The organism is Actinoplanes oblitus (genome assembly GCF_030252345.1).
GTDB classification, from domain to species: Bacteria; Actinomycetota; Actinomycetes; order Mycobacteriales; family Micromonosporaceae; genus Actinoplanes; species Actinoplanes oblitus.
On sequence record NZ_CP126980.1, the window covers coordinates 228,202 to 285,717 of the forward strand.

Consider the following 57,516-nt stretch of genomic DNA (forward strand, 5'->3'; position numbering starts at 1 on the left):
GTGGCCGGCGGTGCCGCGGAGATCCCGATCGGCGTGGTGACCGCGTTCCTCGGCGCGCCGTTCTTCATCGTCGTCCTGCGCACCAGCCGCGGGGTGACGACATGACCGATTCCGGTCCGGGCCGGCGGCCGGGCCCGGCGATCCTGGTGGCCGATCTGACGGTACGCCTGGACCACGCCCTCATCGTCGACGGCGTCGACCTGGAGGTGGCCGAGGGCGAGTGGGTCACCGTGATCGGTCCGAACGGCGCCGGCAAGTCCACCGCCCTGCGCGCCGTGGCCGGCCTGCTCCCGTTCCAGGGCACCGTCCGCCTGCACGGCCGCCCGGTCGACGAACTGCACCGCCGGGAGCGCGCCAAGACCGTCGCGGTGGTCGTCCAGAACCCGGTGGTCCCGCCCGCGATGACCGTCTTCGACTACGTGCTGCTGGGCCGCACGCCGTACATCGCGCCGCTCGGCCGGGAATCCGCCACCGACCTGGCGGTGGTCGACGAGGAATTGGCCGTGCTCGACCTGCTGCCGTTCGCCACCCGCCGCCTGGACACCCTCTCCGGCGGCGAGCGCCAGCGGGTGTTCCTGGCCCGTGCGCTGGCCCAGGGCGCCGAGATCCTGCTGCTGGACGAGCCGACCAGTGCCCTGGACATCGGCCACCAGCAGGAGGTCCTCGAACTGGTCGATCGCCTGCGCGCGGAACGCTCGCTCACCGTGCTGGCCACCATGCACGACCTTTCCACGGCCGGCGAGTACGCCGACCGGATGGTCCTGCTGTCCGCCGGCCGGGTGGCCGCCGCCGGCACCCCCGCCGAGGTGCTCACCGAGAAGAACCTCGCCGAGCACTACCGGGTCCAGGTCCGGATCATCCCGGGTGATCGTGGGCCCTTGGTGGTCGCCGTCCGCCGGTGAGCCGGGCTGCGCGGCAGCGGGGGCGGTGACCTGAGGTTTCCTGTGCGGGTGAACCGAATGGCAACCGTGGTGTAACCGGTCTGCACTCGGCGGGCCGGGGTTTCGCCCGAAGTGTGGGGTATGACCGACACGATGGTGGTTGAGCTGGGGCTGCAGGCGATGACGATCGCGGCGAAGCTGTCCGCGCCGGTGCTGCTGACCGCGCTGGCGGTCGGGTTCGCCATCTCGTTGTTCCAATCGGTGACGCAGATCCAGGAGGCGACGCTGTCGTTCGTGCCGAAGGCTGTCGCGATCGGCGCGGTGCTGCTGCTGGCCGGCAACTGGATGCTGCACGAGATGATCACCTACACCACGCAGCTGTTCGACCGGATCCCCGACCTGCTGCGCTGATCGGTTCCGGGCAGGCACCGGATCATTGCGGACCCGCACCACCGCGCGAAGCCGGTGGCCCGGATCGCTGCTCAACGTCGGCCGGCGAGCACCGCGAACGTCGCCCCCTGCGGGTCGGCCAGCACCGCATACCGCCCGATCGAGATGGTCGTCGGCGGATCGATCACCCGGCCGCCGAGCGCGAACGCGTGCTCCGCCGCCACATCGCAGTCCCCGACCGCGAAATACACCAGCCAGTACGGCGAGATGTCGGCCGGCCACCCCGCCCCGATCATCGGCTGGATCCCGGCGACCGGCTGGTGCGCGTTGTCGCAGAGCAGGTACGGCAGGTTGCCCACCTGCGCCTCCCGGAACGTCCACCCGAAGACCGCGCCGTAGAAGCTCCGCGCGCCGTCCACATCCCGGGTGTTCAGCTCGTTCCAGGTGAGCGCGCCGGGCACGTCGAACGCCTCGGCCCCGCGCATCATCCCGGCCTCCCAGACGCTGAACGGCGCGCCGGCCGGGTCGAGGAACGCCGCCATCCGCCCCTGGTCCATCACGTCGAACGGCGCCACCAGCACCTTGCCGGCGGCGGCCTCGACCCGGGCCGCCGTCAGGTCGGCGTCGTCGGTCGCCAGGTACGTGCTCCAGGTCGTCGGCTGTCCCTCGCCGAACAGCGGTCCCGCCCCGGCCACCGGCAACCCGTTGAGCAGAAACGTCGTGTATCCGCCGAAGTCGGCGCCGGACACCTCGGCGGTCCAGCCGAACAGGCTCGTGTAGAACCGGATCGAGTCGTCGAGGTCGGACGTGGCCAGATCCACCCAGTTGGGCACGCCGGGCGATGGAGCGGTCATAGCCGCATGGTCCCATCCGGTCACCAGCCCGGGGAGGAAACTGTCAGTCATCTAGCCGAATCGGCGGCCCTCGTCACGCCGGAACGCCCCGACCGCGAGACCGCCGAGCGCGACCGTCCAGGCCAGCAGCGAGATCGCCGAGCCCCACCGGAACGGGTAGTCACCGACGGCCGCCCACATGAGACGGACCGCGCCGCCGGTCGGCAGATAGGGCGCGATGGTCCCGACGAACCCGGGCTGCCAGTCGGGCGAGGTCATCAGGCCGCCGCCGAACGCCAGCGGCAGGAACAGCACCTGCGCCACCACTATCGCCGCCTTCTGCGGCAGCGAGTACCCGATCGAGAGGCCCATCAGGATGAAGGGCACCGAGATGACGGCGGTGACAGCGACCGCCGCCAGCAACTCCGGCCCGCTCACCGAGGCTGGGGTGAACAGCGCCGCGATGATCACCACCGGGGTCAGCGAGATCGCCATGTTGGTGAGGCCGGCCAGGATGCGGCCGGCGAAGCGGGGCAGGGCACCGGCCGGGAGCGTCCGCACGTAGGGGTCCCAGGGCTGGGCGCGGTCCTCGGCGACGCCGATGCCGTACTGGAAGAGGTTGGTGCTCATCACCGCGAACGTGATCATCGAGGCGGCCGCGTAGGTGGCGCCGGCCGGATCGTCGCCGGTGAACGGGACCACGAAGGCGAGCATCGCGGCGGCCGGCCAGAACGCGCCGCCGATCACCGCGATCGGGATCCGGAACAGTTCGAGCAGCTGGAACTTGGCATGGGTCAGTGCGAGGACCACGACGGCTCCTTGGTCAGCGTCAGGAAGGCCTCCTCCAGCGAGGTGCCGCGCACCTCCAGGTCGCGGAACGCGACGTCACCGCGCACCAGCTCGCGGACCAGGGCGTCGGCGTCCGCGGTCAGCAGCAGGTGGCGGTCGCCGACGCGCTCCGCGCGCAACACCCCGGTCAGTTGCGGCAGGTCGGTGGCCGAGGTCAGACCGATTCGGCGTACGCCGGCCAGTCCCCGGATCGCGTCGACACTGTCGTCGGCCAGCACCCGCCCGGCGTCCAGCACCACCACCCGCTGCGCCAGCGCCTCGACCTCCTCCAGATAGTGGCTGGTCAGCACGACCGTGCCGCCCTCGGCGTGGAACGCCCGGATGCCGTCCCAGAGCGCGCGCCGGGCCTCCACGTCCAGCCCGGTGGTCGGCTCGTCGAGGAAGACGATCCGCGGCCGGCCGGCGAAGGCCAGGGCCACCGCGAGCCGGCGTTTCTGCCCGCCGGAGAGGCCGCCGGTCTGCCGCCGGACCAGGTCGGTGAGCCCGAACCGGTCGAGCAGCTCCGCCGTGGGCAGTGGGTCGGGGAAGTGTGCCCGGACGAAATCGGTCACCTCGCCGACGCGCAGGGACGCCGGCAAGCCGGTCTCCTGTGGAGTGACGCCCAACTCCCGCCGGAACCGGGGGTCGCGCGGGTCGCCGCCGCACAGCTCGACGTGCCCGGAGCTGGGGCGCCGGGTGCCGGTGAAGAGGCTGACCAGGGTGCTCTTGCCGGCGCCGTTCGGCCCGAGCAGGCCGACCAGCTCGCCGGCCGGCACCGCCAGGTCGAGGTGGTCCAGGGCCAGTGTGGTGCCGTAACGCCGGGTGACCTGGACGGCACGTGCGTGGATCATGACCCCTCCTCCGGCTGGTTGAGCAGGGCACGCAGGGCGATGACGTAGTCGTCGAAGGCGAGGCGGCCGCGGCGGGTCAGCCGGACCAGGGTGGCGGGGGTGCGGCCGCGATGCGTCTTGACCACCGCGACGTAGCCGGCATCCTCGAGTTTGCGCAGGTGGACCGAGAGATTGCCGGCGGTCATCCGGAGGATCTCCTGAAGCCGGGGAAAGGCGATGCTGTCCGCCTCGCGCAGCTGGGAGAGCGCGGAGACCACCCGCAGCCGGGCCTGCGCGTGGATGACCGGGTCGAGCTCGGGCAGCTCACTCCTGGTGTCGCTCATCGGCGGCGGGACCAGCCGATCAGGCCGGCGACGAGCAGCCCGCCGCCGCCGGCCACCGCCACGATCAGCGCGTGCCACCCCGGGCCGGCCAGCACGCCGACGATGTTGATGCCGCTGATCCAGGCGCCCAGGACGAAGGTGCTCCGGTCATCCCAGATCGCGGCACCGGCCATGTAGAGCGCGCCGATCAGGGCGACCAGCCCGCCACCCCACAGGATGCCCTGCCGCGACACCGGCACCACGTCGCTGAGCCGGCTGAATACCAGCACCAGCCCGGCGATCCCGGCCGACCAGGCGAACCCGAACATCTGCCCCTGCCGGGTGCTCAGGCCGCGCACCGCCCGGCTGGACCGCGCGCCCAGCATCCCGGTGATCGTGCCGGCCACCATCAGCAGGACTGTCATCACGGTGATCGGCAACCAGTCGGGCAGGGCGACCAGCACCCGCTCGTCCGGTCCCCAGCGGAGGAAGAACAATCCGGAGCCGATCAGCCAGGCGAGTCCCCACGGCCAGTACATCAACCGAGGATCGGGGGCCAGCTCGCGCTCCAGATTGGCTCGCTCCAGATCGATCAGCCGCAGCGCCTCGGCTGGGTCGTCGAATGTCGATTCGTCGTCGATCGATGCCATGCATCGACTTTACGACGCAAAGTCAAAGAAGTTTGTGCCATAAAGTTCGTAGGGTGGCGGCGTGCTCAACCTGATCTTGCGAAGGGCCGAGCCGGCCGACCTACCGGCGGTGCTCGAGTTCTGGCAGGCGGCGGCCGAGAACGACAGCCGTCCGGTGGACACCGCCGAGGCGGTCGAGGCGCTGGTCGCCCGGGATCCGGACGCGCTGATCCTGGCCGTCACCGGTGCCGATGGGGACGGCGAGATCGTCGGCACGATCATCGCCGGGTGGGACGGCTGGCGCTGTCACCTGTACCGGCTCGCGGTGGCCCCGGATCGGCGCCGGGCCGGCATCGGCGGCCGCCTGATCGCCGCGGCCGAGGAGCGGTTCCGCGAGCTGGGTGGTACCCGGGCGGACGCCATGGTGCTGAACGCCAACGAACGGGCGCACGGCATCTGGGCCGCGCACGGCTACCGTCCGCAGTCGGAGTGGTCCCGCTGGGTGAAGCCGCTGGGGTGAGCGCTCCGAGCTGAGATCCACATGCAACAGAAAGGGGTTCCGGCGCGGCGGCCGAGCGGCGAGGATGCTCGATCGTGGATGACCTCCTGGTGGCTCTGGCCGGTAACCCCGCCCTGCCGCCCGCGCTGGTCGACCGCCTGATCGGGCTGGCCGACGAGGAACTCGCGGGCGCGCTCGCGGCCCACCCCGCACTCACGAACGCTCAGGTCCGCGAGCTGTCCGGCCGGTTCGAGCCGGCCGCTGTCCGGCTCGCCTACGACGGCCGGCTGTCCGCTGACGACTGGGACGAGCCGGTCGGGACGACCGCCTGGGCGCCCGTCGCCCTGGCCCTGCTCGACGCGGGACGCGGGCGGCCCGGCTGGGCGCGCCGGCTGGCCGCCGAGACCGACCCGGAACTGCGGCAGGAGCTGGCCGCCTGCCCGGACCTGCCGCCGGACGTGCGGGAGCTGCTGGCCGCCGACCCGGACCCGGAGGTCGTCGCCGAGCTCGCCTGGCGGACCACCGATCAGGAGCTGCTCGCCCGGCTGGCCCGGCACCGGCACGCCGAGGTGCGGGTGATGGTCGCGGCGAACCCCGGCACGCCGCCGGAGCTGCTGGCCGCGCTGGTCGCCAACGACCCGCCGCCGGACGCCTGCCTGGTCTGCGACCGGGAACCGATCCCGTTCGTGCACGATCCGCACTGCTCCCGGACGGACTGCACGCTGCCACCCGGCGCGGCCTGCGACGGCAGCCACGAATCCGCTATCCACAGCCTCCGGTACCAGGCTGTGGATAACCCCGCGACGCCGCTGTCGTGCCTGGTCAGCCTGGCCGGCGCGGAGTCGGCGACGCTGCGCTGGACGCTCGCGGCGCGGTCCGGGCTGCCGGCCGAGGTGGCCGCGCGGCTGGCCGGCGACCCGGTCCCGGGCGTACGCCACGCCCTGGCCGAGAACCCGGGACTGCCGGACGAGCTGATCCGCCGGCTGGCCGCCGACCCGAACCACGAGGTCCGGCGCCGGCTGGCGCACAACCCGGCCGTCCCGCTCGACGTGCTGGCCGAGCTGGCCCGGACCACCCGGATCGGGCCGGTCCTGCTGTCACGGATCGAGGCAGCTACCGATCGGGAGGTCCGGCAGCTCGCCACCGCTGCCGACCCGGCGGTACGGATGCTGCTCGCCATGCGTCGCGACCTGCCCGCCGACGTGCGGGACGGGCTCGCCGCCGATCCGGACGCCAAGGTGGTCGCGGCGGTGGCCGGGCATCCGGGCTTCTCGCCGGAGCGGCTGGCCGGCATGGTGGCGGCCCATGGCGTACGCGTGAAAAGCAGTGTCGCGGCGAACCCGGAGGCGCCGGCGGACCTGCTCCTCGACCTCGCCCGGCGGGATCCGCGCGTGCCGAAGGCACTGCGCGAGATCGCCCGGCACCCGAACGCCGGCGCCGCCGCCCTGGAGTGCTGCCTCACCGACGAGCGGGCCCGGCCGATCGCGGCCGGACACCCGGCGCTGCCGCCGGACCGCGTCGCCGAGCTGCTCGGCGACGCGGATCCACGGGTGGCGGAGTCGGCGGCGGGCAACCCGTCGCTGCCGATCCCGGAGATGTCCCGCCTGATCAGCGACCGAGCGCGCTGAGCGCGGCCCGGACCTGCGGGATCGGATCCGGGCCGAGCGGCCGCAGGACGACCGTGCCGGTGCCGGCGTCGACCAGCGACCGCACCTTGTCGGGCACCTCGGCGGCCGGGCCGATCAGCGAGAACATCTCGGACGGTGGCACGCCGAGCCAGCCGGCCTGGTCCTCGACCATCCGGCCGGTGATCTTCGCGGCATCCGCCGGATCGTCGTTGACGTGCAGGTACGTAAAGACGATCAACTCGTGCTCGGCGCCGGCACCACCCCGGCGGATGTGCGTGAGCGCCGACTCGATCTCCGCCGGGCCGTTGCCCTCGGCCAGGATCGTCCCGTCCGCGACCCGGCCGGACAGTTCCAGCGAACGCGGTTTCACCACCCCGGTGACGATCGGCGGGACCGAGGCCGGCGGGTGCACCAGGCGGAGGCCGTCGATGCACACCTCCCGGCCGTTGAGCGTCACCGTCTCGCCGCGCAGCAGTCCCTGCACCGCGACGATGGTCTCCTCCAGCATGGCCAACTTGGACTTGGGCTCGACGCCGACCTGGCGCATCCACTCCGGCACGCCGTGTCCGAGACCGGCCACCAGCCGGCCGGGGTGGACCCGGGCCAGCACGGCCAGCTCCATGGCGAGCAGGGCCGGGCTGCGCAGCGGCGCCGGCGCGATGCCGATGCCGATCCGGATCCGGGAGGTGGCGGCCAGGGCCAGGGCGGCCGTACTGATCGAGCCGGCCCAGCCGAGATCCTCCACCACCCAGAGGTCGTCGGCACCGGCCTCCTCCACGGCGGCGGCGAAGGCGGGCAGGTCCGCGGGGGACAGGTCGCGGTCGAACATCACTCCGATGCGAGGCATCAGCCGATGTTAAGCGGTTCAGGTAGCGGCTTGGCGTGCATGACCGAGAGCCGGGTGACCGCGCGGGTGAGGACCACGTAGAGACGGTTCAGGCCGCGCGGCTCGGCGGCCACGATGTCGGCGGGCTCGTGGACGACGACGTGGTCGTACTCCAAGCCCTTGACGACAGTGGCCGGGACCACAGTGACGCGCGCCTCGGCATCGACGTCGTCGGGCGTCGCGTGCGCGATGCCGGCCGCCGTGAGATGCCCGCGGATCCGCTCCACAGCGGTGTCCGCCGCGATCACCGCTACCGAGCCCTCGTGCTCCAGCGCCGCCGTGACCTCGGCCAGCGTGCGCGCGTCCAGGTCGGCCGGGTCGGCGACCGGCACGATCACGAGATCGCCGTCCCGGCGCAGGGAGACCGCTTCGGGCACCTGCACGCCGAGCGCCGGCAGGAGGCGGTTGGCCAGTGTCACCACCGCTTCCGGTACGCGGAAGCCGACGGTCAGCGGCACCACCGCGGCGTCCGGCTTGCCGAGGTGAGCCAGGATGTCCCGCCAGTCGGTGGCGGCCCACGGCGCGGTCCCCTGGGCGAGATCGCCGAGCAGGGTGATCGAGCCGTGCTCACTGCGCCGGGCGATCGCGCGGGCCTGCATGGCGGACAGGTCCTGCGCCTCGTCGATGACCACGTGACCGAAACTGTTCTCCCGCTCCAGGAGCCCGGCGGCCTCGTCGAGTAGCAGCAGGTCGCCCGCCGTCCACTTGGCCGACTTGGCGGTCTTGGGTGGTTTGACCCAGCGGATCGCGTCCTGCTCCGGCTCGGTCAGCAGCTCACCGGCGGCCGACGGATCGGTCAGCAGGCCGGCGACCAGCGACTCCGGCGTGACGGCGGGCCAGCAGGCCTCGAGGAACTCGGTGACCTGGGGGATCTTGCTCATCTTGCGGAGCCAGGACTCGCTCGGCGAGTTGCCGGTGCGGTACTCCGACTGGCGTTGCAGCAGGCCGACGACGCGGGCGCGGACCCGTTCCCGGCCGGTCGCGTAGGGCAGGCCCTCACGCCGGGCCTCGTCGACGATCCGGCGCAGCGGCTCGGTGTCGATCCGCCAGCGATAGGAACCGTCGGACACCATGATCGGCTGGGTCGGTGCGGCGATCCGGCTCCAGAGCAGCCCGCTGAGCACCTCGGCCATCCGCGCGTCGTGCTTGACCAGCGCGGCCGCGGGCGAGTCGACGGCCTTGACCGGCACCCGCCCCACCAGGTCGTCCAGCGTGGACTGCTGGACCTCGACCTCGCCGAGCGTCGGCAGGACCGCCGAGATGTAGGAGAGGAACGCGGTGTTCGGCCCGACGATCAGCACCCCGGACCGGCGCAGCCGCTCCCGGTGCAGGTAGAGCAGGAACGCCGCGCGGTGCAGGCCGACGGCGGTCTTGCCGGTGCCGGGTGCGCCCTGCACGCAGATCGAGTCGGCCAGCTCGGCGCGGACCAGCTCGTCCTGCTCGGGCTGGATGGTGGCGACGATGTCGCGCATCGGGCCGACGCGTGGCCGCTCGATCTCCGCGGTCAGGATCCGGCTGCTGGTGCCCAGCTCCTCGCCGCGATCGAGGTGCTCGTCCTCGAAGCTGGTCAGCTCGCCCTTGACGAACCCGAACCGGCGCCGGGTGGCGACGCCCTGCGGGTCGCGGACACTGGCCCGGTAGAACGCGCGGGACAGTGGCGCCCGCCAGTCCAGCACCATCGGCTCGCCGGCGTCGTCGGTGACGTGCCGGCGCCCGACGTGGTAGGCGACCTCCTCGATGTCGAGGCGGCCGAAGAAGAGCGGGGTGTCCGGGTCGTCGGCCAATTCCTTGACCCGGCGGGCCATGTGCCGGCCCAGCTGCTCGGCGGTGTAGGCGTCGCCGGCCACCTTGTCGCCGGTGGAGAAGAGGGCCTCGGCCCGGCCGCGCATCCGGCGCAGCGCGGCACGGGACTCGGAGAGGTGGGTGCGCTCGGCGGTGAGTTCGACGTCGAGATCAGATGCGGACACGGGGCATCCTCGGCAGACTGTTTCATCGGCTGCGCTCGCGTTTCCGGGAGGCGTGTCGGCCGCCGCCGGCGCGGGGACGTCCGCTGCGGTGCATGCTCACCACGGCCGTCAAGCGGCCCTAAACGCTACGCCTCCGGCGTCCGCTGTCCACCGATTTTTCGCCGGGTTTTCGCTCGGTCGAGAATGGGTGCATGGCGGAGCGGGAGAACGTGCGGGTGACCGATGCGCGTACGTTGCGGGCGTTGGCGCATCCGGCGCGGATCGAGATCGTGGAGCATCTCAACGTCACCGGCTCGACGGTGACCGCGACCGAGGTTGCCGGGCTGGTCGGGCTCTCCCCCAGCGCGACCAGTTACCACCTGCGGGAGCTGGCCAAGTACGGGCTGGTCGAGCAGGCGCCGAGCGGGGACGGCCGGGAGCGGCGGTGGCGCAGCACCGGTAGCAGCCTGTGGATCGACGGCGACGCCGACCAGCCGGACGCCGCGGCCGCCGTGCGGACGCTGGTCGACCTCTACCTGACCCGGGACCAGCAGCGGGTGCGCGACTGGCTGGACCGGCAGCACGACGAGCCGGCCGAGTGGCGGGAGTCCAGCGCCATGATGGGCCAGCAGCTCCTGGTCACCCCGGCCGAGCTGGCCCGGCTCAGCGAGCAGGTGCGGGAGCTGATGGAGCCGTACCGGGTGCGGGAGCGGCTGGCCGATCCGCCGGCCGGGGCACGGAAGGTGGTGGTCCAGTACACGGCGTTCCCGCTGGACTGACCATCGACAGCGGTACGCCCGCACGCCTTGCGCGAGCAGATGTGAAGGATTATTTTCGAAGTATGTCCTTCGCATCTGCCGGCTCGCGTTGGACGGACGTCTACCTGGTGGCCGGCGGCCGGGCGATCTCGGTCTGCGGCGACTTCCTCGCGGCGACCACCCTCGCCCTGGTGCTGCAGCAGGCCGGGCACGGTGGCCTGGCGGTCTCCGGGCTCCTGCTGGCGGCGGCGCTGCCGCCCGCCCTGCTCGCGCCGCTCACCGGGCGGCTGGCGGACCGGGCGGACAGCCGTACCGTGATCGTCCTGACCGGGGCCGGGCAGGCGCTGGTCTGCGCGGCACTCGCGGTGACCAGCCACCCCGTCGCGATCATCGGGCTGGTCGCGCTGCTCGCGGCCGGTCTCGCGGTCACCCAGCCGACCATCCAGGCGCTGCTGCCACGCATGGTGCACCGTGACGACCTGGCCCGGGCCAGCGGCATCACGCAGACCGCCGGGCAGGTGGGCATGCTGGCCGCCCCGGCGCTGGCCGGGTTCCTGGTCGGGCAGACCGGGCCCCGCGTGCCGCTGCTGATCGACGCGGCCAGCTACCTCGCGCTGGTCGTGGTGGCCCTGCTGATCCGCACCCGGCGGCGGGGCGGCGCCGGCGGCGAGACGGCGGCGCCCGTCGGGTTCCGGCTGCGGGCCGATCGGACGCTGACCGTGATGACGGTGGCCATCGCCGCCACGGTCGCCGGGGTCGGCGCGATCAACGTGTTCGAAGTGTTCTTCATCCGCGGCACGCTGGGTGCCTCAGCCACCGTGTTCGGCCTGGTCGCGGCGTCCTGGACGGTCGGGATGGTGCTGTTCACCCCGCTCTTCGGCCGGGTGCCTCGGCGTCGGCTCACGGTCCGGGTGGTGCTCGGGCTGCTGGCCGGATCCTGCGTCGCGGTGCTCGCCGCCGCGACCGTCACCTCGGCCGGCTGGCTGGTGCCGCTCTGGATCCTCGGCGGCGCCTGCAACGGCGGGCTGAACGTGTGCCTCGCCGTGATCGTCGCCGGCCGGGTGCCCAGCGAGGCGCACGGCCGGGCCTTCGCCGTGGTCTCCGCCGTGGTCCAGGGCGCCGGGCTGCTCGGCTACCTGCTGGCCGGTCCGCTGGTCGAGCGGTTCGACACCCGGGTGCTGGTCGCCGGGGCCGGTGCGGCCGGGCTGCTGGCAGCCGTGGCCTGCTGGCCACTGGTGCGACGTGAGCCACCAGACGACGCCGTGACAAGCGAGGGGCCCGAGATCGGGGATAACGTCGCTGCATGAGCGACAGCGTCAGTCGGCCCCGGGTCGGTCACATCCAGTTCCTCAACTGCCTGCCGATCTACTGGGGGCTGATGCGCTCCGGCGCGCTGCTCGACGTCGACCTGCACAAGGACACCCCCGACCGGCTCAGCGCCGCCCTGGTCGCCGGTGACCTGGACATCGGCCCGATCACCCTGGTGGAGTACCTGAAGCACGCCGACCAGCTGCTCCTGCTGCCCGACCTGGCGGTCGGCAGCGACGGCCCGGTGCTCTCGGTGAACCTGGTCACCACCCGGCCGCCGGCCGAGCTCGACAAACGGCCGGTCGCTCTCGGCTCCACCTCGCGGACCGGGGTCCTGCTCGCGCAGATGCTGCTCTCCGATCGGTACGGCGTCGAGCCCACCTATTTCCGCTGCCCACCCGACCTGTCCCAGATGCTGCTGTCGGCCGACGCGGCGGCGCTGATCGGCGACCCGGCGCTGCGCGCGCTCTACGAGGCCCCGGCACTCGGCCTCCAGGTGATCGACCTGGCCGACGCCTGGCGGCAGTGGACCGGCCTGCCGATGGTCTTCGCCGTCTGGGCGGTCCGCAAGGAGTTCGCGGCGGCCCACCCGGGTCAGGTCAAGGACGTGCACGAGGCGTTCCAGCGGTCCAAGGAGCTGTGCCTGGGCGAGCTGGACGAGGTGGCCGAGGCGGCCGCGCGCTGGGAGCCGTTCGACGCGGCCACCCTGGCGAACTATTTCCGGGCCCTGGACTTCTCCCTCGGTGAGCGGCAGATCCAGGGCGTGTCGGAATTCGCCCGGCGCGCGGCGAATCGGGGAGAAGTGCCGCCGTTGCCGGCGAATGGCCTGCTCTTCGCCGATGTTTGATCTTTTCGGAGCGGCCGCTTAGGCTCCTCGGACTTTCTCCCCGCCGCCCGCGCGGCCCCAAGTCCGAAGTCGGTGTCCATGCGTTTGCGTGCCCTGCTCCGCCGCCTCGTTCTGCCCCCGGTCGCCGCCGGGCTCGCCGTGTCCGGACTGGCACTGCCCGCCCAGGCGGACGCCCTGGTCGGCTTCCCGGTGCTGCTGCTGAACATCACCGACACGGTGACAGTGCTCGACGGCCAGTCGAAGTCGGTCAAGTTCGACGTCTACAACCTCGGTGGCGTGGACGCGAAGAACGTCGTGATCGGCTTCGCCGACGGCCCCGGCCCGGTGCCGGCCGACCTCGGCTTCGTGCCGCCGGCCGGCTGCTCGGTCACCGCCTGCAAGCTCGACAAGCTGGCGGCCGGCGAGCGGCGCAACTTCAGCTTCACGGTCCGGCCGGACGTGGCCTCGAAGACCAACCTGACCTCGCACTTCGACGTGACCACCACGGTCGGCGGCGAGGAGCACGACAAGGTGCAGCTGACGGTGGTGCGTACCACCAAGAAGGGCGTCGACCTCGAGCTCGCCGACATCAAGGACATGCGGCTGAACCGCGGCCAGTCCGCGGACCTGCCGGTGCTGGTGAAGAACACCGGCAACACCGAGTCCGGGCCGCTCGGCCTGGTGGTGGCCGCCCAGCCAGGAATCCAGCCGATCCTGAACTACCGCAACTGCGAGAGCGACGAGGACTTCGGCGGCATCGTCTGCGTCATCGACGAGCCGCTGGCCCCGGGTGAGTCGGCCACCCTGTCCCCGGCCACCCCCGCGAAGATCAAGGTCGGCGTGGACGCGCCCGGACCGGTCGATTACTTCACCGGCGTGGTCGCGGTCGGCCTGACCGACAAGTACGTGGCCGCCTTCGCCAAGCGGAACGCCGGCAAGAAGGGCACCGACCTCAAGCTGCAGAAGGCGATGTCGGTCGCGGCCCTGGGCGACGACATCGCGGACGGCCTCGACAAGGGCCTCGACGACGACCTGAACCCGGCCGACAACCTGACCGAGTTCATGGTCAAGGTGGGCAGGTCGGACGCGGACAGCAAGGCCATCGGCGGCGTCTTCCACGGCACCGCGGGTGACGAGGTCACCGTCAAGGTGGGCACGCAGAACCTGGGCCCGACCGCTACCGTGCCGCTGAGCACCAAGTGGGTCGGTTACGTGCACGTCAAGGTGCCGGCCAACGTGCGGCTCACCGAGGTCGACAAGATGTGCCTGCCGGGCACCTCGCCGTCGAAGGTCGACCTGGACGGCAAGCTGGACAGCCGGGACTGGGTCTGCCTGGTCATCGGGCAGCTGCCGAAGGGCGGCAAGAGCCTGTTCGCCTTCCAGGCGATGATCCAGGAGGGTTCGCACGACGCCGGGTTCGTCCAGGTGGACGGCGGGGTGCAGGACACCAAGCACAAGAACGACCGGGCCGCGCTGACCGTTGACGACGGGACCGGCGGCGAAGGTGGCGGGCTGGCCATCACCGGGCCGTCGGCGCTGCCGCTGGCCGGTGGCGGCGTGGCGCTGCTGGCGGCGGGCGTGATCGCCTTCCGGTTCGCGCGTCGCCGACGCATCGTCACCGTGGTGGAGTAACGCTTCGCTTCAGTGAGGGCCGGGTGCGGTGCACCCGGCCCTCACTGCATCCCGGGCCCTACCGAGCCCGGTCGTTGTCGTTTCCGGTGCTCGGTGTGGGGCCTTTGTTACTCGCGGTCTCGCTGGGCCGGTCTTTGTCGTTTCCGGTGCTCGGTGTGCGGCCTTTGCTACTCGCGGTCTCGCTGGGCCGGTCCTTGTCGCTTCCGGTGCTCGCTGTGCGGCCTTTGGTGCTCGCGGTCCTCGATCAGGGGTTGAGGATGGTGTCGAGGGCGGCGAGATCGGCGGCGGTGAGATCCCAGCTGGCCGCCGCGGCGTTCGCCTGGACCTGCTCGGGGGTGGTGGCGCCGGCGATGACGCTGGTCACCGCGGGGCGGGCGGCCAGGCCGGCGATCGCCACCTCGAGCAGGCTGTGCCCGCGCTCGGCGCCGAACGCGGTCAGCGCCTCGATGGTGTCCCAGTCGGCGGCCTCCAGCCAGGAGGCGTAGCGCTCCTGGGACAGTCGGGTGCCGGCGGCTGCTTTCTGGTCACGCCGGTACTTGCCGGAGAGCAGCCCCGAGTCAAGCGGGAAGAACGGCAGCAGGCCCAGTCCGAAGCGCTCGCAGGCCGGGACGACCTCGGTCTCCACCTCCCGGTGCAGCAGGCTGTACCGGTTTTGCGCGCTGATGAACGGGGTGAGGTCGGCCGCCCGGGCGGTCCAGTCGGCATCAGCGATCTGCCAGCCGGAGAAGTTCGAATTGCCGAGGTAGCGCACCTTGCCGGAACGGACCAGGTCGTCCAGCGCGGCAAGCGTCTCCTCGATCGGCGTCGCCGGGTCGGGCTCGTGCAGCTGGTACAGATCGATGTAGTCGGTCTCCAGCCGGCGCAGCGACGCCTCGACCGCGCGGATCAGGTAACGCCGCGAGCCGCGGGCGCCGAAGTCCCGTCCGTTCATCCCCTCCATGTTCATGCCGAACTTGGTGGCCAGCACCACCTCGTCCCGGCGGCCCTTGAGCGCCGCGCCGAGCAACTGCTCCGAGCTGCCGTGCGGGGTGCCGTAGATGTCAGCGGTGTCGAACAGCGTGATCCCCGCGTCGAGCGCCGCGTCGACGACCTCGCGAGTGCCGTCCGCGTCGAGCTTGCGACCGAAGTTGTTGCAGCCGATGCCGACCACGGACACGACGAGGCCGGATTCGCCGAGCCGGCGGTAGCTCATCTCACTCATGTCCCGAACCTTAGTTCGCGGGTGGTGCCGGAGCCGGGAAAGAGGTACATATCGGTTGGTGTCTATTGACACCGGTTGTTACTCCTCGCATGCTGATGAGCACTCTCGGGAAGGTGAAATCAGCCTTTGTCGGGTAGGCTCCAAGCCGCCGCGTCCATCGTGGACTCGCCCACGATCGGTTCACGATGGGCGCGGCCCATGCCCACTGGCCAGCCCGCCGCCCGAGGCCGCGCACGCCGCCGGGAGCGCCCGCCCGCCGCCCGTGCGCCGCCGCCCGAAACGCCCGCAGCAGCCGCCCGCGGCCGTCGGCCAATGCGCCCTCCCACTGCCGCCCCGAAGCGCCCGCCCGTCGCCCGTGCGCCGCCGCCTGGAGCGCCCGCCCGCCGCCAGCCGAAGCGCCCGCGGCAGCCGCTAGCAGTAGCCGTCCGCGGCCGTCGGTCAAAGCGCCCGCCCGCCGCGCCTGCGCGCCGTCGGCGAAGTGCCTGCCGTGGCGGGTGCGTCGCCGGCCGCAGTCCTCACGCACTCGATTCGAGCGCCAGGTCACACTCCTCGCGCGGCGGTCCGCTCGGTCGGGCCGCGGCCTCACCTTTGGCCGCGCGCCGCTTGCTTCCCTTGGCCGCCCGCGGTTGAGGCGGTTGTCGGTCAACTAGGTGCGTAGCGCGGCCTTTGCGGTTCGGTTGGGCGGGCCGTGGCTTTGGTGTTCCGCTGGCGAAGGTGGTGCGTGCTGCTTGGTCGGATGGGGGGTGTGGTCGCTCGTGCTGCTTGGTCGGATGGGGGATGCGGTCGCTCGTGCTGCTTGGTCGGATGGCCGGTTGCGGTGGTTCGTGCTGCTTGGTCGGATGGCGGGCTGCGGTCGCTCGTGCTGCTCGGTCGGTCGGCGGGTTGCGGTGGCTCCTAATTAGTCCTCGGTGGGGGCGGCCAAGTCGCGGTAGATGGGGCGCAGGAGGTCGATGAGCGGGATGTGTCGCACCTTGATCGGTGGTGGGTCGAGGGCGCGTAGCAGCAGCTCCGGTGGGGTGCTGCCGCGGGTTGGTCGCTCGCGGAGGCGGCCCAGGCTCACGGCGGGGGAGTAGAAGTCGGTGAGGCGGTCGGCGAGGGGCTCGTCGGGGACCGCGAGTGGGTCCACCGCCTCGCCGGGGTCGGCGGTGCCGCGCAGGGCGTCGAGCAGGGGCTCGCGAGCGCGACCGCGCCAGGCCAGGACCAGGAACGGGTCGTCGTCGAAGGCCTCGGCCAGCACATACAGGGCGGCGGAGCCGTGCTTGCACGGGACGCCCCAGTCGGGGCAGGAGCAGTCGATGTTCAGCTGCGACGGGAAGAGTGGCAGGCCGAGGTCGGTGAACAGGTCGACGATCTCGCGCGGCATCTCGCCGGCCAGCAGGGCGGCGCGGTAGAGCGCCTGCGCACCGAGCGCCTCGGTGATTTCCGTCCACTGTGCCTCGTCGAACGCGGCGATTCGGATCGTCACCTGGTACGGCGTCGGGCGGGAGCCCTGCACCCGGGCCACCAACTGCCCCGCGCTCAACGCGAAGTCGATCACCTGGCCCTTGCGCGCATAGGCGCGGCCGCGCGACAACCGGCCCGGATCGCACACCTCCTCCAGCACGTCCACGAAGCGCCGTGACCACCACTGCTCGCCGATTTTGCCCCGTTTTGAGCGGACGGCGAGCCCACCGTCCACTTCGATCGGACGACCCGCCTCGTAGAACCGACCGGACTTGTCGAAGGGCATCTCAACCCACCGCCGCGGGGTCCAGCGCGAACAGCTCGCGCAGCTGATCGGTGCTCAGGTCGGTGATCCACTCCTCGCCGGTGCCGACGACAGCGGAGGCCAGTGCCTTTTTCCGCTCGATCATCGCGTCGATCTTCTCCTCCAGCGTGCCGGTGCAGATGAACTTGCGGACCTGCACATCGCGCGACTGTCCAATCCGGAATGCGCGGTCGGTGGCCTGGTCCTCGACAGCCGGGTTCCACCACCGGTCGAAGTGGACGACGTGGTTGGCGGCGGTGAGATTCAGGCCGGTGCCGGCGGCTTTCAGCGAGAGCAGGAAGAGCATCGGCTCATCGGCGGTCTGGAACCGCTCGACCAGCTCGTCGCGGCGGGATTTGCTCAGGCCACCGTGCAGCCAGAGCACTGGGCGGTCCAGGTGAGCGGCGAGATACGGCTGGAGCAGCGAGCCCCACTCCGCGTACTGAGTGAAGACGAGCGCCTTGTCGCCGTCCTCGACGATCTCCTCGGCCAGCTCCTCCAGCCGGGCCAGCTTGCCGGACCGGTCGGGCAGCCGAGAACCGTCTTTGAGCAGGTGCGCCGGGTGGTTGCAGACCTGCTTGAGCTTCATCATCGCGGCCAGTACGTTGCCCCGCCGCTGAATGCCCTCGCTGCTCTCGATCTCGGACATCATGTCCTCGACCACGGCCTGATAGAGGGTGGCCTGCTCGGGGGTGAGCGTGCACCACACCTTCATCTCGTTCTTTTCCGGAAGGTCCGAGATGATGGTCTTGTCGGTTTTCAGGCGACGCAACACGAACGGCCCGGTCGCCCGTTTCAGCGCGGCGGTCGCATCCTCGTCCTGGTTGATCTCGATCGGCTCCTGGAACCGGCGCCGGAACCTTTTCGCCGGCCCGAGCAGTCCGGGGTTGCAGAAGTCCATGATGGACCACAGCTCGGCCAGGTGATTCTCCACCGGGGTGCCGGTCAGAGCGAGGCGCGTCCGGGCCGGGATGGCGCGGACGGCCTGGGACTGGCGCGTCCCGCTGTTTTTGATCGCCTGGGCCTCGTCGCACGCCACCCGGCTCCAGCTGATCTCGCGAAGCGCCTCCAGGTCCCGCGACGCCGTGCCGTAGGTGGTGAGGACCAGGTCGGCGCCGGCCACCGCGGCCAGGAAGTCCTCGCCGCGCTGCCGGGTGGCGCCGTGGTGCACGTAGACCCGCAGGGCGGGCGCGAACCGGGCGGCCTCCTTGCGCCAGTTGGTGATCAGGGACATCGGGCAGATCAACAGGGTCGGTGCGATCTCGCCCGGTGCGTGGCCGAGCCGCTCGGTGAGCAGCAGCGAGATGGTCTGCGCGGTCTTGCCGAGGCCCATGTCGTCGGCGAGGATCCCGCCCAGACCCAGCCGGCTCAGGAAGTGCAGCCAGGACAGGCCGCGCTCCTGGTACGGCCGCAGGGCGCCCTGGAAGCCGGCCGGGGTGGGCATCGGGTCGAGACGCTCCGAGGCCTGGCCGGAGAGCAGGTCGCCGAGCGTGCCGTCGGCGTCCACCTCAACCAGCGGCAGGTCCTCCTCGCCACCCTCGACCACCTGCTGCAGCACCTCGGCGGCGGTGAGTTCGCCCTCGCGCCGCCGGCCGACCGCCTTGAGCGCGGCCTTGAGCTGGCGATCGTCGAGCTCCACCCACTGCCCGCGGACCCGGACCAGCGGCACCTTGAGCCGGGCCAGCTCGGCCAACTCGTCGGCGCTCACCACGCCGTCGCCGATCACCAGGTCGAGGCGGAAGTCGACGATCTCGGTGAGCCCGAAACCGGAATCCGCGGCGGCGCGGGAGGAGCTCCCGGACTTGGACTTGGAACGGGTGGTCAGCTTGAGGCCGACGCCCTTGCGCCCGGCCCAGGACGGCAGCTGCACGCCGAACCCGGCCGCCTGCAGCAGCGGGGCGGCCTGGCGGAGGAAGTCGTAGGCCTCGGCGGTGCTCAGGGTCATCGCGGCGGGCTGCTGCTGCCGGAGCGCCTCGTGCAGCGCCGGGAACAGCCGGACCGCCCGGCCCAGCCCGGCGAGGAGTGCCTCGTCGGGGCGGCGCGGCAGGCCGGGGAAGCGCTCGCCCGCCCAGACCGCCTCGGCCGGGAGGTAGAGCCCGGAGTCCTCGGCCGACTGCAGGGCGAACTCCAGGTCCCACTCGTCCTCGCCCGGCTCCGGCTCGATCAGCCGGAAACTCACCCGGATCGGACCATTCGCCGCCTGGGCGGCGCGCATCCAGTCGTCCAGGGCCTTGCGCAGGTCGCGCAGCTCGGCGGCGGGTGCGTCGGGCAGGGTGGGATCGGTGGCGGTCAGCGCGCCGACCCAGCGGTCCGGCAGCGGCGCGCGGGGACCGGCCCGGTGCCCACCCAGAATCTTCTCCGGCAGGGTCGAGCGGGCGGCCGCGTCGAGCATCGTCTCCAGTGCGTCTCGCAGCGTGCGCCCGGCCTCATGCCCTGCCGAGCCGTCCCCGGCGGGAGTGGCGCCGACGGGTGCCGGGGCGGCCGGGAGGGAACCGGTGGGGGCCGCGGCGGTGGAGGTGGCGGGGGCGACGCCGGGCCGGGTGGGGGTGCCCGGGCGGGAGGAGGGGCCCGGGGCGGGAGCGGTGAGGGCTCGGACGACCGGCGGCATGCCGGCCGCGAAGTCACGGTAGGTGGCCAGGTCGGGGCCGGTGAGCACGGAGCGCCACCGGGCCGCCGGCACGCCCTGCTCGATCACCAGCTGGGGCAGCATGCGGCCGCGCCGGGCCAGGTCGCAGGCCCAGCCGGCGAGCAGGCAGAGGTAGCGCAGCGAGGCGCCGGCAACCCACGGCGCGGCCGGGTCGGGCTCGGCGAGCTCGGCCAGCAGGCCCAGCGCGGACTCGCCGGGGACCGCCAGGGTGGGCACGGTCCAGCCGGCGAGCCGGACCCCGCGCGGGGAGGTCGTCTCGACGCCGGTCTCGGGTGAGGGGATCGGGCCGCGTGTCGTCCCGGGCAGCTGGACCAGTGAGGTGCCGGCGGTCGCCTCCGCCAGGTCGAGGGCCGCGCGCAGCGCCTCGGGGCCGGCCGCGAACGGATGTGGCCGGAGCCGTGCCCGGGAGGGTGCGGACTCCTCGATGGCGGGCTCCTCGGCCCAGAGCAGCAACCGGCCGGGCCGCCCGGACCCGGGCACCCAGCCGCCATGAACGACGAGCACTTTCAACCCCCTGCGCAGTCCGTCGAGATTATCGGCTCGCTTACCGCTCGGTGAACTCCGCGAGCTCGTAGACGACCCCATTGGGGTCGGTGACCAGCAGCAGCCGCTCGCCCCAGGGCTCCTCGCGGATCGGCAGGGAGGGCTCGACGCCCTCGGCACGCAGCCGCTCCTGCTCGGCGTCGAGATCGTCGACCACGAACGCGATGATCGTGCCCGCGACCCGCACCTGGCGCAGCTCCGGCGGCAACACCTCCAGGCCGACGCCGTGGAACACCACGTCGACCCCGTCGTCCTCCCGGGTCATCGAGGCGAAGCCGTCAGCGGACATCCGCTCGGTGTAGCCGAAGTGGTCCGCGAGAAACTTGCTGGAGGACGGGACGTCGTCGACGGTGACACAGACGACGGACGACTTGATTCGCATGGCGCCTCCCCAGGGCGAGTTAGCTGTACGCCGTACAGAATACGCCGTACAAGAAAGGAGTGCCACCCCGATGGCCGAAGCGCGCCGCACCATCGACCTCCTCTGGTTTCCGGAGGCGGCCGAGCGCAAGCGAGGCCGCCGTCCGGGCCTGACCGTGGCCCGGGTCGTCGAGACCGGGATCGCCCTGGCCGACGCCGAGGGACTGGACGCGGTGTCGATGCGCCGGGTCGCGAGTGAGCTCGGCGTGGTGCCGATGACGCTGTACACCTACGTGCCGGACAAGGCGACCCTGCTGGACCTGATGCTGGACCGGGTCTACCTGGCGATGCCCCGGCGGGAGCTGCCGGACCGGCCGTGGCGGGAGCGGCTCGCGGCGATCGCGGAGGAGAACCGCGCGCTGGTCGCCGAGCACCCGTGGGTGGCCGGGTTGCCGGCCAGCCGGCCGCCGCTGGGTCCCGGCCTGATGGCGAAGTACGAGCACGAGTTGCGCGCCTTCGACGGCTGCGGGCTGACCGACCTGGAGATCGACTCGTCGCTCACCTTCCTGATCGGCTTCGTGCAGTCCGCGGCGCGCACCGCCGCCGAGGTGCGCGCCGCGACGGAGCGCAGCCAGGAGACCGACTGGGCGTGGTGGCAGGAGCGTGGCCCGATCTTCGAGGTGGTCTTCGACAAGCACGCCTACCCGACCGCGACCCGGGTCGGCGCGGCGGCGGGCGAGGCGCTGGGCACCGCCTACGATCCCGACCACGCCTACGACTTCGGCCTGCGGCGGGTGCTGGACGGCCTGGGCGTGCTGATCGACGGGCGGGGTTCCGGTGACCCGGGCCGCTGACGACGGCCGCGGGGTGGACGTACGCTTCCTGACGTGACGGCGAATCCGGAGATCGACAGCATCCTGCAGCGTGGCGCCGACGGCGGGCGGATCACCCCCGAGGAGGCGCTGCTGCTCTACACGGACGCCCCGTTCCACGCGCTGGGCGAGGCAGCCGACGCGGTGCGCCGCCGGCGATACCCGGACGGCATCGTCACGTACCTGATCGACCGCAACATCAACTACACGAACGTGTGCGTCACGGCGTGCAAGTTCTGCGCGTTCTTCCGGGCACCGAAGCACAAGGAGGGCTGGTCGCACCCGACCGAGGAGATCCTGCGCCGGTGCGGCGAGGCGGTGGAGCTCGGCGCCACCCAGGTGATGCTGCAGGGCGGGCACCACCCGGACTTCGGTGTGGAGTACTACGAGGAGTTGTTCTCCTCGGTCAAGCAGGCGTTCCCGCAGCTCGCCATCCACTCGATCGGCCCGAGTGAGATCCTGCACATGGCCAAGGTCTCGGGCGTCTCGATCGAGGACGCGATCGTCCGGATCAAGGCGGCCGGCCTGGACTCGATCGCCGGTGCCGGCGCCGAGATGCTGCCCGATCGGCCGCGTAAGGCGATCGCCCCGCTCAAGGAGAGCGGCGAGCGCTGGCTCGAGGTGATGGCTGTCGCGCACCGTAACGGGCTGTCCTCGACAGCGACCATGATGATGGGCACCGGCGAGACCAACGCCGAGCGGATCGAGCACATCCGGATGATCCGCGACGTGCAGGACCTCGCCGTGGCCCGGGGTTACCGGGACGTCCCGGTGGAGGAGTCGCACGACGTCGGCGGCTTCCGGGCCTTCATCCCGTGGACGTACCAGCCGGAGAACAACCACCTGAAGGGCCGCACCCAGGCCACCACGATGGAGTACCTGCGGTTCATCGCGGTCTCCCGGCTGTTCTTCGACAACGTCGCGCATCTGCAGGCGTCCTGGCTGACCACCGGCAAGGACATCGGCCAGCTCTCGCTGCACATGGGCGTCGACGACCTGGGCTCGATCATGCTGGAGGAGAACGTGATCTCCTCGGCCGGCGCCCGGCACCGGTCCAACCTGCACGAGCTGATCTCGATGATCCGCACCGCCGACCGGATCCCGGCCTGGCGCGACACCTGGTACCGGCACCTCGCGGTGCACCGGACCGCCGCGGACGATCCGACCGACGACCGGGTGGTGTCGCACTTCTCATCGATCGCGATCCCCGGCGGCGGCCGGAAACAGCTGCCGCTGGTCGAGGCGAGCTGACCGGCCCGCGACCGGATCGTTACTCGCCACCTGCGTACACGACCTCTTCGACGGTTCCCACCTGGCCGTTCGGCCAGGGTGGGGGTCGTCGGACCGGTGAGGGCTGTATTGCTCCTTCGTAACGAGCCCGCCTGTTGCCTGTACCGGCTCTTTCCCGCTGGTTACGTTGCCTGCGTAAGGCAACGGGAAAACCTCATGCGTCGCCAGGCGGTCAGCGTCGGTGACGAGCAGTCGGACCCGACCGATGGCGGTCGTATATATAACGCACAAGGAACGGGCGGGATGGGACACCATCCCGCCCGTTCTGTTGCTGTGAAAGCAGTCTCTTCCGTATCAAGGGTGGCGGGCGGGGCGGTCGGATGGGGCAGAGTTAGTCGACGTGACGCGCGCAGATCTGGACAAGCAGCCGCACGAGGTCGCCGAGATGTTCGACGGCGTCGCCAAGCGGTACGACCTGACCAACACGGTGATCTCACTCGGCCAGGACCGGGGCTGGCGGAAGGCCACCCGGGAGGCGCTCGGCCTGCGGCCGGGTGAGCGGGTGCTGGACGTGGGCGCGGGTACCGGGGTGTCCACCGACGAGCTGGGGCGTTCCGGGGCCTTCGCGGTCGGCGCGGACCTCTCGGTCGGGATGCTGCAGGCCGGCCGGCGGGTGCGAGCCGAGGTGCCGCTGCTGGCCGGGGACGCGTTGCGACTGCCGTTCCCGGACGCCACCTTCGACGCGGTGACCATCTCCTTCGCGTTACGCAACGTGGTGGACACCGAGGCCGCGCTGCGTGAGTTCGGCCGGGTCACCCGTCCGGGTGGGCGGCTGGTGGTGTGCGAGTTCAGCACCCCGGTGAACCCGGCGTTCCGGACGGTCTACATGCAGTACCTGATGCGGTCGCTGCCGGCGGTGGCCCGCGGCGTGTCGAGCAACCCGGACGCGTACGTGTACCTGGCCGAGTCGATCCGGGCGTGGCCGGACCAGGCGGGGCTGGCCGCGCGGATCGCCGGCTCGGGACCGTGGGACCGGGTGGGCTGGCGGAACCTGACCGGCGGCGTGGTGGCGCTGCACCGGGCCACGCGACGGAGCTGACCGCGTACCCGAATCGGATCTTGATCTTGAAGGGTTCGGATGCCGCGCGTCGGTGACAAATCGGGTGTTTGGTGAACAAGGCGCGAAGTGGCTGTTTAGCTCGATGTCATGACGAAACTCGGACAGCTTGAGGACACTGACATCGATCTCTCGATCGACGAGGGCGAGGCTGGTGAGCGGCGCGCCAGCGAACTGGCCAACCGCATCCGGATGGTCGCCGCCCAGGATCCGCTGCTTGCCCAAGACCTGGTAGAGGAACTGATCGTCGCTTTGGACCGAGCGATGGACGGCACTATCCGAGATCATCTCAACGGTCCGGCACGTGGGATCGCGGAGCGCGTTTTGGGAGACTCTGACCCGATTCAGTAGCCTCGTCGAAACAATCCGGTCGACCTGAGTGCAAAGATCGTCGATAGTCGGCCTAGACTCCGACCGAGGCATGCTTGTGAACTAATTCACGAGCACTGCGGATCGGAGGCTGCACCGTGAACGACCACCCGCCATCCACCGTCGCTGACGAGGCAGACGTCATCGTGGTCGGCGCGGGACCGGGCGGCAGTGCGGCCGCCTACCATCTCGCCCGGCACGGTGTCCGGGTGCTGCTCCTGGAGAAAACCGAGTTCCCGCGCGAGAAGGTGTGCGGCGACGGCCTGACTCCGCGCGCCGTCCGTCAGCTGGTCCGGATGGGTATCGACACCTCCGAGAAGGCCGGTTGGCTGCAGAACCGGGGCCTGCGAGTGATCGGCGGCGGGGTCCGGCTCGAGCTGGACTGGCCCGAGCTGGCGAGTTTCCCCGGTTACGGCCTGGTCCGCACGCGCCTCGACTTCGACGACATGCTGGCCCGCCGCGCGGTGGAGGCCGGCGCCCTGCTCCGCACGAACGTGAACGTCACCGGCCCGGTCCTCAATGACGAAGGCTACGTGATCGGGGTCCAGGCCAAGGCCGGTCCCGGAAAAGAGCCGGTCGAGTACCGCGCCCCGCTGGTGATCGCCGCGGACGGCGTCTCCGGCAAGTTCCCGCTGGCCCTGGGGCTGGCCAAGCGTGACGACCGCCCGCTCGGGGTGGCCGTCCGGCGCTACTACCGCTCCGCGGTCAAGGCGGACGACGACTACCTGGAGTCCTGGCTGGAGCTGCGCAGCGCGCAGGACCCGAGCCGGCTGCTCCCGGGGTACGGCTGGATCTTCGGTCTCGGCGACGGCCGGGTGAACGTCGGTCTCGGCATCCTGAACTCGTCCACCGCCTTCGGTAAGACGAACTACCGCAACCTGCTCACCGACTGGCTCGGCTCCACCCCGGAGGACTGGGGGATGCGGGACGAGGCGAACGCGGAGGGCCCGACGCTCGGCGCGGCGCTCCCGATGGGCTTCAACCGGGTGCCGCATTACACCCGCGGGGTAATGCTGGTCGGCGATTCGGGTGGCATGGTCAACCCGATGAACGGCGAGGGCATCGCGTACGCGATGGAGTCCGGTGAGCTGGCCGCCGAGGTGGCGGTGCAGGCGCTGGCGCGTCCGGCGGGCCCGGAGCGGGAGCGGGCGCTGCGGGCCTACCCGGCCGAGCTCAGCCTGCGGTTCGGCGGTTACTACCGCCTGGGTGGCGTGTTCGTGAAGCTGATCGGCAATCCGCAGGTCATGCGGCTGGCCACCAAGCACGGCATGCCGCACCCGACGTTGATGAAGTTCGTCCTGAAGCTGCTCGCCAACCTCACCGACCCGCGCGGTGGCGACGCGATGGACCGCATCATCAACGGCTTGACGAAGGTGGCGCCCGCCGTCTGACGACGGAATCGGGCACCCCGACCAAAGGGATACAAAAGCGAAAAACTAGTGTGAAGCGGCTAACAGTCGTACGGGAGTGAAGATGACGATCAACCCATACGTCCCGATCGTCGGGTTGCTGATCCTCGGCGCGCTCTTCGCGTTGTTCTCGGTGTCTGTCGCACCGATCGTCGGGCCGAAGCGCTACAACCGGGCAAAGATGGACGCCTACGAATGCGGCATTGAGCCGGCCCCACAACCGGTCGGCGGCGGCCGATTCCCGGTGAAGTTCTATCTGACGGCGATGCTCTTCATCGTCTTCGACATCGAGACCATCTTCCTCTACCCGTGGGCCGTCTCGTTCGAGGCGCTGGGCCTGTTCGGATTCGTGGAAATGGTCCTGTTCATCGTCACCGTCTTCATCGCCTACACGTACGTGTGGCGCCGCGGCGGACTCAACTGGGACTGATAACCATGGGAATCGAAGAGAAGCTGCCCAGTGGCATCCTGCTCACCTCGGTCGAGAAGCTGTCGAACTGGGCCCGCAAGTCGTCGTTCTGGGGCGCGACCTTCGGCCTGGCCTGTTGTGCCATCGAGATGATGGCGGCCGGCGGTCCGCACTACGATCTCGGCCGCTGGGGCATGGAGGTGTTCCGCGCCTCGCCCCGCCAGGCCGACCTGATGATCGTCGCGGGCCGGGTCAGCCAGAAGATGGCGCCGGTGGTCCGGCAGATCTACGACCAGATGCCGGAGCCCCGCTCGGTGATCTCGATGGGCGTCTGCGCCTCGTCCGGCGGCATGTTCAACAACTACGCCATCGTGCAGGGCGTGGACCACATCGTCCCGGTCGACATCTACCTGCCGGGCTGTCCGCCCAGGCCGGAGATGCTGATCGACGCGATCCTCAAGATGCGCGAGAAGGTGATGGCCCAGCCGCTCGGCCCCAACGGCCGCAAGATGCTGGAGCAACGCCGCGCCGAAGGAAAGCTGCCGATCGTCGCGCCGGGCGCCATGCCGTCGTCGTACCGGGCGGACAAGGTCCGCCGGGCGGAATGGACGCAGGCCGTCAAAGAAGGCCGCGAGGAGCAATTGCGGATCGAGAACTGGATGAAGCTCCAGCCGCATTTGCGGGAGGGTGGCAAATGACTATTCGACCCGGAACCGAGGGTGACGTTCCCGTCACCAAAACGAGTGGTGCCAATCTCGGCGCGCCCGCTCAGACACCGCCCAGCCCGGATAAGGGCATGTTCGGCGTCAAAGGCACCGGCGACGTCTCCGGCTTCGGTCGTCTGGTCCGCCCCCGACCTGCTGTTTTTGACAGCCCACGGCCGTACGGCGGGTATTTCGACGACGTCTATGACGCGTTGGAGGAAGCTTATCCGGCCTTCTCCGAAGCCATCGAGAAGGTGGTGGTGGATAGGGCGGAACTCACACTTCACATCAGGCCCGAGAGAATCAAGGACGTCTGTCAGGTAATGAGGGACGAAGGGTCTCTCCGGTTCGAGTTGTGCTCCTCCGTCGACTGCGTCGATTACCTGGGTTCGGACGAGCGGCGATTCCACATCGCTTATCAATTGACTTCGATGACGTACCGCCGGAGGGTGCGCCTCGAGGTGGCCGTCGCGGACGGCGTGCCCGTCCCGAGCGTCACCAGCGTCTACCCGACCGCCGACTGGCAGGAGCGGGAGGTCTACGACATGTTCGGCGTGGTCTTCGCCGGCCATCCCAATCTCACCCGGATCCTGATGCCGGACGACTGGGAGGGCCACCCCCAGCGCAAGGACTACCCGCTCGGCGGGGTGCCCGTGGAGTACAAGGGCGCCGAGATCCCGCCGCCCGACCAGCGGAGGGTCTACCAGTGACTACTTCTGAGTACGCGAGCGCGCGCGAGACCACCGAGGGCCGGGTCTTCACGGTCACCGGCGGCGACTGGGACAGCGTCACGTCCAGCATCGACCCGCTCAGCAACGAGAAGATCGTCGTCAACATGGGTCCGCAGCACCCGTCCACGCACGGCGTGCTCCGCCTCGTCCTGGAGCTGGAGGGCGAGACGGTGACCGAGGCCCGCCCGGTCGTCGGCTACCTGCACACCGGCATCGAGAAGAACCTGGAGTACCGCACCTGGACCCAGGGCGTCACGTTCGTCACGCGGATGGACTACCTGTCCAACATGTCGAACGAGGCGGCGTACTGCCTCGCGGTGGAGAAGCTGCTCGGTGTCACCGACCAGATCACCGAGCGGGCCACCACGATCCGGGTCCTCTTCATGGAGCTGCAGCGGATCGCCTCGCACCTGGTCTGGCTGGCCACCACCGGCATGGAGCTGGGCGCGATCTCGATGATGCTGTACGGCTTCCGGGAGCGGGAGTACATCCTCGACATCTTCGAGGAGACCTCCGGCCTGCGGATGAACAACGGTTACATCCGGCCCGGCGGCCTGGCCCAGGACCTGCCCGAGTCGGCGGTCAAGAAGATCCGGGACTTCCTCAAGTACCTGCCGAAGAAGCTCAAAGAGTACGAGGCGATGCTCTCCGGCCAGGTGATCTGGCAGCAGCGCACGCAGGGCGTCGCCGTCCTCGACGTGACCGGCTGCCTGGCGCTGGGCATCACCGGCCCGGTGCTGCGCTCCGCCGGCCTGCCCTGGGACCTGCGCAAGACGATGCCGTACTGCGGTTACGAGACGTACGAGTTCGATGTCCCGACCGCCACCACCGGCGACGTCTGGGGCCGGTACCTGGTCCGGCTGGCCGAGATCAAGGAGTCCCTGAAGATCGTCGAGCAGGCGCTCGACCGGCTCCGGCCCGGACCGATCTGGATCGCCGACAAGAAGATCGCCTGGCCCGCCCAGCTGGCGCTGGGCGTCGACGGACTCGGCAACTCCCTGGAGCACGTCGCCAAGATCATGGGTCAGTCGATGGAATCGCTGATCCACCACTTCAAGCTCGTGACCGAGGGCTTCCGGGTGCCGCCCGGCCAAGTCTACGTCGCGGTCGAGCACCCGCGGGGCGAACTCGGCGTTCACGCGGTTTCCGACGGTGGCACCCACCCGTACCGGGTGCACTACCGCGAGCCGAGCTTCGTCAACCTCCAGGCCATCCCCGCGATGGCCGAGGGCGCGCTGCTCGCCGACGTGATCGCCGGTGGCGCGTCGCTGGACCCCGTGATGGGTGGGTGTGATCGCTGATGACCGACATTGCCATCGAGTTCTCCCCGGCCGCCGCTCCGCTCGCGGAGAAGCTGCTCGGGTCCGCGCGGGAGATCCTCGCGCGGTACCCGGCCGGCCGGGAGCGCTCGGCGCTGCTGCCGCTGCTGCACCTGGTGCAGACCGAGGAGGGCTACGTCAGCCCGTCCGGGGTGGCCTTCTGCGCCGAGGTCCTGGGGATCAACAAGGCCCAGGTCGGCGCGGTCGCCACCTTCTACACCATGTACAAGCGCCGGCCGACCGGTGAGTACCTGGTCAGCGTCTGCACCAACACCCTGTGCAACGTGCTGGGCGGCCAGGAGGTCTACGACCGGCTGACCGAGCACCTCGGCGTCGGGCACGACGAGACCACCGCGGACGGCAAGATCACGCTGGAGCACGCCGAGTGCCTGGCGGCCTGCGACTACGCCCCGGTGGTGACCGTCAACTACGACTTCACCGTCGACCAGGCCACCCCGGAGTCGGCGGTCGAGCTGGTCGACAGCCTGGCCGCCGGCGAGCGGCCGACGCCCGCTCGCGGCGCGCGGATCTGCTCCCTCAAGGAGATGCAGTACCAGCTCGCCGGTTTCGCCGACCCCCGGGACGGCGCGGTCGGCGACGGGATGGCCGGCGCGCCCACCCTGCGCGGCGTCCGCCTGGCGCAGGAGCACGGGGTCGCCGTGGCCGGGTTCGACCCGGAGACCCCGATCACCAGGACCAAGCCGGCCCGGGAGGGCGACGCGCTGCCGACGCCGGCCCCGGTGGCGAACACCGCCGACGACAAGGCCACGGCGGAGAAACCCGGCAAGGTCGCCTCGGTGGTGAAGGCGGCGACGACAGCGGTCAAGGCGGTCGCCGGGAAGGTCGAGGAGCGCCGGCACGCCGGCCACCAGACCGAGGACCCGCAGATCCGTACCGCGGAACTCCGCAACCCCACCGCGAGCGAACCGGCCCAGCCCGGCGCGCAGGCCGGCGGTCCGCCGCCGGGGAACGCCGCCGAGAGGGCCGGCGCCGCGGCAAGCGCGCCGGCCGGTGACGGCAAACCGGCGGGGGACAGCCCGCGTACGCCCGACCCGTCGCGTGGCACCGAGGAGGAGAAATGACGCAACCCCGGCCGGAGGTGCTCCAGAAGCTCACCCCGGTGCTCACCAAGCGCTGGCTGTCGCCGGACGCCTGGCAGATCGGTGTCTACGAACGGCTGGACGGCTACCAGGCGCTGCGCAAGGCGCTCGACGTGCACCCGGACGACATGATCCAGCTGATCAAGGACTCCGGGCTGCGCGGTCGTGGCGGCGCCGGGTTCCCGACCGGCCTGAAGTGGGGGTTCATCCCGCAGGGCGACGGCAAACCGCACTACCTCGTGATCAACGCGGACGAGGGCGAGCCGGGGACCTGCAAGGACCTGCCGCTGATGACGTACGACCCGCACTCGCTGGTGGAGGGCGCGATCATCGCGTCGTACGCCATCCGCGCGAACCGGGCGTTCATCTACATCCGCGGCGAGGCCGTGCACGCCGCCCGCCGGCTGCGCAACGCGGTCAAGGAGGCGTACGCCGCCGGTTACCTCGGCGCGAACATCCTCGGCTCCGGCTTCGACCTGGAGCTGGTGGTGCACAGCGGCGCCGGCGCGTACATCTGCGGCGAGGAGACCGCGCTGCTCGACTCGCTGGAGGGCTTCCGCGGCCAGCCCCGGCTGCGCCCGCCGTTCCCGGCCATCGCCGGCCTGTACGCCAGCCCGACCGTGGTCAACAACGTCGGCACCATCGCCAGCGTGCCGTACATCGTGCTGGGCGGCGCCGACTGGTGGAAGAGCATGGGCACCGAGAAGTCGGCCGGCCCGATGATCTACTCGCTCTCCGGCCGGATCGCCAACCCCGGGCAGTACGAGTGCGGCCTGGGCATCACCCTGCGCGAGCTGATCGAGCTGGCCGGCGGCATGAAGCCCGGGCACAACCTCAAGTTCTGGACCCCGGGCGGCTCGTCCACCCCGATCCTGACCGCCGAGCACATCGACACCCCGATGGACTTCGAGGGGGTCGCGGCGGCCGGGTCGATCCTCGGCACCACGGCGATGCAGATCTTCTCGGACCAGGACTGCCCGGTCTACAACACCTGGCGGTGGCTGGAGTTCTACCACCACGAGTCGTGCGGCAAGTGCACCCCGTGCCGGGAGGGCAACTACTGGATGGTGCGCACCTACCGGCGGATCCTCGCCGGCCAGGGCACCTACGCCGACCTGGACACCCTGCAGGACACCGCGGACAACATCTTCGGCCGGTCCTTCTGCGGCCTCGGCGACGGCGCGGCGACGCCCGTCGTCTCGACGCTGAAGTGGTTCCGGGACGACTACCTCGGTTACATCGAGGGCCGCACGGCGCCGCGGCTCTCCGAGAAGTCCCTCGTAGGAGCGCACTGATGACTGATGTAGCCAAGCGGGCCGACCAGGTCACGCTGACCATCGACGGCGTCGAGGTCACCGCCGACAAGGGTGAGCTGCTGATCCGGGTCGCCGAGCGGATGGGCACCGCGATCCCGCGGTTCTGCGACCACCCGCTGCTGGCCCCGGCCGGCGCCTGCCGGCAGTGCCTGGTCGAGGTGGAGGGCCAGCGCAAGCCGGTCGCCTCGTGCACCCAGACGGTGGCCGACGGCATGGTGGTCAAGACCCAGCTCACCTCGCCGGTGGCGGCCAAGGCCCAGGCCGGCGTGATGGAGCTGCTGCTGATCAACCACCCGCTGGACTGCCCGACCTGTGACAAGGGCGGCGAGTGCCCGCTGCAGAACCAGGCGATGAGCACCGGCCGCGCGGACTCCCGGTTCCACGAGCACAAGCGGGAGTACGAGAAGCCGATCCACATCTCCAGCCAGGTGCTGCTGGACCGGGAGCGTTGCGTGCTCTGCCAGCGCTGCACCCGGTTCTCCGAGGAGATCGCCGGGGACAAGTTCATCGACCTGATGGACCGCTCCTCCGGCGAGCAGATCAACGTCTACCGGGACGACTTCTTCGGCGGCACGGGCACCGGCGACGGGCAGGTCGGCGAGGGCGCCGGCGACGTGGCGTTCAACTCGTACTTCTCCGGCAACACCATCCAGATCTGCCCGGTCGGCGCGCTGACCGGCGAGCAGTACCGGTTCCGGGCCCGCCCGTTCGACCTGGTCTCCTCGCCGACCAGCTGCGAGCACTGCGCGGCCGGCTGCGCCATGCGGGCCGACCACCGGCGCGGGAAGGTGCTGCGCCGGCTCGCCGGCGACGACCCGGCGGTGAACGAGGAGTGGAACTGCGACAAGGGCCGGTGGGGCTTCCGCTACGCCACGGCCACCGACCGGATCACCACGCCGCTGGTCCGGGACGCGCGTACCGGGCAGCTGCGCGAGGCGTCCTGGAGTGAGGCGCTGGTCGCCGCCGCGGAGGGGCTGAAAGCGGCTCGCGAGCGCGGGGTCGGGGTGCTGACCGGGGGCCGGCTGACGGTGGAGGACGCGTACGCGTACGCGAAATTCGCCCGTCTGGTCCTGGGCACCAACGACATCGACTTCCGGGCGCGGCCGGTGCGAGCCTCCGGCTCGCCGGCCGCGGACACCGAGGAGGCGGACTTCCTCGCGGCTGCGGTGGCCGGGGTCTCCGAGCTTTCGTACGCCGATGTCGAGGACGCCCCGTCCGCGCTCATCGTCGGGCTGGAGCCGGAGGAGGAGTGCCCGATCCTCTTCCTGCGCCTGCGCAAAGCGACGAAGCGGAGGAAGCTCAAGGTGACGGCGGTGGCGTCGCACCTGACCCGGGGTTACGAGAAACTCGGCGCCGCGCTCGTCCCGGCGGTCCCGGGCGACGAGGCCCGGCTGCTGAACACCGACCCGGCGGTCGCCGCGGCGCTCAGCGCGCCGGGCAGCGTGCTGCTGGTCGGCGAGCGGCTGGCCACCGTCCCGGGTGGACTCTCGGCGGCCGCGGCGCTGGCCACCCGCACCGGCGCCCGCCTCGCCTGGGTGCCGCGCCGGGCCGGCGACCGGGGCGCGCTGGACGCCGGTTGCCTGCCGAACCTGCTGCCCGGCGGCCGTCCGGTCGGCGACCCGGGCGCTCGGGCCGAGCTGGCGGTCTCCTGGTCGGTCGACGCGGGTGTGCTGCCCGCCACGCCGGGCCGGGACGTCGACGCGATCATCGCGGCGGCGGCCGACGGGACCCTCGGCGGCCTGCTGGTCGGCGGGGTGGACCCGGGCGACCTGGCCGACCCGGTCCGCGCCGAGCAGGCGTTCGACGCGGTGCCCTTCCTGGTCAGCCTGGAGCTGCGCCGGAGCGCGGTGACCGAGCGGGCCGACGTGGTGCTGCCGGTCGCGCCGGCCGCCGAGAAAGCCGGCACCTACATGGACTGGGAGGGCCGGCTGCGGTCCTTCGAGACGGTCCTGCGGGGCAGCACCGCGCTGACCGACGGCCGGGTGCTGGAGGCGATCGCCGCGCTGCTGGACGTCACCCTGAACACCGGTGACGTGCAGGCGGTACGCCGTGAGCTGGGAGCCATGCCGGCCGGCACGGCCCGCCCCGAGTCGCCGTCGATCGCCCCGGTGGCGCTCGCCGAGCCGGGCGAGCGGTCCGCCGTGCTGGCCACCTGGCACCAGCTGATCGACCTGGGCACCCTGCTGGACGGCGACGACGTGCTGGCCGGCACGGCCCGCCCGCCGGTGGCCCGGCTCGGCAAGGAGCTGGCCGAGGAGCTCGGGGTGGCCGACGGCGATCTGCTGACGGTGCACACCGACCGCGGCTCGGTGACCCTGCCGGCCGCGATCGCCGACCTGCCCCGGCAGGTGGTGTGGCTGCCCACGAACTCGCCGGGCTCGACGGTGCGCCGCAGCCTCGGCGTCACCGCCGGTGCGGTGGTCCGGTTGTCGGCCGGGCTGCCCGGTCCGATTCTCGCCGAGGGAGTTGACCAATGAACGTCCTGCTCGCGGCGACCGCGGAGGACCCCACCCTGCAGACGTTCGAGCAGGACGTCTGGTGGATCACGCTGATCAAGCTGCTCGGGCTCTTCGTGATGCTCCTGCTGCTGACGCTGTTCACGATCAACTACGAGCGCAAGGTCGTCGCCCGGATGGCGGTCCGGCCGGGCCCCAACCAGGTCGGGCCCAAGGGCTGGCTCACCTCGCTCAGTGACGGCCTCAAGCTGCCGTTCAAGGAGGAGATCATCCCGCGGACCGCCGACAAGGTGGTCTACTTCATCGCCCCGGTGATCTCGGCGACCACGGCGTTCACCGCGTTCTCGGTGATCCCGTTCGGCGGCGTGGTGACCATGTTCGGGCACCGGACCGCGCTGCAGCTCACCGACGTGCCGGTCTCGGTGCTGGTGCTGCTGGCCTGCTCCTCGATGAGCGTGTACGGCGTGGTGCTGGCCGGGTGGGCGTCCGGGTCGACGTACCCGCTGCTCGGCGGCCTGCGGTCGAGCGCGCAGATGATCTCGTACGAGGTGGCGATGGGCCTGTCCATCGTGGCGGTGTTCATGACGGCCGGCTCGATGAGCACCTCGCAGATCGTCGCCGCCCAGGCGTCCGGGGATCCCACCAAGATCTTCGGCGCCGAGATCACCATGCCCGGCTGGTACTGCCTGCAGCTGCTGCCGAGCTTCCTGATCTACATGATCGCCGCGGTCGGTGAGACCAACCGGGCGCCGTTCGACCTGCCCGAGGCGGAGTCCGAGCTGGTCGGCGGGTTCCACACGGAGTACTCGTCGTTCAAGTTCGCGCTCTTCTTCCTGGCCGAGTACATCAACATGATCACCGTCTCGGCGTTCTGCACCACGCTGTTCCTGGGCGGCTGGCGTGCGCCGTGGCCGATCACCGCGATCTGGGCCGGCGCCAACTCCGGCTACTTCGCGCTGATCTGGTTCTTCCTCAAGGTGTTCGCGCTGCTGTTCGGCTTCATCTGGCTGCGCGCCACGCTGCCCCGGATGCGCTACGACCAGTTCATGCGGTTCGGCTGGAAGGTGCTGATCCCGATCAACCTGGTCTGGATCCTCTTCCTGGCCTACTTCAAGATCGCCCGCAGCGGCGCCCTCTCCACCGAGACCCGATGGATCTCCACCGGGGCCATCGCACTGGTCGTGCTGGTGGTCGCCTGGGCCTGGCCGTCGAGCGACAAGAAGAAGGCCACGCCGGTCTCGCTCGAGGAGGAACTGGCCGCCCGACCGCCGGGCAGCTTCCCGGTCCCGCCGATCGACCTCCAGGTCCCGCCCAGCCCGCGGGCCCGCCGCGAGGTCGCCGAACGTGCCCCGGCCGCCGTCGGCGGCGACTCCGAGTCGAAGGAGGTGTGACGTGAACACGTTTACCGGCTCCTTCAAGGGCTTCGGCGTGACGTTCGCGCACATGTTCCGCAAGGTGATCACTACCGACTACCCGTTCTCCCCGCCCAAGCCGGCGCCGCGCTACCACGGGCGGCACATCCTCAACCGGCACCCGGACGGGCTGGAGAAGTGCATCGGCTGCGAGCTGTGCGCCTGGGCCTGCCCGGCCGACGCGATCTACGTCGAGGGCGGGGACAACACCGACGAGCAGCGGTTCTCGCCGGGTGAGCGGTACGCGAAGATCTACCAGATCAACTACACCCGCTGCATCTTCTGCGGGCTCTGCATCGAGGCCTGCCCGACCCGCTCGCTGACCATGAGCAACGAGTACGAGCTGGCCCGGGACAGCCGCCAGGACCTGATCTTCACGAAGAAGGAGCTCCTGGCCCCGCTGCTGCCCGGGATGGAGCAGCCGCCGCACCCGATGCGCCTGGGCGAGACCGACAAGGACTACTACGTCGGCGCGCTCACCAACCCGGGCACCTCGGCCGGCGCCGAGCGGGCGCCGTGGGCGGTCGACTCGGAGACCGAGGGGAGCGCGCAATGACGCAGGTTTCCACAGGCGAGGCCGTCGCCTTCTGGATCCTCGGCTCGCTGGCGGTGCTCGGCGCGCTCGGCATGGTGCTGGCCCGCAACGCTGTGCACTCCGCGCTGTGCCTGGTCGTCACGATGCTGAACCTCGGGATCCTCTACGTGATCAACCAGGCGCCGTTCCTCGGCTTCGTGCAGATCATCGTCTACACCGGCGCGATCATGATGCTGTTCCTGTTCGTGCTGATGCTTGTCGGCCGGGACGCCTCGGACTCGCTGATCGAGACGTTGCGCGGGCAGCGGATCGCGGCCATCGCGCTCGGCGCCGGGTTCGCCGGCCTGATCGCGACCGGTCTGGCCCGCGGGCTCGAGGACACCCCGACGGCGGGGCTGGAGGCGGCGAACGCCAACGGCAACGTGCAGGGACTGGCCTCGCTGCTGTTCACCAAGTACGTCTTCGCCTTCGAGGTCACCTCGGCCCTGCTGATCACCGCGGCGGTCGGCGCGATGATCCTGGCCCACGTCGAACGGGCCAAGGGCGACCGGGTCGACCAGGCGACCCGGATGAAGGAGCGCTTCCTGCCGGGCAACTACCCCGGACCGAAGCCCGGCCCCGGCGTCTACGCGAACACCATGTCGGTGGCCGCGCCGGCCCGTCTGCCGGACGGCAACGGGACGGAGAACAGCATCTCGCCGATCCTGCCGGTCCGGGAGCTGACGGCTTCCGAGGTCGCACCGAAGGGAACCGAAAAATGAGCGCGAAGCACTGGTCTTCGAACGGGGTGGCCCAGTGACCCCCGATTACTACCTCATCCTCGCGTCGATCCTGTTCACCATCGGCGCGGCCGGGGTGCTCATCCGGCGTAACGCGATCGTCCTGTTCATGTGCATCGAGCTGATGCTGAACGCGGCGAACCTGGCGCTGGTCACCTTCAGCCGGATCAACGGCGGCCTGGACGGCCAGATCATCTCGTTCTTCGTGATGGTCGTCGCCGCGGCCGAGGTCGTGGTCGGGCTGGCCATCATCATGTCGATCTTCCGTACGCGGCGCTCGGCGAGCGTCGACGACGCGAACCTCCTGAAGTACTGAAGGGGCCTGACGTGGAACACACTTACGCCCCCGCGACGGGAGTGCTGAGCGGCATCTGGCTGCTCGTGGCCATCCCGCTGGTCAGTGCGGCGATCCTGCTGCTGCTCGGCAAACGGGCCGACAAGTGGGGGCACTGGCTCGGCGTTCTGGCGGTGGCCAGTTCGTTCGTCCTGGGGCTGATCTTCTTCATCAAGCTGGGCGGGCTGCCCGACAAGGGACGGTCGGCCGAGCTCAGCCTCTTCGACTTCATCGACGTCGGCAGTCTGAAGGTTGACTTCGGGCTGCTCTTCGACCCGCTGTCCGGCGTCTTCGTCCTGCTGATCACCGGGGTCGGGTCGCTGATCCACCTGTACGCGGTCGGCTACATGGAGCACGACCCGGGGCGGCGCCGCTTCTTCGGGTACTTCAACCTGTTCGTCGCGGCGATGCTGCTGCTCGTCCTCGGCAACAACTACGTGATGCTGTACTTCGGCTGGGAGGGCGTCGGCCTGGCGTCGTACCTGCTGATCTCGTTCTGGTACACCCGGCCGTCGGCGGCCACCGCCGGCAAGAAGGCGTTCCTGATGAACCGGGTCGGCGACGCCGGCCTGGCGATCGGCATCTTCCTGATGTTCACCACGCTGGGCACCACCGACTACGCGGCGGTGTTCGCCGGGGCGGGCTCGCTGAGCTCCACCACGCTGCTGGTGATGGGCATCCTGCTGCTGCTCGGCGCGGCCGGTAAGTCCGGTCAGTTCCCGCTGCAGGCCTGGTTGCCGGACGCGATGGAGGGCCCGACGCCGGTGTCGGCGCTGATCCACGCGGCGACGATGGTGACCGCCGGCGTGTACCTGATCGCCCGGTCCAACCCGATCTTCTCGGCGAACGAGACGCTGCAACTGATCGTGGTCTGCGTCGGGGCGCTCACCCTGCTGATCGGCTGCGTCATCGGCGCGGCGAAGGACGACATCAAGCGGGTCCTGGCCTGGTCGACGGTCAGCCAGATCGGCTACATGTTCCTCGGCGTGGGGCTCGGCGGCGCGGCGTACGGGCTGGCCATCGTGCACCTGCTGGCGCACGGCTTCTTCAAGGCCAACATGTTCCTCGGGGCCGGGTCGGTCATGCACGGGATGCACGACCAGGTGGACATCCGCCGGTTCGGCGCGCTGGCCAAGCCGATGCGGATCACCTGGGCCACGTTCGCCACCGGCTGGCTGGCGATCATCGGCATCCCGCCGCTGTCCGGTTACTTCTCCAAGGAGCCGATCATCGCGGCCGCCTTCGAGCGGGAGACGACCTGGCAGGCCTGGCTCTTCGGGATGGCCGGGCTGCTCGGCGCCGGGCTCACCGCGTTCTACATGACTCGGCTCTTCGTGCTGACCTTCCACGGCCCGGCGCGCTGGACCGAGGAGAACCAGCACCCGCACGAGTCGCCGAAGATCATGACGATTCCGCTGATCCTGCTGGCGATCGGCTCGGTCGCGGCCGGTTACCTGATGAGCACCAGCGTGCCGGAATGGCTCAACCCGGTCTTCGGCGAGGAGCAGGCCGAGGCGACCGGTGTCCTCTCGCACAGCGTGATCACCATCCTGTCGGTGGTCGTTACGCTGATCGGCGCGGGCCTGGCCTGGACCCTGTTCCGGCGCGGTACGGCGCTCGAGCCGCAGCCGGCCGGCGTCGTGGTCACCGCGGCCCGGCGCAACCTCTACACCGACGCGTTCAACGAGGCGGTGTTCGAGCGGCCCGGCATCTATCTCACCCGGGCGCTCGTCTACCTGGACAGCAAGGGCATCGACGGCCTGGTGAACGGGCTGGCGGCGGCGGTCGGTGGCGGCTCCGGCCGGCTCCGGCGGCTGCAGACCGGGTTCGTCCGCTCCTACGCACTCTCCATGCTCACCGGCGCGATGCTCGTCGTGGGCGCCTTCCTTGCGATCCAGTTGGGGTGGCTCGCGTGACGAACCTTATTCGGACGGAAGTAGACATGCCCGATGAAGTCCGCGAGAGGGCGGAGGTCGAATGATGTCCGCTGATTTCCCGTTCCTTTCCGTCCTCACGCTGCTGCCGCTGGTCGGCGCGATAGCCGTGGCCTGCATCCCGCGGGCCAAGGCCGAACTGGCCAAGCTGGTCGCGCTGATCTGGTCGCTGGTCGTGCTGGCGCTCAGCATCGTCATGTGGGTGGCCTACACGGTCGACAGCACCGACCGGTTCCAGTTCCACGAGAAGTACGCCTGGATCCCGTCCTGGAACGCCAACTTCACCTTCGCCGCCGACGGCATCGCCCTGGTCATGCTGATGCTGATCGCGGTGCTCTTCCCGGTGGTGATCCTGGCGTCCTGGCACGACGTGGACCAGAGCCGGCGTTCCGCGCCGACCTACTTCGCCCTGCTGCTGGCCTTCGAGTTCACCATGATCGGGGTGTTCGCCGCGGCGGACGTCTTCCTGTTCTACGTGTTCTTCGAGATCATGCTGATCCCGATGTACTTCATCATCGGTTCCTTCGGCTCCGGCCAGAAGCAGTACGCAGCCGTGAAGTTCTTCCTCTACAGCCTGGTCGGCGGCCTCTTCATGCTGGCCGCGGTGATCGGGCTGTGGGTGGTCGGCGGGCACACCTTCGACTTCGCCGCGCTGGTCGAGGCGGGCAAGTCGATCGACCAGAACACCGCGCGGTGGCTGTTCCTCGGCTTCTTCGTGGCGTTCGCCATCAAGGCGCCGTTCTTCCCGTTCCACACCTGGCTGCCGGACTCCGGTGGCGCGGCTCCGGCCGGCGCCGCCGCGCTGCTGGTCGGCGTGATGGACAAGGTCGGCACGTTCGGCATCATCCGGTACTGCCTCCCGCTGTTCCCCGAGGCGTCGCGCTGGTTCGCCCCGGCCGCCCTGGTCCTCGCGGTCATCGGGATCATCTACGCGGCCCTGCTGGCGGTCGGGCAGAACGACCTGAAGCGCCTGGTGTCGTACACGTCGATCGCGCACTTCGGCTTCATCGGCATCGGCATCTTCGCCTTCACCACGCAGGGCGGCACCGGCTCGGTGCTCTACATGGTCAACCACGGCCTGGCCACCGGCCTGCTGTTCATCGTGGTCGGCATGTTCGTGGCCCGGCGCGGGTCGGCGCTGGTCAGCGACTTCGGCGGGGCCGGCAAGCTGGTCCCGGTGCTGGCCGGGGTGTTCTTCTTCGCCGGGCTGGCCTCGCTGGCGCTGCCCGGTACCGCGCCGTTCGTCAGTGAGTTCCTGGTGCTGATCGGCACGTTCAGCACGCACCAGCCGTACGCGGTGATCGCCACCGCGGGCATCATCCTGGCCGCCGCGTACGTGCTCTGGATGATCCAGCGGACCACGCAGGGCACCCTCAACCCGGCCCTGGACGAGGTGCCGGCCATGAAGCAGGACCTGAGCCTGCGGGAGAAGTTCGTGGTCGCCCCGCTGATCGTGCTCCTGCTGGTGCTCGGCTTCTATCCGAAACCGGTCACCGACGTGATCAACCCGGCGGTGCAGGCGACCCTGCAGGACGTCGGTAAGCAGGACCCGGCCCCGACGGTCGCGGATGGAAAGGCTGGCCGATAGTCATGGGAGACCTGAAACTACCCGCGATCGACTACGGCGCGCTGGCGCCCATGTTGATCCTGTTCGGGGTCGCCTGCCTCGGGGTCGTGCTCGAGGTGATCATCCCGCGTAGGCACCGCAACGTGGTCCAGCTGACCGTCGCGCTGCTCGGCGTGGTGGCCGCGCTGACCGTTCTGGTGATCAACCGGAACACCCGGATCGTCACCATCGGCGGGGCCATCGCCATCGACGGTCCGACGATCTTCCTGCAGGGCGCGATCCTGGTGCTCGGCGCGGTCTCGCTGTTCCTGATCGGCGAGCGGCAGGTGGAGGCGGGCGGTGCGTTCGTCGCCCAGGCGGCCGTGGTGGTCGGCTCCGACAAGGACAACCGGCAGGTCACCGGCCAGCCCGGTCTCACCGAGGTGTACCCGCTCACCGCGTTCGCGCTCGGCGGCATGCTGATGTTCGTGGCCGCCAACGACCTGCTCACCATGTTCGTGGCGCTGGAGGTCTTCTCGCTGCCGCTCTACCTGATGTGCGCGCTGGCCCGCCGCCGGCGCCTGCTCAGCCAGGAGGCCGCGCTCAAGTACTTCCTGCTCGGGTCGTACGCCTCGGCGTTCTTCCTGTTCGGCGTCGCGCTGCTGTACGGCTTCGCCGGCGGCGTGCAGCTCAGCGCCGTGCACGACGCGGTCGCCAACCCGCAGCGCAGTCAGCTGCTGCTCTACGGCGGCCTCGGCCTGGTGGCGATCGGCCTGCTCTTCAAGAGCGCGCTGGCCCCGTTCCACGTCTGGACCCCGGACGTCTACCAGGGCGCGCCCACCCCGATCACCGCGTTCATGGCGGCCTGCACCAAGGTCGCCGCGTTCGGGGCCCTGCTCCGGGTGCTCTACGTGGCGTTCGAGGGGGTGCGCTGGGACTTCCAGCCGGTGCTCGGCACTGTCGCGGCGCTCACCATGTTCGTCGGCGCGATCCTGGCGGTCACCCAGACCGACATGAAGCGGCTGCTGGCCTACTCGTCGATCGCCAACGCCGGTTACCTGATGGTCGGTGTCCTGGCGCTCAACCCGGACGGCCTGAGCAGCACGATGTTCTACCTGGTCGCCTACGGCTTCTCGGTGCTGGCCGCGTTCGCCATCGTGAGCCTGGTGCGCGACTCGGACGGCGAGGCCACCCACCTGTCCCGGTGGGCCGGGATCGGCCGGAAGAGCCCGCTGCTCGCCGGCATCTTCACCTTCATCCTGCTCGCCTTCGCCGGCATCCCGCTGACCAGCGGCTTCACCGCCAAGTTCGCGGTCTTCGGGGCGGCCATCGACGGCGGGCAGACCTGGCTGGTCATCTTCGGCGTGATCACCAGCATGCTGATCGCCTTCCCGTACCTGCGGGTGGTCGTGCTGATGTGGCTCTCCGAGCCGGGGGAGACCACGCCCGCGGTGTCCATCCCGGGCTTCCTCACCTCAGCCGCGCTGGGTATCGGGGTGATCGTCACGGTGGCACTCGGCGTGGTGCCGGCCCCGCTGATCGACCTGACCCGGGAGGCGTCGCAGTTCGTCCGATGATCCGATCCTGATCAGCGGCTCCGGCGTGATCGCCGGAGCCGCTGTCGTTTATCGATCAGCCGACGGCGGTCCACTGGAGAACGCCACCCGGGCGGCCGGGATGCCCGGCTGGCGGCGCTGCTCGTCGCGGACCGGCGACGCGCGGCCGCACAGCCCCGGAGCGGGCTGCGCTGCCCGGTGCCGGGAACTTCGGCGGACGAGATCCACCCGGAGCCGTCCGGCGATCTGAGGTGGTTCAACGGCCCCCGTCTCCACTCCGCGGGACGCATCCGATGCGGAACTGCCAAATGGCTGAGAGGTGCGCTGCCTCGGCGACGGCGGAAAGTCGCATATTCCGTACCCAAAAGCCGCGATCCCCACCTGAGCGGGCCCGGCGGCGTCGCAATGTCGGTTTTTTGATCTTGTGGCGCACACCCCTGGGACTGAAACGAGTGGACCGGTATGGCATCGTGGGACCGTGGTGAGCACCGGTGATCTGACGTTGTCGTCGCTGGGCCTCGACGTCGATCCCGCACTGGACGCGTCGGTGTCGGCGACGCTGGTGGCCGTTGAGGAAGCGCTGCGGGTGCATGTCGCCAGCGCCGACCCGCTGGTGGCCGAGGCCGCGCGGCATCTCGCCGACGCCGGGGGCAAGCGGCTGCGGCCGATCCTGGTGGCGCTGAGCGCGCAGTTCGGCGACCCGGCCCGCCCCGAGCTCGTCGACGCGGCGAACGTGGTGGAGCTGACCCACCTCGCGACGCTCTACCACGACGACGTGATGGACGAGGCGCCGGTTCGCCGCGGCACCCCGAGCGCCAACACCCGCTGGGGCAACTCGGTGGCCATCCTGGTCGGTGACTACCTCTTCGCCCAGGCCGCCGAGCTGGCCGCCAAGCTCGGCACCGAGGCGGTGCACCTGCAGGCGCAGACCTTCTCCCGCCTGGTGCACGGCCAGATCGCCGAGACCGTCGGCCCGCGCGACCGCGACCCCATCGAGCACTACCTCCAGGTCATCGCGGACAAGACCGGTTCGCTGATCGCCACCGCGGCCCGGTTCGGCGGCCTGTTCTCCGGCGCGTCCGCCGAGGTGACCGAGGCGCTGGCCGGTTACGGCGAGAAGATCGGCCTGGTCTTCCAGCTCTCCGACGACCTGCTGGACATCGCCTCCGAGTCGGTGCAGTCCGGCAAGACACCCGGTACCGATCTGCGCGAGGGCGTGCCGACGCTGCCGGTGCTCTACGCGCTGGCCAGCGACGACGCGGACCCGGCTGCGGTGCGGCTGCGCGAGCTGCTGTCCGCGGGGCCGATCACCGATGACGCGCTGCACGCCGAGGCGCTCACGCTGCTGCGTGAGTCGGCGGCGATGAAACAGGCGCGGGAGACGGTCCGGGGGTATGCGGAGGAGGCGCGGGCCCGGCTGGCGCCGCTGCCCGACGGCGACGCGAAGCGGGCGATGGAAGCCCTCTGCGACTACATCGCCGACCGCACGAATTAACAATCGATCCCACGCAGGCCGGTTTCCTGTCGCCTCCCAGCCGTGTCGCGCCGGGTTCTGTCGCGCCCGGGTCCTGTCGCGCCGGGTTCTGTCGCGCCCGGGTTTTTGTCGCGCCTGACCCCTTCGCGCCTGAGTTTTGTCGCGCCTGAGTTCTGTCGCGCCTGAGTTCTGTCGCGCCTGAGTTTTGTCGTGGGCCGGTTTGCCTTCGCGGAGCGGGCCACTGTCGCGGGGTGGGTTGCTGTCGCCGGACACCTCCAAGATCAAGTTCAAATTCCTGAGATCGATGACTCGGATCCGCGCTGATCACTGATCGTCGCTCCCGCCAGGGACCCTTCCGGGCCGGGCAGGACGCTGGCGCGTCCAAAACGCCCGACCCTCCAGGGCGACGTCCGCGGCTGGCCACGACCGCCAACCCCAACCCCACTCCGGCACCACCTCGGCTGGCACCCACGGTGGTGTCCGGGGTCGGGATACCACCGTCACGACCAGCCCGTGGCCGGCGAGTCCTGCCGGCTGGTGCTCAGGGTGGTGTCCCGCGCCCGGATGCCACCGTCACGACCAGCCGAATCCCGCCGGCTGGTGCTCAGGGTGGTGTCCGGGGTCTGGAGAGCACCGTGACGGCCAGCCGTGACTGGCGGGACTGATCGGCTGGTGCTGAGGGTGGTGTCCGGGGTCGGGATGCCACCGTGACGGCCAGCCCGTGGTCGGCGAGTCCTGCCGGCTGGTGCTCAGGGTGGTGTCCCGGGTCTGGAGAGCACCGTGACGGCCAGCCGTGACCGGCGAGAACGATCGGCTGGCGCTCACGGTGGTGTCGTGGGGCCGGAGAGCACCGCTACGGCCAGCCGTGACTGACGGGACTGATGGGCTGGCGCTCAGGGGCGTCTCCCGGGGCCGGGCACCACCGTGACGACCAGCCGGCGGGGTTGGGGGTTTGGGCGGACTGCCGGTAGGGGTGGTTTGGCCCGGATGCGGCCTCGCGGTCGTGAGGTGGGGGCGGCCTGGCGTCGAGGCACGGGACGGGGTTGTGCGGTTGGGGCGGGGGTTGGGCGTACCGGAAGAGGGTTTAGCGGGTCTGAGGGCCGGCGTGGGTCTTGCTGGGGCTGGGCCTTGGGTGGGAAATGGCCGAAGGGTCAATCGGGCGGCCGGAGAGACCGGTGTCGAAACAGAAATGGTCGTGGCCGGCTCGCGAACTCGGCCGGTGTGGCGTTTTGCCTGTTCGGCGTGGAGTTTTGGGGCTGATTCGGGGGAGATGGCGGCGGACGCAGACTAAGCCAATTCGGGCACGTTCGGACACGCGCCGTCCCATTGATCACACCCGCTGTGCAAATCGACCGTGATCCACATGGTTTTGGCATTCCGTCCACGGATGATTCTTCATATGGTGTAAGTCCCTGGCCTCGGAGGTAGCTGTGCGTGACCCCCTAGCGGAGCCGTCAGATCTCATCCGGAGCGTGTCGCGTGCCCTGCGTGTCCTGGAGTCGGTCGGCCGGGCTCCGCGCGGGCTCACGGTGAAACAAATCGCCCGGCGCTGTGAGCTGACCGTCGCGACGACCTATCACCTCGTGCGCACGCTGGCCTATGAGGGCTACGTGATCAGGCGCGAGGACGGCACCTACATCGTGGGCCTGGAGATCGCGGACCGATACCGCGAACTCGTCTCGGCCTTCCGCGGCCCGCCCGCTGTCGGCGACGCGCTCCGCCGTGCCGCGCTCGACACCGGATACAGCCACTACCTGGGCCGGTTCGTCGGTGGCCGGATCGCTGTCACGGCGTCCGCCGAGGGCGCCCGATCGCCGTTCCTGGACGACATCGCGCCCGGGTTCGACGAGGGCGGTCACGCCACCGCGCTGGGCAAGGCGCTGCTCGCCACGCTCACCCCCGATCAGCGGGGGAGATATCTGCGGGACTACGGCATGCGGGCGTTCACGCCGACCACGCTGACCACGCCCGAGGCGCTCGAGGCCGACCTGGCGGCCGGGGAGCGGCGCGGGATGCAGATCGAGATGGGACAGTTCCGGCAGGGGCTGGCCTCGGCGGCGGTGGTGGTGGTCGCCGACCGGGACATGGAGCGGCGGCTGGTGCTCGCCTGCTCGATGCCGGCCGCGGAGATGCTCACCTCGGCCCGGGTGGTGCGCGCCAAGCTGACCGCCGCCGCGCGGAACGTCGCGGAGGCGTTGTCCGGAGGCGAGTCCGCCACGGCCTGATCCGGCTGCCGCAAAACTTTGTGTTTTCGCAGCCCCGGGACTGTTGTGTGACTGAATCGCTACAGCTTGAGGTGCGGTTTTAATGGATATTTGAACCTCCACGCCGGTTACCGCGTACCAGAGTGCGGATGACGGAATGCCGGGCTGGAGGCGGACAGATGCGCTGTGAGGACGGGCACGACGACGCCGCGTACGTCCTCGGTGCGCTGTCACCGGCGGAGCGCGCGGCCTACGAACAGCACCTGGCGACCTGCTCGTTCTGCCGGGAGGCGGTGGCCGATCTGTCCCGGGTGCCGGACATGCTGGACCGGCTCGACGCCGACGAGTTCGTGCGCCTGCTGGATCCGTCGCTGTCCGCGCCGGCCCCGAATCGCTCCTACCAGCCGGTCCCGCCACGGCGGACCTTTTCGGTACGCGCGCTCAGCAGCGTGGCGGCGCTGGTGCTGGTCGTGCTGCTCGGCGGTGGCGCCGGCTGGTGGCTGTTGAACCGGCCGGAGCCGGGGAGCGCGGCGAGCGGGCCGGCGATCGCGATGACCGCCGTGGACGCGCAGTCGCCGATCTCCGCGAACATCCGGCTGACCGGCACGTCGGGCGGGACCAGGGTGGAGATGGTCTGCCGGTACGCGGAGAGCGCGAAGCCGTACACGTTCTGGCTGGTCGCCCACGGGCCCGATGACCAGAGTGAGCAGTTGGGGTCCTGGATGGCGCATCCCGGGGCGGAGTTCCGGATGCAGGCCAGCACGCACTTCCCGGTGGAGAGTCTGGACCGGCTGGATCTGGTCCGCTTCGACGGCAAGGTCATGCTGACCTACCGGCCTCGCTGACCTCTCAGGCGGTTGCGGTTCGCTGGGCGGTCTCGGTGCCGGCCCGGAGCCGGGCGGCCGCGCGGGCGCTGCGGATGCCGTCCCCGGTGAAGATGACCAGGGCGATCCAGACCAGGCCGAACCCGGCCAGCCGGGCCGCCGGCATCGGCTCGTGGTAGATCAGCACGCCGCAGGCGAGCTGCAGGATCGGCGCGACGTACTGCAGGATGCCGAGGCCGACCAGCGGGACCCGGTTCGCCGCGGCGGCGAAGAGCAGCAACGGTACGGCGGTGGCCACGCCGGCGAACAGCATCAGCGCGGTGTGCCCCGCCGAGACGTGCCCGAACTCGGCTCCGCCGGCAAGGTTGAGCCAGGTCAGGTAGCCGAGCGCGGGCAGCGCCAGAACCGCCGACTCGACGAACATCCCCTCGGCCGGCGGCAACGACATCCGCTTCTTGATCAAGCTGTAGGAGCCGAACGAGGCGGCCAGCACCAACGCGATGTACGGCAGCCGGCCGTAGTCGACGGCGAGGACGGCGACCGCCACCCCGCCGATGCCGACCGCCAGCCACTGCCAGATCCGCAGTCGCTCGCGTTGCACTGTCACGCCGAGCAGGACCACGACCAGCGGGGTGATGAAGTAGCCGAGCGCGGTCTCGACGACCCGCGAGGAGTTCACCCCGTAGATGTAGGTCGCCCAGTTCACCCCGATCAGCACGGCCGCGGCGGTGATGCCGCCGAGCAGGCGCGGGGTGCGCAGCACGCGACCCAGGAAGCTCCAGTTGCGCATCGCGGTGAGCAGCAGGGCGACGAAGGCGGCCGACCAGATGACTCGGTGGGCCAGAATCTCCAGCGGGGGCGACGGCTGCAGCAGCTTGAAGTAGATCGGGAAGAAACCCCAGATCACGTACGCCGTGAAGCCGTACAGATAACCGCGCCGCTCGTCGCTCATGCCCTCACCGTAAGGTCGGGGTGCGGCTCTGGTCCTTGCGTATATCCCAGCTCACAGGGCCAATCGCGCCGCGCTGGCCTGCCCTGGTTCCGGTCGGCGCGGGTTTCTCGCGGCGCTGACACCGCTGTCCGGCACGGGCCGGCCGCTCGGGTTTCCGTTCGCGCACGTGATCGCGGGGCGCCGTCCGGCGCCCCGCGATGGTCACGGCTGGTGGCGTGGCGGGATCAGTCGTCGCCGTCCGGGACCAGCATGTTCAGCACCCAGCTGACGATGCCGACCAGCAGTGCGCCGAGGACCGCGGCCACGAAGCCGTCGACGTGGAAGCCCAGGTCGAGCTTGCCCGCGATCCAGCTGGTCAGCAAGAACAGCAGACCGTTCACCAGGAGCGCGACCAGGCCGAGGGTGAAGACGTAGAGCCCGCAGCCGACCGTCTTGATGATCGGCCGAAGGATCGCGTTCACCAGACCGAAGATCGCCGCGACCGCGAGGAGCGTGCCGGCCTTACCGGTCGTGCTGTCCGCGGAAAGCTGGATCCCGTCGATGACCAGGGTCGCGATCCACAGCGAGATGGCCGTGATCACGAGCCGGATGATGATGCCCATGGCAGGGGATCGTGCCACGGCCGTGCCAGCGACGGGTACAACACTCCGCGATCTTCATCCACCCGTCGCCCGAAGATTCCGGCATATCGAGTCCTATCGCTCATCTTCCGGACGGTCCAAGCCGCCGAACAGCACCTTCTCGACGGGGGTCGGTGCCAGCAGTGCCCAGCGCACGGCCGGCGGACTCAGCACGCCGAGCATGCCGGGGCGCATCCGGCCCAGCAGCCGCGTGGTGTCACCGAGGTCGAGCACCTCGCCGATCAGTTCCGCCTCGGCCTCCCGAAGCGGCTGCACCAACAGCAGATCCGCCCGGCTGATCGCGCCCGCGTCGCCCGGCCCGATGGTCTCTCGCACGGTCAGCGTCGCCGTCCACGGTCCGCCCTCGAACCGCCTCTGCGCCTGGTGGTCCAGCTGGTCACCCTGCTCATCCGGCCCGCCGCCGTGCGGTCCGCCGCTGTCCTGACCCGGACCGGCGAGGTCGTGCGGCCGGCTGGGCCCCAGATCGGATCTGTCGGTGCCGGCCTCGGGCGCCTTCGGCGGGTCCGGGTCGCCGGGTCTGTGTGGCCTGGCTGAGCCCACCGGGGTCACTCCTGGTGCGGGCCCTGTGGCTGGTCCGGCGCCGGATGTCTGCCCTGGTGCCGCTGCCCCCACGATGGATGAGGGATCGGTCGGCGGTGCCGGGTCGAGGACGGTCAGGACGGGATGCAGTGTGGAGCCGGGTGGCGGTGCGGCCGGATGGTCGAACGGCACGATGCCGATGGCGTCGCCGGGCACGGAGGCGCCGCGGGCGAAGGCGGTCCAGTCCGGCGGGCGGTGGGTGCGGACCAGCACCCGGGCGCCGATCGCCATCGCGCGGAACGCCGTCAGCTGGGCGCTGCGGAGGCTTCCGACCAGCAGGATCCGCGTGTGCACCGGACGGAACACCCGGACCAGCACCGGATGGCCCTGCCGGGTGCGGCCGATCGCGAGTCCGGACCAGCCGGTCGGCACGGCCAGCCGCCCGAATGCTCCGGTCACCGGGGAGCCCCTCGACGTCCACTGCCGGCCGGGCGGTGGCTCGGGGCCGGCGAGAGCGAGCGGCAGCGTGGTGCCGAGGCCGGGCAGGTGGTCGCCGTCCCGCCGGTGGAGCCGGATCTGGCCCCGGGCGGTCAGCTCGCGGAGGGCGGCTGTCGCCGCGTCGAGGGTGGCCGGGTCGGGTGCGGCCAGCCGCACGGCCAGCGTGACGGGTAAGGGGTCGCGCGGTGGCCGGTCACCCGCCGCGGAACTGTGCGGCGGCCGGTCGAGTTCCGGCGGCTCGTGGCGTCGTCCGGCCGGTCCGATGGAGTCATGGGGTGGCCCGGTGCGTGCGACCTGCGGTTCCTCGATGAGCCCGAACGGGTCGTGAGGTGGTTGGCCTCGGCGGGCGGAGGCGTGTGAACGGGCGCGCTTCGGCGGGGTCCGTCGTCGCCGGGCGGGGCTCGGCGGGGTGGGTGACTCCTGGGCGGGCACGTCGGCGGTGAGGGTCACGGTGGTCGCCGTGGCCGGGAGCAGGAGCAGCCGGGCCAGCAGCTCGGCGGAGAGGCCGGCACCGCCCGGCGCGTGGCCGTGGAACGTCACCTGGGACAGGGCGCCGGTCCGGAGCGCCGTCCACTCCTCGTGGATCGGGGCGGCTGGGTCGGCGTACGAAAGGTCGAAGAAGAGACGGGCGGCCTCGGGCCGGTCGAGGGGTTGCGCCGTCAGGCGCTTGGCCAGTTTGCGAACCTGACTTGTCAGGACTCGGCGCAGCTCGCTGTCGGACCAGTCGGCCGCCCGCGAGACGTGGACGGCGAGCACCGCCCGGGCGTGCCCGAGCACCCGCCCCTCGGTGAGCATCCGGTAGGAGCCGGCCACCGGGCCGGTCCCAGCCGCGGCGGTGGGCGCCGGCACTCCGGTGAGCAGCAGCTGAAGACGGCCGGGCGGCCGGTCGCGACCGTCGGTGGGCAGCAGCTCCCAGGGCGCGGGCAGATCCGGTCTGACCTCGGCGAGCAGGGTGGCTGGGTCGCCCAGGTCGAGCAGCATGGTGAGGCCGCGGGCATCGGTCAGCACGGCAGCCGGACCACCGGGAAGGTCCGTCGACGTCACCCGGGTGCCGGGAGCGGTGAGACCGAGAGCGGTGGCGGCCGTCCGGAGGGGAGCACCCGGCGGTGGCCCGGTCGAGGCCGGGTGGTGGGCAGCGAAGAGCCGGGCGGCGGCTCGGCGGCGAGCCCTGAGCCGCAGCACGGCGGCCATCCAGGCGAAGGCCCAGCGGTCGCGGACGCGCAGCCAGGTCAGCGCCAGGGTGAGGGCGGCGCACGCGATGGCGGCGAGCAGGGTGAAGCCGCCCGCGACGACGCCGGCCAGAACCAGGCCGGCGGCTGTCTGGGTGGCGATCACCTGGTGCAGGCCCAGCTGATAGGTCCGTCGGGCGGGCCTCGTGGGCCCGTCGGCGGATCGCCGCGGTGGTGTCAGGTCCGTCGTCACGCCACCTCCCCGATCACGTCTTACATCGATCATCGTGCGCGGCCATGGTAGGCCGGAAGCCGGATCTGCCGGGCCGGTTGTCCACAGGCGAGAGTTGTCCACAGGTTCGACATCGGGGGTTTCGCCGCCTGCCGCCGATCCCCTAGCGTCGAAGTCCGGAGCGCGATCGGCCCGTCACTCTTGAGTGTCGATGCCTGGTCACGCCGGTAAACCTGATGACACATGTCGATACTCGGACGACCGCGGCGACATGTCCACACCGGAATGGGGTGACCTCGGGATGGCGCAGACGCAGGCCGAATCGGCGGTGATGGCGAGTACCGCCGCCAAGTTCGATCAGGTCAACGGCGCGTTGCAGCTGATGCTGAGCACGCTGATGTCCGAGCTGTCGGAGCTCGGCGGATCCTGGCGAGGGCTCGGCGCGACCGCGTTCGAGCAGGTCAAGACGCAATATGCGGCGGACCTGCAGAGCCTCAACAACGCGCTCGCCGAGACCGCCGAGTCGATCCGGGCGTCCGGGGCGGGCTACCACGCCACCGATGCGGACGCTGCCACCCGTGTCGCCCGCACGGGCGGCAGGTTCACCCTGCCGCTCTGAGTACCGCCGATCCGACCCCTGCCGCTCTGACTCTCTCGGAGGATTTTCGTGAACGACGGAGTTCTGCTCGTCAACTTCGGTGCCCTGCACCAGGCCGGCCTCGACATCGACAAAGCCCTCGGCACCCTCCGGTCCCAGCTCGATCAGCTCGAACGGGATGCCGCGCCACTGGTGGAGACGTGGGCCGGCGAGGCGCGTGAGGCGTATGCGCAGCGGCAGGCCACCTGGCGGGCCGCCTCGACGGATCTGGAGAACATCCTGCGCCAGATCAGGGTCGCGGTGGACGAGTCGGCGGCCGATTACGTGGCGACGGAGCGGGCGGCTACCCGGCGATTCCAATGAGCCGGTGCCGAATTACCCGTTCGGGCGCCGCAATTGGTCCGATCCGGGTGGTTTGAGGTCGCCCGTTCGCGTACTGGTCCGGGTGGTTGACACGGCTACCATCGGTTGTTGGATCATTGCGCCTGGCGATCGGAGCGCGCGTACCGGCTCGGCGCGGCCGCATGCCGGTCGCTGCCGGATACAACTCGGCTGTCAGCGCACCGCCGCCCATTGTCATTGCGGTCTGGCCTTGTAGGTTTATACGCGTTGAGATGGATCCGTCGCACGCGTGTGGGGAGAGGTGGACGTGTCCGAGTGGGAACCGGCTACGGACGCCGAGGTCGCGATGCGCGATGCGTTGCGCACCGACGACCAGGAGTCCTATTTCCGCATTCTCGCCGGTGTCGACCTTCTGTTACCGGTGTCGGCCGACGCGTTGGCGGGTCTCGCGCCGCTGGGCTGGGGCACTTGGAGCACCGGTGGTCGCACCCATGTGCTGGCGTTCACCTCGCAGGAGGCGCTGCACGCCTGCCTGTCGGACTACACCGGCGCGTCGCGGCGGGTGCCGTATTCCGAGCTGGCGAACACCTGGCCCAACCTGGAGTGGTGGCTGGCGGTCAACCCCGGTTTGCCGATCGAGGGATACCTGCCGGCCTGGTTCGTCGCCCAGCTCGCCCGCGGTGATCTGCGGCTCCCGACCCGGGGCCCGGGCCGGGAGGTGCACGGTACCTCCAAGATCCAGGAGATCGGCGCGGCCGCGCTCGCGGCCAAGCGAGCCGGTGACGGCCCCGGTGGGCCCACCTATGAGACTTCGGCGCCGGCGGCAGCCGCGTCGGGCTATCCGGCATATCCGGCCGGTTCCTCCGGCACCCCCGGTGCTCCGGCTGGACCGATCGGCGCGCCCGGTGTTCCGGGCGCGCCCGCGTCTGTGCCCGGAGTTGCCGGTGGTGGTCCTCAGCCGCCGCAGCCCGCGACCACGTCGGCCGGCCTGCCGCAGCGCGGCGCGCCGCAGCCCGCCGGACCGGCCCCGTCGGACCCGGCCGGGACGCCCACTTCGGGTGGCGCACCGCAGTTCGGTGCGGCCCCACTGACCCCGCCGGCCCCGCCCGGTGGTGCGGCTCCGGGCCAGCCGAGCGGGCTGCCGGTGCGTCCGGCGAGCCTGCCGACCCGATCGACCACACCGTCCGGGCTGCCGGTGCGTACCCCGGCCGGCGCCGACCCGTCGGCTCAGCCGCCGGCCTCGCCGTCCGGTCCGGTCCCGGCGGGTTATCAGCCGGCGGCCGTGCCCCGCGACTTCCCCGGTTCCCCCGCTGCCCCGGCCGGCCCCCGCGAGGTCCCGGGCTCGCCCGCCGGGCCTGGGGGCCTGCCGATGCGCGGCGTGTCGGGCAGTGGCATGGCCACGCCGGGCTGGAACTCGGAGTCGGTGCCCTTCGGGCCGGAGAACGATCCGCGCGGACCCCTGCAGGACCCGAAAGCGCCGCTGCCGGTGCGCACCCCGATGGCGAACACTCCGCCGATTCCCGAGCACGTCACGCCCTATGACCCGGCCGAGGCGCAGGTCGATCCGAGCTGGGCGGCGATCGGCGGCACCCGGGCGCCGGACCCCAGCCCGGTCCGTCCCGGAGCCGGCCCGCTGCCTTCCCGCGGCGGCCCCGACCCGTCGGGTGCCGGCCCGTTGCCTTCTCGCGGCGGCCCCGACCTGTCGTCGGGTGCTGGTCCGTTGCCTTCTCGCGGGGGCTCCGACCTGTCGTCCGGTGCCGGCCCACTGCCTTCCCGCGGGGGTTCCGACCTGCCTCGGCGGCAGCCCGGGCAGACTGCCGGGCCCGCGCAGACCACGTCGTTCTCCGGGTTCACCAATCCCCGGACCAACCCGGCTCCGGCTGCTGCGGCTCCGAGCTTCCCGCAGGGTCCCGCCTCACCGCAGGCGGCAGCCGCGCAGACCGGTCCTCCGGCCGGTCAGTCCGGCGGACCGGGCAACGGGCTGCCCCGCCGCCAGGTGACTCCGCCGTCGGAGCGCCCGTCGTCGATGGCCGCCGCCGCGCAGGCGCTCACCGGTGGGCACACCCCGGCCCCGGATCCCGCACTCGCGCAGCGTGAGGTGCCGCCGGCCGTGGACCGGTTCGGCCCGTCCGGTCCGGCTCCGGCTCTGTCGCGCGCCGACGTCGGTGACCGCCCCGCGCCGGCCGGCCGGTCCGGGCTGCTGCCGCCGGTCATTCCCGGTGCTTCCGGCGCTGACCGGGGTGCACAGGGCTACGGCTCCGGTGCTCCGGCGCCCGGCTACAGCCAGTCGGCCTCCGGGTTCGGCTCCGGCGCTTCCGCGCCCGGGGTCGGTCCGTCCGGTCCGGGCGCGCCCGGTTCCGGGTCCGTTCCTTCCGGTACGCCGGGCTACGGCTCGACCCCGTCCCATGCTCCCGGCTCGGGTGCTGCGCCGGCTCACCCGGTTTCCGGTGCCGCGGCCCCGGGCAGCCCGGTCTCCGGTGCCGCTGCTCCCGGTCGACCGGTCTCCGGTGCTGCCGCTCCGGGGTACCCGACTTCTGGCGCCGCTGCTCCGGGTCAGCCGGTCTCCGGTGCTGCCGCGCCGGGCTACCCGGTTTCCGGTGCTGCCGCTCCGGGTCGGCCCGTCTCCGGTGCCGCCGCTCCGGGATACCCGACCTCTGGTGCTGCCGCTCCGGGTCAGCCGATCTCCGGTGCTGCTGCCCCGGGTCAGCCGACTTCCGGTGCGGCCGCGCCTGGTAGCCCCGCTTCGGCTTACCCGGCTTCGGGGAGCCCGGCGGCCGTTTCCGGCATGTCGCCCGCCAGCCCGGCAGCCGTCTCGGAAAGCACGGCCGTCGCCGGCAGCCTGGCCGCTCCGGGAAGCCCAGCCACTCCTGGCAGCCCGGCTGCTCCGGGTAGTCCGGCCGCTGCTGGCAGCCCGGCCAGTCTTGGCAGCCCGGCCGCTCTTGGCAGCCCGGCCGCTGCTGGCAGTCCGGTCGCTGCGGGAAGCTCCGCCCCGGGCTACGGCTCCCCGGCCAGCACGCCGTCCGGCTACGGGCCGTCGGCGTATGCGCCAGCGGCACCCGGCTACGCCGTGCCGGCGGTGCCCGCCCCGGGACCCACCTTCGGCATGCCGCCGCAGGGCAGCCCCGCTTCGGCGTACGCGAGTCAGGCGTTCGTCACTCAGGTCATCCCGACCACCAAGGTGGCCGCCGCGACCGCGCCGACCTCTGGGACCTCCGGGCTCGGTGTGGCCGGCTCGGCGACCGGCGGTGGTTCCGGTCCGGGGCCCGACGACCGGGACCACCGGAACTTCGTCCCGGCCAACGACACCGAGCGGGAGCTGCAGGAGGCGGCGGACGCCGGAAACACCGACGTCTTCCTCTCCACGCTGCTGCTGGCGAACGTGCTGGTCCCGGTGGCCCACCACTCCCGCCCGGGGAGCGCGCCCGGCGAGTCCGGCTTCGCGTTCCAGCCGGAGGAGATCGGTGGCGAGAAGTTCCTGATCGTCTTCACCAGCAAGGACCGGCTCTCCGAGCACTACGGCGAGCCGACCCGTACGGTGGGCGTCCGGTTCTACGAGCTGATCCGCAACTGGCCCGATCCGAACTGGTCGTTCGCCGTCAACCCGGGTACTCCGGTCGGCGCGAAATACCCGGGTCCTCAGATCATCGCGCTGGCCAACTGGGCCACCGAGGCAGGTCTCGGCGCCGACCCGATCGAGACGCCGGCGGCCGAGGAGGCGGGTGCTCCGGTGCCGGCGCCGGACCCGGTCAGCGACGAGGCCCAGCACGCCACGGTGATGCAGAAGACGATCGTCGCCGACCAGGTCGACTACTACCTGGACCGGGGGTACGACCGGGTGGCCGGGTTCGTGCACCGGGCGTCCGAGGTCGAGCACCTGCGGACCCCGGCCGAGCTGTTCGGCGCGCTCGGGCTCTACTACGACTCGTCGCCGTTCCAGCCGGACGCCAAGGAGGCGTTCGTGCTGCGCTGGCCGGCCTTCCGGCCCAGCCTGTACCGGATCCCCTACGGTGGGCAGAACGAGCAGGCGCTGCGCGCGATGGACGGCTGGGTGATCGAGCGGCCGCCGTTCCGGGGCAACGGGTTCGCGCCGGGCGAGGGCCGTGACGTGATCGCGGAGTTCAAGGTGGACAGTGTGCGGCTCCCGCACGGCGCCCAGCTGTGGCGCCTCGACGCGGACGGCAACGAGCGCATGTTGGCGATCTTCGACGCGGATGGGCCGCTCTGGCGCCGGGTGGGTGAGCAGTGATGCGCGACGGTTACGTGGTGACCTGGCAGGGCCAGGAGTACGACGCGGTGCCGGACGGCGATCGGGTGCGGATCTACTCGACCCGGCCGGCCGACGGCTTCACCGAGGTCAAGCCCGGGCGGTACGTGCGGGTGCTGCAGCCGGACGAGTACGAGGAGATCGCCTACGTCCGGACCCTGTGCACCTGGCGTGGTGAGCCGTTCATCGTGCTGGCCGAGGCGGACACCTGGCTGCGGCTGGAGTACACCGGCGGCCGTGCCCCGGTGGCCCGGCAGCTCGGCCTGGAGGAGTTCGACTACGGCGTCTACCAGGGCTGGGCCCCGGCCGCCGAGGTCCACGACCGCTACGAGCACCGGGTCTGACCCGGCCGGAGCGCAGCGTCGCTCAGGGCCGGAAGCTGGTCGAGCGGGCCGAGGCACCGGCCAGGACGGGAAGCTGGTCGGGGCGGGCCGGAGCGTCAGCCAGGACGCGAAGCTGGTCGGGGGCGGCCGGAACGTCGGCCAGGAGCGGAAGCTCTTCAGTGGCGGGCCGGAGCGTCGGTCAGGACCCGGGCGCCCCGCCAGGAGCGGAAAGCGGATCTGGTCAGGCCGGGGTCTTCAGCCAGCGGAGGATCTCGCCGGTGACGAAGTCCGGCGCCTCCTGGTGGATGAAGTGCCCGGCGCCGGGCAGCAGGCGCCACTCGTAGGGCGCGGTCACGTAACGGCCGGAGCCCTGGGCGGTGCGCGGCAGGATCGCCCTGTCCAGCGAACCGTGCAACTGCAGGGTGGGCATGCTCAGCGGTTTCTGCATCAGCTTGACGAACCGGTAGCCCTGCAACCGCAGCGCGCTGCGCGCCACCCAGCGGTAGGCCTCCAGGGCACAGAACGACGCCTGCGGGATCTGCATCGCCTGCCGGCAGCGGTACGAGTAGTCGGCGAACTCCGGTGTGGCCGCCCACTCCGGACTGCTCCAATGCTCCATCAGTTCACCGATCAGGGCGGCGTCGTCGCGGGTGAGCACATGCTCGTACCGGGGAACCTGGAATTTGAGGATGGTGGCGGAAGCCGCGAACTGACCGCGAGGATCGGCGAACAGCGCGGCCCGCAGCCGCAGCGGGTGGGCCGCCCCGAGCACCACCAGGCGGTTGACCAGCTTGGGGTGGAAGGCCGCGGCGGCCCAGCCGACCATCCCGCCGGCCCCGGCACCGACGATCGTGGCGGACCGCTCGCCGAGCGCGCGGATCAGGCCGGTGACGTCGGCGGCCATGGTGTAGCCGTCGTAGCCACGCGGCGGTTTGTCGCTCAGCCCGTAACCACGCAGGTCGATGGCAGCGGCGCGGAAGCCGGCATCGGCGACCCGGGTCATGATGTCGTGCCAGGCCCACCAGAACTCGGGGAAGCCGTGCAGGAAGAGGACGAGTGGGCCGGTGCCGGCCTCCACGACGTGGAACCGGCTGCCGTTGGCGCCGACGAAACGGTGGGTCCACGGGCCCTCCGCCATTACCACCGACTCGTCCATGCGGCCAGCCTATGCTCCGCTGTCACGACCGGCGCGAGGCACTCGTGAACCCAGCCGGGATCATCCGATAGGTTCGGCCGCGGTCATCGCCATCAGCTGGCCCGGCCCGCAGTAGATCTTCAGCATCGTGGTGGTCAGCTTGACCTTGACCCGGCCTCCGGTGGTCAGGGTGATGCCGTCGGTGGAGTGCAGGGCGAACTGTGTGCCGTTGTCAGCGGTGAAGCCGTAGCAGGGCCCGGAGCCGCCGCGGGTGACCACTCCGAGGACCCAGCCGGTGTTCGGCACGGTGTCGGTGGGGTTCTTGGGCGGCTTGACCGGCCGGGTGAGGGTCGGCAGGGCGGCCGGACCGCTGGTGCCGGCCGACGGGCTGGACGGCCTGGCCGAGGCGCCGGAGGTCGCCGGCCCCGATTCGGGAGACGACGGTGCCGTGGACGCGGCGGAGGCGGCCTGAGACGGTGCCGCGGAGGCGGCCGGTCCGGCCGACGACGAGGCCCCGC

The 57,516-nt window shown here is 71.0% G+C and carries 51 protein-coding genes (2 of these 51 cut by a window edge); 35 read left to right on the forward strand and 16 right to left on the reverse strand.

The genetic code is table 11. The annotated features are described in order from the left end of the window. The 3 genes from Actob_RS01065 to fliQ form a co-directional block, all read left to right on the forward strand. On the forward strand, positions 1-105 hold the end of the coding sequence (locus Actob_RS01065) for a FecCD family ABC transporter permease (RefSeq protein ID WP_284918046.1). Its footprint begins 939 nt before the window's first position; 105 of the gene's 1,044 nt are visible here — the last part of the coding sequence; the start codon falls outside the window, past its left edge; its stop codon occupies positions 103-105. After that, the gene (locus tag Actob_RS01070) at positions 102-902 is read left to right on the forward strand and encodes an ABC transporter ATP-binding protein (RefSeq protein ID WP_284918047.1); all 801 of its coding nucleotides are present in this window, start codon (positions 102-104) and stop codon (positions 900-902) included. Before Actob_RS01065 ends, Actob_RS01070 begins: the two co-directional genes overlap by 4 nt. A gap of 120 nt (positions 903-1,022) precedes the next feature. Next, positions 1,023-1,292, forward strand: coding sequence for a flagellar biosynthesis protein FliQ (gene fliQ, locus Actob_RS01075; RefSeq protein ID WP_284918049.1), 270 nt, complete (start codon positions 1,023-1,025; stop codon positions 1,290-1,292). Positions 1,293-1,363: 71 nt separating this feature from the next. Here the strand turns inward: fliQ and Actob_RS01080 are convergent, their stop codons facing one another. Genes Actob_RS01080 through Actob_RS01100 form a run of 5 tightly spaced genes read right to left on the reverse strand, consistent with a single transcriptional unit; the run spans position 1,364 to position 4,735 of the window. Next, positions 1,364-2,125 (reverse strand): VOC family protein, encoded by a 762-nt coding sequence (locus tag Actob_RS01080; protein WP_284918050.1) that lies wholly within the window; start codon positions 2,123-2,125, stop codon positions 1,364-1,366. A gap of 51 nt (positions 2,126-2,176) precedes the next feature. Continuing rightward, a complete protein-coding gene (locus tag Actob_RS01085) occupies positions 2,177-2,914 on the reverse strand; it encodes an ABC transporter permease (protein WP_284918051.1) in 738 nt (245 codons plus the stop codon). Beyond that, entirely contained in the window at positions 2,899-3,783 is an 885-nt protein-coding gene (locus Actob_RS01090; protein ID WP_284918052.1) for an ABC transporter ATP-binding protein, read from the reverse strand. Before Actob_RS01090 ends, Actob_RS01085 begins: the two co-directional genes overlap by 16 nt. Then, positions 3,780-4,106 carry a winged helix-turn-helix domain-containing protein gene (locus tag Actob_RS01095; RefSeq protein WP_284918053.1) on the reverse strand — a complete coding sequence of 109 codons (327 nt, stop codon included), beginning with the start codon at positions 4,104-4,106 and terminating at the stop codon, positions 3,780-3,782. Before Actob_RS01095 ends, Actob_RS01090 begins: the two co-directional genes overlap by 4 nt. Continuing rightward, positions 4,103-4,735 (reverse strand): transporter, encoded by a 633-nt coding sequence (locus Actob_RS01100; RefSeq protein WP_284918054.1) that lies wholly within the window; start codon positions 4,733-4,735, stop codon positions 4,103-4,105. The genes Actob_RS01095 and Actob_RS01100 overlap by 4 nt, the downstream gene beginning before the upstream one ends. A 61-nt stretch (positions 4,736-4,796) precedes the next feature. Between Actob_RS01100 and Actob_RS01105 the strand changes: the two genes are divergently transcribed. Both Actob_RS01105 and Actob_RS01110 read left to right on the forward strand, forming a co-directional pair. Further along, positions 4,797-5,234, forward strand: a complete 438-nt coding sequence (locus Actob_RS01105; protein WP_284918055.1) for a GNAT family N-acetyltransferase — start codon at positions 4,797-4,799, stop codon at positions 5,232-5,234. A gap of 74 nt (positions 5,235-5,308) precedes the next feature. Further along, positions 5,309-6,841 carry a hypothetical protein gene (locus Actob_RS01110; protein WP_284918057.1) on the forward strand — a complete coding sequence of 511 codons (1,533 nt, stop codon included), beginning with the start codon at positions 5,309-5,311 and terminating at the stop codon, positions 6,839-6,841. On the opposite strand, the gene Actob_RS01115 is transcribed toward Actob_RS01110, so the two are convergent. Beyond that, entirely contained in the window at positions 6,822-7,688 is an 867-nt protein-coding gene (locus tag Actob_RS01115; RefSeq protein ID WP_284918058.1) for an LLM class flavin-dependent oxidoreductase, read from the reverse strand. The genes Actob_RS01110 and Actob_RS01115 overlap by 20 nt on opposite strands. After that, a complete protein-coding gene (locus tag Actob_RS01120; RefSeq protein ID WP_284918059.1) occupies positions 7,688-9,694 on the reverse strand; it encodes a HelD family protein in 2,007 nt (668 codons plus the stop codon). Before Actob_RS01120 ends, Actob_RS01115 begins: the two co-directional genes overlap by 1 nt. 191 nt (positions 9,695-9,885) lie before the next feature. Here Actob_RS01120 and Actob_RS01125 point away from each other — a divergent pair, with 191 nt between their 5' ends. The 4 genes from Actob_RS01125 to Actob_RS01140 all read left to right on the forward strand — a co-directional run bounded on the left by Actob_RS01125 (position 9,886) and on the right by Actob_RS01140 (position 14,197). Further along, on the forward strand, positions 9,886-10,452 hold the full coding sequence (locus Actob_RS01125) for an ArsR/SmtB family transcription factor (RefSeq protein WP_284918060.1): 567 nt from the start codon (positions 9,886-9,888) through the stop codon (positions 10,450-10,452). Between the two features lie 62 nt (positions 10,453-10,514). Beyond that, positions 10,515-11,738: an MFS transporter gene (locus Actob_RS01130; protein ID WP_284918061.1), complete on the forward strand. Its 1,224-nt coding sequence runs from the start codon at positions 10,515-10,517 to the stop codon at positions 11,736-11,738. Next, positions 11,735-12,586: a menaquinone biosynthetic enzyme MqnA/MqnD family protein gene (locus Actob_RS01135; RefSeq protein WP_284918063.1), complete on the forward strand. Its 852-nt coding sequence runs from the start codon at positions 11,735-11,737 to the stop codon at positions 12,584-12,586. Before Actob_RS01130 ends, Actob_RS01135 begins: the two co-directional genes overlap by 4 nt. A gap of 78 nt (positions 12,587-12,664) precedes the next feature. Then, positions 12,665-14,197, forward strand: a complete 1,533-nt coding sequence (locus Actob_RS01140; protein ID WP_284918064.1) for a COG1361 family protein — start codon at positions 12,665-12,667, stop codon at positions 14,195-14,197. A 244-nt stretch (positions 14,198-14,441) separates the two neighbouring features. Here Actob_RS01140 and Actob_RS01145 read toward each other — a convergent pair whose 3' ends face one another. The 4 genes from Actob_RS01145 to Actob_RS01160 all read right to left on the reverse strand — a co-directional run bounded on the left by Actob_RS01145 (position 14,442) and on the right by Actob_RS01160 (position 20,717). Further along, positions 14,442-15,398, reverse strand: a complete 957-nt coding sequence (locus Actob_RS01145) for an aldo/keto reductase (protein ID WP_407653534.1) — start codon at positions 15,396-15,398, stop codon at positions 14,442-14,444. 898 nt (positions 15,399-16,296) lie between these two features. Then, the gene (locus tag Actob_RS01150; RefSeq protein ID WP_284918065.1) at positions 16,297-17,127 is read right to left on the reverse strand and encodes an SWIM zinc finger family protein; all 831 of its coding nucleotides are present in this window, start codon (positions 17,125-17,127) and stop codon (positions 16,297-16,299) included. 1 nt (position 17,128) lies between these two features. After that, the gene (locus tag Actob_RS01155) at positions 17,129-20,296 is read right to left on the reverse strand and encodes a DEAD/DEAH box helicase (RefSeq protein WP_284918066.1); all 3,168 of its coding nucleotides are present in this window, start codon (positions 20,294-20,296) and stop codon (positions 17,129-17,131) included. Between the two features lie 40 nt (positions 20,297-20,336). After that, entirely contained in the window at positions 20,337-20,717 is a 381-nt protein-coding gene (locus Actob_RS01160) for a VOC family protein (protein ID WP_284918067.1), read from the reverse strand. Positions 20,718-20,787: 70 nt separating this feature from the next. Between Actob_RS01160 and Actob_RS01165 the strand changes: the two genes are divergently transcribed. The 22 genes from Actob_RS01165 to Actob_RS01270 all read left to right on the forward strand — a co-directional run bounded on the left by Actob_RS01165 (position 20,788) and on the right by Actob_RS01270 (position 46,346). Further along, on the forward strand, positions 20,788-21,549 hold the full coding sequence (locus tag Actob_RS01165; protein ID WP_284918068.1) for a TetR/AcrR family transcriptional regulator: 762 nt from the start codon (positions 20,788-20,790) through the stop codon (positions 21,547-21,549). Positions 21,550-21,582: 33 nt separating this feature from the next. Continuing rightward, the gene (gene mqnC, locus Actob_RS01170) at positions 21,583-22,818 is read left to right on the forward strand and encodes a cyclic dehypoxanthinyl futalosine synthase (protein ID WP_284918069.1); all 1,236 of its coding nucleotides are present in this window, start codon (positions 21,583-21,585) and stop codon (positions 22,816-22,818) included. 424 nt (positions 22,819-23,242) lie between these two features. Further along, complete coding sequence (locus Actob_RS01175) at positions 23,243-23,896, forward strand: demethylmenaquinone methyltransferase (RefSeq protein WP_284922201.1); 654 nt, start codon at positions 23,243-23,245, stop codon at positions 23,894-23,896. 108 nt (positions 23,897-24,004) lie between these two features. Then, positions 24,005-24,265, forward strand: a complete 261-nt coding sequence (locus Actob_RS01180) for a hypothetical protein (RefSeq protein ID WP_284918070.1) — start codon at positions 24,005-24,007, stop codon at positions 24,263-24,265. Positions 24,266-24,381: 116 nt separating this feature from the next. Beyond that, the gene (locus Actob_RS01185; protein WP_284918071.1) at positions 24,382-25,674 is read left to right on the forward strand and encodes a geranylgeranyl reductase family protein; all 1,293 of its coding nucleotides are present in this window, start codon (positions 24,382-24,384) and stop codon (positions 25,672-25,674) included. A gap of 82 nt (positions 25,675-25,756) precedes the next feature. Then, positions 25,757-26,122 (forward strand): NADH-quinone oxidoreductase subunit A, encoded by a 366-nt coding sequence (locus tag Actob_RS01190; protein WP_014687421.1) that lies wholly within the window; start codon positions 25,757-25,759, stop codon positions 26,120-26,122. 5 nt (positions 26,123-26,127) lie between these two features. Further along, complete coding sequence (locus tag Actob_RS01195) at positions 26,128-26,799, forward strand: NuoB/complex I 20 kDa subunit family protein (protein WP_284922202.1); 672 nt, start codon at positions 26,128-26,130, stop codon at positions 26,797-26,799. After that, positions 26,796-27,515, forward strand: a complete 720-nt coding sequence (locus tag Actob_RS01200) for an NADH-quinone oxidoreductase subunit C (RefSeq protein WP_284918074.1) — start codon at positions 26,796-26,798, stop codon at positions 27,513-27,515. The genes Actob_RS01195 and Actob_RS01200 overlap by 4 nt, the downstream gene beginning before the upstream one ends. Continuing rightward, complete coding sequence (locus Actob_RS01205; protein WP_284918075.1) at positions 27,512-28,837, forward strand: NADH-quinone oxidoreductase subunit D; 1,326 nt, start codon at positions 27,512-27,514, stop codon at positions 28,835-28,837. The genes Actob_RS01200 and Actob_RS01205 overlap by 4 nt, the downstream gene beginning before the upstream one ends. Further along, entirely contained in the window at positions 28,837-29,937 is a 1,101-nt protein-coding gene (nuoE, locus tag Actob_RS01210) for an NADH-quinone oxidoreductase subunit NuoE (RefSeq protein ID WP_284918076.1), read from the forward strand. The genes Actob_RS01205 and nuoE overlap by 1 nt, the downstream gene beginning before the upstream one ends. Continuing rightward, positions 29,934-31,250, forward strand: a complete 1,317-nt coding sequence (gene nuoF / locus Actob_RS01215) for an NADH-quinone oxidoreductase subunit NuoF (protein WP_284918077.1) — start codon at positions 29,934-29,936, stop codon at positions 31,248-31,250. Before nuoE ends, nuoF begins: the two co-directional genes overlap by 4 nt. Next, on the forward strand, positions 31,250-33,748 hold the full coding sequence (locus tag Actob_RS01220) for an NADH-quinone oxidoreductase subunit G (protein ID WP_284918078.1): 2,499 nt from the start codon (positions 31,250-31,252) through the stop codon (positions 33,746-33,748). The genes nuoF and Actob_RS01220 overlap by 1 nt, the downstream gene beginning before the upstream one ends. Further along, on the forward strand, positions 33,745-35,118 hold the full coding sequence (nuoH, locus tag Actob_RS01225; RefSeq protein ID WP_284918079.1) for an NADH-quinone oxidoreductase subunit NuoH: 1,374 nt from the start codon (positions 33,745-33,747) through the stop codon (positions 35,116-35,118). The genes Actob_RS01220 and nuoH overlap by 4 nt, the downstream gene beginning before the upstream one ends. A gap of 1 nt (position 35,119) precedes the next feature. Further along, entirely contained in the window at positions 35,120-35,695 is a 576-nt protein-coding gene (gene nuoI / locus Actob_RS01230) for an NADH-quinone oxidoreductase subunit NuoI (RefSeq protein WP_328518409.1), read from the forward strand. Then, a complete protein-coding gene (locus Actob_RS01235) occupies positions 35,692-36,435 on the forward strand; it encodes an NADH-quinone oxidoreductase subunit J (RefSeq protein WP_284918080.1) in 744 nt (247 codons plus the stop codon). Before nuoI ends, Actob_RS01235 begins: the two co-directional genes overlap by 4 nt. Before the next feature lie 34 nt (positions 36,436-36,469). Continuing rightward, positions 36,470-36,769: an NADH-quinone oxidoreductase subunit NuoK gene (gene nuoK, locus Actob_RS01240; protein WP_284918081.1), complete on the forward strand. Its 300-nt coding sequence runs from the start codon at positions 36,470-36,472 to the stop codon at positions 36,767-36,769. An 11-nt stretch (positions 36,770-36,780) separates the two neighbouring features. Then, positions 36,781-38,703, forward strand: coding sequence for an NADH-quinone oxidoreductase subunit L (gene nuoL, locus Actob_RS01245; protein WP_284918082.1), 1,923 nt, complete (start codon positions 36,781-36,783; stop codon positions 38,701-38,703). Between the two features lie 64 nt (positions 38,704-38,767). Further along, the gene (locus Actob_RS01250; RefSeq protein ID WP_284918083.1) at positions 38,768-40,309 is read left to right on the forward strand and encodes an NADH-quinone oxidoreductase subunit M; all 1,542 of its coding nucleotides are present in this window, start codon (positions 38,768-38,770) and stop codon (positions 40,307-40,309) included. Between the two features lie 2 nt (positions 40,310-40,311). After that, the gene (gene nuoN / locus Actob_RS01255; protein WP_284918084.1) at positions 40,312-41,844 is read left to right on the forward strand and encodes an NADH-quinone oxidoreductase subunit NuoN; all 1,533 of its coding nucleotides are present in this window, start codon (positions 40,312-40,314) and stop codon (positions 41,842-41,844) included. Between the two features lie 460 nt (positions 41,845-42,304). After that, entirely contained in the window at positions 42,305-43,318 is a 1,014-nt protein-coding gene (locus Actob_RS01260) for a polyprenyl synthetase family protein (RefSeq protein ID WP_407653682.1), read from the forward strand. A gap of 1,409 nt (positions 43,319-44,727) precedes the next feature. Continuing rightward, positions 44,728-45,522: an IclR family transcriptional regulator gene (locus Actob_RS01265; protein WP_185038834.1), complete on the forward strand. Its 795-nt coding sequence runs from the start codon at positions 44,728-44,730 to the stop codon at positions 45,520-45,522. 158 nt (positions 45,523-45,680) lie between these two features. Further along, a complete protein-coding gene (locus Actob_RS01270; protein ID WP_284918086.1) occupies positions 45,681-46,346 on the forward strand; it encodes an anti-sigma factor family protein in 666 nt (221 codons plus the stop codon). 4 nt (positions 46,347-46,350) lie between these two features. On the opposite strand, the gene rarD is transcribed toward Actob_RS01270, so the two are convergent. The 3 genes from rarD to Actob_RS01285 form a co-directional block, all read right to left on the reverse strand. After that, the gene (gene rarD / locus Actob_RS01275; protein WP_284918087.1) at positions 46,351-47,277 is read right to left on the reverse strand and encodes an EamA family transporter RarD; all 927 of its coding nucleotides are present in this window, start codon (positions 47,275-47,277) and stop codon (positions 46,351-46,353) included. A gap of 224 nt (positions 47,278-47,501) precedes the next feature. Next, a complete protein-coding gene (locus tag Actob_RS01280; RefSeq protein ID WP_284918088.1) occupies positions 47,502-47,879 on the reverse strand; it encodes a phage holin family protein in 378 nt (125 codons plus the stop codon). Positions 47,880-47,972: 93 nt separating this feature from the next. Continuing rightward, positions 47,973-50,357 (reverse strand): hypothetical protein, encoded by a 2,385-nt coding sequence (locus tag Actob_RS01285; RefSeq protein WP_284918089.1) that lies wholly within the window; start codon positions 50,355-50,357, stop codon positions 47,973-47,975. Between the two features lie 280 nt (positions 50,358-50,637). Between Actob_RS01285 and Actob_RS01290 the strand changes: the two genes are divergently transcribed. The 4 genes from Actob_RS01290 (at position 50,638) to Actob_RS01305 (ending at position 55,884) form a co-directional block, all read left to right on the forward strand. After that, positions 50,638-50,955, forward strand: a complete 318-nt coding sequence (locus tag Actob_RS01290) for a WXG100 family type VII secretion target (protein ID WP_284918090.1) — start codon at positions 50,638-50,640, stop codon at positions 50,953-50,955. Between the two features lie 48 nt (positions 50,956-51,003). Then, positions 51,004-51,297, forward strand: coding sequence for a WXG100 family type VII secretion target (locus Actob_RS01295; protein WP_284918091.1), 294 nt, complete (start codon positions 51,004-51,006; stop codon positions 51,295-51,297). A gap of 286 nt (positions 51,298-51,583) precedes the next feature. Next, entirely contained in the window at positions 51,584-55,522 is a 3,939-nt protein-coding gene (locus Actob_RS01300) for an SseB family protein (RefSeq protein WP_284918092.1), read from the forward strand. Next, positions 55,519-55,884, forward strand: coding sequence for a hypothetical protein (locus Actob_RS01305; RefSeq protein WP_284918093.1), 366 nt, complete (start codon positions 55,519-55,521; stop codon positions 55,882-55,884). The genes Actob_RS01300 and Actob_RS01305 overlap by 4 nt, the downstream gene beginning before the upstream one ends. Before the next feature lie 220 nt (positions 55,885-56,104). Here the strand turns inward: Actob_RS01305 and Actob_RS01310 are convergent, their stop codons facing one another. Together Actob_RS01310 and Actob_RS01315 are read right to left on the reverse strand one after the other, a co-directional pair. Then, positions 56,105-57,019 (reverse strand): alpha/beta fold hydrolase, encoded by a 915-nt coding sequence (locus tag Actob_RS01310; RefSeq protein ID WP_284918094.1) that lies wholly within the window; start codon positions 57,017-57,019, stop codon positions 56,105-56,107. Positions 57,020-57,079: 60 nt separating this feature from the next. Next, positions 57,080-57,516, reverse strand: the 3' portion of a protein-coding gene (locus tag Actob_RS01315) for a hypothetical protein (RefSeq protein WP_284918095.1). 64 nt of this gene lie beyond the right edge of the window; only the last 437 of its 501 coding nucleotides appear in the window; the start codon falls outside the window, past its right edge — the gene reads right to left on this strand; it ends in the stop codon at positions 57,080-57,082.

What these genes read in the sequence shown, in the direction of transcription:
- Actob_RS01280 (WP_284918088.1), bottom strand. Translation starts at nt 47,879, where the DNA reads ATGGGCATCATCATCCGGCTCGTGATCACGGCCATCTCGCTGTGGATC.
- Actob_RS01125 (WP_284918060.1), top strand. Translation starts at nt 9,886, where the DNA reads ATGGCGGAGCGGGAGAACGTGCGGGTGACCGATGCGCGTACGTTGCGG.
- Actob_RS01070 (WP_284918047.1), top strand. Translation starts at nt 102, where the DNA reads ATGACCGATTCCGGTCCGGGCCGGCGGCCGGGCCCGGCGATCCTGGTG.
- Actob_RS01180 (WP_284918070.1), top strand. Translation starts at nt 24,005, where the DNA reads ATGACGAAACTCGGACAGCTTGAGGACACTGACATCGATCTCTCGATC.
- nuoF (WP_284918077.1), top strand. Translation starts at nt 29,934, where the DNA reads ATGACGCAACCCCGGCCGGAGGTGCTCCAGAAGCTCACCCCGGTGCTC.
- Actob_RS01310 (WP_284918094.1), bottom strand. Translation starts at nt 57,019, where the DNA reads ATGGACGAGTCGGTGGTAATGGCGGAGGGCCCGTGGACCCACCGTTTC.
- Actob_RS01160 (WP_284918067.1), bottom strand. Translation starts at nt 20,717, where the DNA reads ATGCGAATCAAGTCGTCCGTCGTCTGTGTCACCGTCGACGACGTCCCG.
- fliQ (WP_284918049.1), top strand. Translation starts at nt 1,023, where the DNA reads ATGACCGACACGATGGTGGTTGAGCTGGGGCTGCAGGCGATGACGATC.
- Actob_RS01175 (WP_284922201.1), top strand. Translation starts at nt 23,243, where the DNA reads ATGTTCGACGGCGTCGCCAAGCGGTACGACCTGACCAACACGGTGATC.
- Actob_RS01200 (WP_284918074.1), top strand. Translation starts at nt 26,796, where the DNA reads ATGACTATTCGACCCGGAACCGAGGGTGACGTTCCCGTCACCAAAACG.
- Actob_RS01145 (WP_407653534.1), bottom strand. Translation starts at nt 15,398, where the DNA reads ATGAGTGAGATGAGCTACCGCCGGCTCGGCGAATCCGGCCTCGTCGTG.
- Actob_RS01130 (WP_284918061.1), top strand. Translation starts at nt 10,515, where the DNA reads ATGTCCTTCGCATCTGCCGGCTCGCGTTGGACGGACGTCTACCTGGTG.
- Actob_RS01135 (WP_284918063.1), top strand. Translation starts at nt 11,735, where the DNA reads ATGAGCGACAGCGTCAGTCGGCCCCGGGTCGGTCACATCCAGTTCCTC.
- Actob_RS01115 (WP_284918058.1), bottom strand. Translation starts at nt 7,688, where the DNA reads ATGCCTCGCATCGGAGTGATGTTCGACCGCGACCTGTCCCCCGCGGAC.
- Actob_RS01195 (WP_284922202.1), top strand. Translation starts at nt 26,128, where the DNA reads ATGGGAATCGAAGAGAAGCTGCCCAGTGGCATCCTGCTCACCTCGGTC.
- Actob_RS01090 (WP_284918052.1), bottom strand. Translation starts at nt 3,783, where the DNA reads ATGATCCACGCACGTGCCGTCCAGGTCACCCGGCGTTACGGCACCACA.
- Actob_RS01165 (WP_284918068.1), top strand. Translation starts at nt 20,788, where the DNA reads ATGGCCGAAGCGCGCCGCACCATCGACCTCCTCTGGTTTCCGGAGGCG.
- rarD (WP_284918087.1), bottom strand. Translation starts at nt 47,277, where the DNA reads ATGAGCGACGAGCGGCGCGGTTATCTGTACGGCTTCACGGCGTACGTG.
- Actob_RS01080 (WP_284918050.1), bottom strand. Translation starts at nt 2,125, where the DNA reads ATGACCGCTCCATCGCCCGGCGTGCCCAACTGGGTGGATCTGGCCACG.
- Actob_RS01290 (WP_284918090.1), top strand. Translation starts at nt 50,638, where the DNA reads ATGGCGCAGACGCAGGCCGAATCGGCGGTGATGGCGAGTACCGCCGCC.
- nuoH (WP_284918079.1), top strand. Translation starts at nt 33,745, where the DNA reads ATGAACGTCCTGCTCGCGGCGACCGCGGAGGACCCCACCCTGCAGACG.
- Actob_RS01095 (WP_284918053.1), bottom strand. Translation starts at nt 4,106, where the DNA reads ATGAGCGACACCAGGAGTGAGCTGCCCGAGCTCGACCCGGTCATCCAC.
- Actob_RS01190 (WP_014687421.1), top strand. Translation starts at nt 25,757, where the DNA reads ATGACGATCAACCCATACGTCCCGATCGTCGGGTTGCTGATCCTCGGC.
- Actob_RS01140 (WP_284918064.1), top strand. Translation starts at nt 12,665, where the DNA reads ATGCGTTTGCGTGCCCTGCTCCGCCGCCTCGTTCTGCCCCCGGTCGCC.
- Actob_RS01235 (WP_284918080.1), top strand. Translation starts at nt 35,692, where the DNA reads ATGACGCAGGTTTCCACAGGCGAGGCCGTCGCCTTCTGGATCCTCGGC.
- nuoN (WP_284918084.1), top strand. Translation starts at nt 40,312, where the DNA reads ATGGGAGACCTGAAACTACCCGCGATCGACTACGGCGCGCTGGCGCCC.
- nuoE (WP_284918076.1), top strand. Translation starts at nt 28,837, where the DNA reads ATGACCGACATTGCCATCGAGTTCTCCCCGGCCGCCGCTCCGCTCGCG.
- Actob_RS01100 (WP_284918054.1), bottom strand. Translation starts at nt 4,735, where the DNA reads ATGGCATCGATCGACGACGAATCGACATTCGACGACCCAGCCGAGGCG.
- Actob_RS01150 (WP_284918065.1), bottom strand. Translation starts at nt 17,127, where the DNA reads ATGCCCTTCGACAAGTCCGGTCGGTTCTACGAGGCGGGTCGTCCGATC.
- Actob_RS01220 (WP_284918078.1), top strand. Translation starts at nt 31,250, where the DNA reads ATGACTGATGTAGCCAAGCGGGCCGACCAGGTCACGCTGACCATCGAC.
- Actob_RS01270 (WP_284918086.1), top strand. Translation starts at nt 45,681, where the DNA reads ATGCGCTGTGAGGACGGGCACGACGACGCCGCGTACGTCCTCGGTGCG.
- Actob_RS01250 (WP_284918083.1), top strand. Translation starts at nt 38,768, where the DNA reads ATGTCCGCTGATTTCCCGTTCCTTTCCGTCCTCACGCTGCTGCCGCTG.